The 57,671-nt window shown below is 41.0% G+C and carries 36 protein-coding genes (1 of these 36 running past the window's edge); 10 read left to right on the plus strand and 26 right to left on the minus strand.

Translation table 11 applies throughout. The features are described 5' to 3' along the window. The 5 genes from AADY36_RS05075 to yegD form a co-directional block, all read left to right on the plus strand. On the plus strand, nt 1-1,774 hold the 3' portion of the coding sequence (locus AADY36_RS05075; RefSeq protein ID WP_342408613.1) for a TonB-dependent receptor. 488 nt of this gene lie to the left of the window's left edge; the window shows 1,774 of its 2,262 coding nt (coding positions 489-2,262); its start codon lies beyond the left edge, outside the window; the stop codon is at nt 1,772-1,774. A gap of 110 nt (nt 1,775-1,884) precedes the next feature. Further along, on the plus strand, nt 1,885-2,184 hold the full coding sequence (locus AADY36_RS05080) for a hypothetical protein (RefSeq protein ID WP_054561952.1): 300 nt from the start codon (nt 1,885-1,887) through the stop codon (nt 2,182-2,184). Between the two features lie 48 nt (nt 2,185-2,232). Continuing rightward, complete coding sequence (locus AADY36_RS05085) at nt 2,233-2,889, plus strand: HAD family hydrolase (RefSeq protein ID WP_285220832.1); 657 nt, start codon at nt 2,233-2,235, stop codon at nt 2,887-2,889. A gap of 83 nt (nt 2,890-2,972) precedes the next feature. Further along, entirely contained in the window at nt 2,973-3,812 is an 840-nt protein-coding gene (locus tag AADY36_RS05090) for a DNA ligase (RefSeq protein WP_054561950.1), read from the plus strand. A 67-nt stretch (nt 3,813-3,879) separates the two neighbouring features. Next, nucleotides 3,880-5,247, plus strand: a complete 1,368-nt coding sequence (gene yegD / locus AADY36_RS05095; protein WP_342408614.1) for a molecular chaperone — start codon at nt 3,880-3,882, stop codon at nt 5,245-5,247. A 32-nt stretch (nt 5,248-5,279) separates the two neighbouring features. Here the strand turns inward: yegD and AADY36_RS05100 are convergent, their stop codons facing one another. From AADY36_RS05100 to AADY36_RS05115, 4 genes are all read right to left on the minus strand, one after another. Further along, nucleotides 5,280-5,744, minus strand: coding sequence for a methylglyoxal synthase (locus tag AADY36_RS05100; protein ID WP_054551787.1), 465 nt, complete (start codon nt 5,742-5,744; stop codon nt 5,280-5,282). An 8-nt stretch (nt 5,745-5,752) separates the two neighbouring features. After that, nucleotides 5,753-6,385 (minus strand): LysE family translocator, encoded by a 633-nt coding sequence (locus AADY36_RS05105; protein ID WP_054561948.1) that lies wholly within the window; start codon nt 6,383-6,385, stop codon nt 5,753-5,755. A gap of 98 nt (nt 6,386-6,483) precedes the next feature. Continuing rightward, a complete protein-coding gene (locus tag AADY36_RS05110; protein ID WP_342408615.1) occupies nt 6,484-8,325 on the minus strand; it encodes a S8 family serine peptidase in 1,842 nt (613 codons plus the stop codon). A gap of 223 nt (nt 8,326-8,548) precedes the next feature. Further along, nucleotides 8,549-9,721 carry a multidrug effflux MFS transporter gene (locus AADY36_RS05115; RefSeq protein WP_342408616.1) on the minus strand — a complete coding sequence of 391 codons (1,173 nt, stop codon included), beginning with the start codon at nt 9,719-9,721 and terminating at the stop codon, nt 8,549-8,551. 166 nt (nt 9,722-9,887) lie between these two features. On the opposite strand from AADY36_RS05115, the gene AADY36_RS05120 reads away from it, so the two are divergent. After that, nucleotides 9,888-10,364, plus strand: coding sequence for a hotdog fold domain-containing protein (locus tag AADY36_RS05120; protein ID WP_239962634.1), 477 nt, complete (start codon nt 9,888-9,890; stop codon nt 10,362-10,364). Here AADY36_RS05120 and AADY36_RS05125 read toward each other — a convergent pair. The 12 genes from AADY36_RS05125 to bcsR all read right to left on the minus strand — a co-directional run bounded on the left by AADY36_RS05125 (nt 10,361) and on the right by bcsR (nt 30,234). After that, complete coding sequence (locus AADY36_RS05125) at nt 10,361-10,843, minus strand: bactofilin family protein (protein ID WP_054561944.1); 483 nt, start codon at nt 10,841-10,843, stop codon at nt 10,361-10,363. The two genes, AADY36_RS05120 and AADY36_RS05125, sit on opposite strands and share 4 nt — an antisense overlap. Continuing rightward, nucleotides 10,833-11,984: a M23 family metallopeptidase gene (locus AADY36_RS05130; RefSeq protein WP_054561943.1), complete on the minus strand. Its 1,152-nt coding sequence runs from the start codon at nt 11,982-11,984 to the stop codon at nt 10,833-10,835. The genes AADY36_RS05125 and AADY36_RS05130 overlap by 11 nt, the downstream gene beginning before the upstream one ends. A 151-nt stretch (nt 11,985-12,135) precedes the next feature. Then, nucleotides 12,136-13,449, minus strand: a complete 1,314-nt coding sequence (gene fahA, locus AADY36_RS05135) for a fumarylacetoacetase (RefSeq protein ID WP_063527710.1) — start codon at nt 13,447-13,449, stop codon at nt 12,136-12,138. 143 nt (nt 13,450-13,592) lie between these two features. Then, nucleotides 13,593-14,639, minus strand: a complete 1,047-nt coding sequence (gene hppD / locus AADY36_RS05140) for a 4-hydroxyphenylpyruvate dioxygenase (RefSeq protein WP_054551780.1) — start codon at nt 14,637-14,639, stop codon at nt 13,593-13,595. A gap of 315 nt (nt 14,640-14,954) precedes the next feature. Then, entirely contained in the window at nt 14,955-17,678 is a 2,724-nt protein-coding gene (locus AADY36_RS05145) for a metallophosphoesterase (RefSeq protein WP_342408617.1), read from the minus strand. 115 nt (nt 17,679-17,793) lie between these two features. Continuing rightward, entirely contained in the window at nt 17,794-19,224 is a 1,431-nt protein-coding gene (locus tag AADY36_RS05150; protein WP_054561940.1) for a peptide MFS transporter, read from the minus strand. Nucleotides 19,225-19,468: 244 nt separating this feature from the next. Further along, nucleotides 19,469-23,281 carry a cellulose synthase subunit BcsC-related outer membrane protein gene (locus tag AADY36_RS05155; protein WP_342408618.1) on the minus strand — a complete coding sequence of 1,271 codons (3,813 nt, stop codon included), beginning with the start codon at nt 23,279-23,281 and terminating at the stop codon, nt 19,469-19,471. Then, nucleotides 23,272-24,387, minus strand: a complete 1,116-nt coding sequence (gene bcsZ / locus AADY36_RS05160; protein WP_342408619.1) for a cellulose synthase complex periplasmic endoglucanase BcsZ — start codon at nt 24,385-24,387, stop codon at nt 23,272-23,274. Before bcsZ ends, AADY36_RS05155 begins: the two co-directional genes overlap by 10 nt. Next, entirely contained in the window at nt 24,387-26,636 is a 2,250-nt protein-coding gene (gene bcsB / locus AADY36_RS05165; RefSeq protein ID WP_342408620.1) for a cellulose biosynthesis cyclic di-GMP-binding regulatory protein BcsB, read from the minus strand. Before bcsB ends, bcsZ begins: the two co-directional genes overlap by 1 nt. Continuing rightward, nucleotides 26,633-29,299 (minus strand): UDP-forming cellulose synthase catalytic subunit, encoded by a 2,667-nt coding sequence (gene bcsA, locus AADY36_RS05170; protein WP_342408621.1) that lies wholly within the window; start codon nt 29,297-29,299, stop codon nt 26,633-26,635. Before bcsA ends, bcsB begins: the two co-directional genes overlap by 4 nt. Beyond that, the gene (gene bcsQ, locus AADY36_RS05175; protein ID WP_239964546.1) at nt 29,289-30,011 is read right to left on the minus strand and encodes a cellulose biosynthesis protein BcsQ; all 723 of its coding nucleotides are present in this window, start codon (nt 30,009-30,011) and stop codon (nt 29,289-29,291) included. Before bcsQ ends, bcsA begins: the two co-directional genes overlap by 11 nt. Nucleotides 30,012-30,021: 10 nt before the next feature. Further along, nucleotides 30,022-30,234: a BcsR/BcsP family cellulose biosynthesis protein gene (gene bcsR, locus AADY36_RS05180; RefSeq protein ID WP_055021463.1), complete on the minus strand. Its 213-nt coding sequence runs from the start codon at nt 30,232-30,234 to the stop codon at nt 30,022-30,024. Between the two features lie 121 nt (nt 30,235-30,355). Here bcsR and bcsE point away from each other — a divergent pair, with 121 nt between their 5' ends. The 3 genes from bcsE (at nt 30,356) to tyrR (ending at nt 35,382) form a co-directional block, all read left to right on the plus strand. After that, nucleotides 30,356-31,981 carry a cellulose biosynthesis protein BcsE gene (bcsE, locus tag AADY36_RS05185; RefSeq protein WP_342408622.1) on the plus strand — a complete coding sequence of 542 codons (1,626 nt, stop codon included), beginning with the start codon at nt 30,356-30,358 and terminating at the stop codon, nt 31,979-31,981. Nucleotides 31,982-32,150: 169 nt separating this feature from the next. Next, entirely contained in the window at nt 32,151-33,731 is a 1,581-nt protein-coding gene (gene bcsG, locus AADY36_RS05190; protein ID WP_055198376.1) for a cellulose biosynthesis protein BcsG, read from the plus strand. 94 nt (nt 33,732-33,825) lie between these two features. Beyond that, nucleotides 33,826-35,382: a transcriptional regulator TyrR gene (gene tyrR / locus AADY36_RS05195; RefSeq protein ID WP_054561931.1), complete on the plus strand. Its 1,557-nt coding sequence runs from the start codon at nt 33,826-33,828 to the stop codon at nt 35,380-35,382. Nucleotides 35,383-35,447: 65 nt separating this feature from the next. On the opposite strand, the gene AADY36_RS05200 is transcribed toward tyrR, so the two are convergent. Beyond that, entirely contained in the window at nt 35,448-35,936 is a 489-nt protein-coding gene (locus AADY36_RS05200; protein ID WP_054561930.1) for a hypothetical protein, read from the minus strand. A 109-nt stretch (nt 35,937-36,045) separates the two neighbouring features. On the opposite strand from AADY36_RS05200, the gene AADY36_RS05205 reads away from it, so the two are divergent. Continuing rightward, nucleotides 36,046-36,576, plus strand: coding sequence for a thioesterase family protein (locus AADY36_RS05205; protein ID WP_054561929.1), 531 nt, complete (start codon nt 36,046-36,048; stop codon nt 36,574-36,576). Nucleotides 36,577-36,637: 61 nt separating this feature from the next. Here AADY36_RS05205 and AADY36_RS05210 read toward each other — a convergent pair whose 3' ends face one another. The 9 genes from AADY36_RS05210 to AADY36_RS05250 all read right to left on the minus strand — a co-directional run bounded on the left by AADY36_RS05210 (nt 36,638) and on the right by AADY36_RS05250 (nt 57,656). Then, nucleotides 36,638-37,882, minus strand: a complete 1,245-nt coding sequence (locus AADY36_RS05210) for a DUF642 domain-containing protein (RefSeq protein ID WP_054561928.1) — start codon at nt 37,880-37,882, stop codon at nt 36,638-36,640. A gap of 246 nt (nt 37,883-38,128) precedes the next feature. Beyond that, nucleotides 38,129-42,208 carry a poly-gamma-glutamate synthase PgsB gene (locus tag AADY36_RS05215; RefSeq protein WP_342408623.1) on the minus strand — a complete coding sequence of 1,360 codons (4,080 nt, stop codon included), beginning with the start codon at nt 42,206-42,208 and terminating at the stop codon, nt 38,129-38,131. Next, a complete protein-coding gene (locus AADY36_RS05220; protein ID WP_342408624.1) occupies nt 42,198-46,472 on the minus strand; it encodes a hypothetical protein in 4,275 nt (1,424 codons plus the stop codon). Before AADY36_RS05220 ends, AADY36_RS05215 begins: the two co-directional genes overlap by 11 nt. Further along, the gene (locus AADY36_RS05225) at nt 46,457-47,200 is read right to left on the minus strand and encodes a hypothetical protein (protein ID WP_274167342.1); all 744 of its coding nucleotides are present in this window, start codon (nt 47,198-47,200) and stop codon (nt 46,457-46,459) included. Before AADY36_RS05225 ends, AADY36_RS05220 begins: the two co-directional genes overlap by 16 nt. Continuing rightward, nucleotides 47,190-49,454, minus strand: coding sequence for a hypothetical protein (locus AADY36_RS05230; RefSeq protein WP_239963797.1), 2,265 nt, complete (start codon nt 49,452-49,454; stop codon nt 47,190-47,192). The genes AADY36_RS05225 and AADY36_RS05230 overlap by 11 nt, the downstream gene beginning before the upstream one ends. Next, the gene (locus AADY36_RS05235) at nt 49,441-52,554 is read right to left on the minus strand and encodes a poly-gamma-glutamate biosynthesis protein PgsC/CapC (RefSeq protein ID WP_285220843.1); all 3,114 of its coding nucleotides are present in this window, start codon (nt 52,552-52,554) and stop codon (nt 49,441-49,443) included. The genes AADY36_RS05230 and AADY36_RS05235 overlap by 14 nt, the downstream gene beginning before the upstream one ends. Continuing rightward, nucleotides 52,554-54,446, minus strand: coding sequence for a hypothetical protein (locus AADY36_RS05240; RefSeq protein WP_239963799.1), 1,893 nt, complete (start codon nt 54,444-54,446; stop codon nt 52,554-52,556). Before AADY36_RS05240 ends, AADY36_RS05235 begins: the two co-directional genes overlap by 1 nt. A 9-nt stretch (nt 54,447-54,455) precedes the next feature. Then, nucleotides 54,456-56,669: a CapA family protein gene (locus AADY36_RS05245; RefSeq protein ID WP_239963800.1), complete on the minus strand. Its 2,214-nt coding sequence runs from the start codon at nt 56,667-56,669 to the stop codon at nt 54,456-54,458. Between the two features lie 333 nt (nt 56,670-57,002). Further along, nucleotides 57,003-57,656: an OmpW/AlkL family protein gene (locus AADY36_RS05250; RefSeq protein ID WP_054561921.1), complete on the minus strand. Its 654-nt coding sequence runs from the start codon at nt 57,654-57,656 to the stop codon at nt 57,003-57,005. Nucleotides 57,657-57,671: the final 15 nt, after the last annotated feature.

A 57,671-nucleotide genomic window follows, 5' to 3' on the forward strand; every position in this document is an offset into this window, starting at 1 on the left:
GGCTGGCCTTGTTAAATTTGATACAGTTAAACCATCACAAGAATTTGAAGGCTATGGCTCTGTATCTTACGGTAGCCGTGGCGCAGTTGATTTTGAAGGTGCTGTTGGCGGTGGCTTAACAGACCGTTTATCAACGCGTGTTTCTGTACTTTGGCAAGAAAAAGACGATTACATCGATAATCGTGCACCGGGTTTTGAACAAGATGACGTATTAGGTGGTTACACTGAAAAAGCGGCACGTGTTCAGTTCTTATATGAAGGTGACGATTTCACAGGTCTTTTCAACTACCACGTACGCGATATGGACGGTACGCCAATCGCATTCCGTGGTAACGCTATTAAAGCTGGCACAAACGATTTAGCTGATAACTATGAGCACGATGTGGTTTACCACGATGCTGCTTCTCGTGCGACACAGCAAGTTGAGTCTCAAGGCGCAAGCTTAAAGCTTGAGTGGGATATCAATGATTTAACTCTTACGTCAATCTCTGCATGGGAAAGCGCTGAAATCTATTCTCGCGCTGACATCGACGGTGGTTACGGTGCAAGCTACTTACCAGATATGGGCCCAGGTTTTATCCCGTTCTATTCTGAAAGCGCTGACGGTATTCCAGATCAAGACCAATACACGCAAGAACTTCGTTTATCTAGCAACTATGTTGGTGACGTTAACTTCCAAGTAGGTTTATTCTACTTTGATGAAGCGCTTACAATCGAAAACTTCAGCTACGACACTTATGGTTCAACACCAGGTGAGTTAAACGGCTATGTTATCCAGCAACAAGATACCAAAGCATGGGCGGTATTCGGTTCATTAGATTACACAATCACTGATGATCTAAAAATCACTGCGGGCCTTCGTTACTCAGATGACGAAAAAGAATTCTCAGCAGACCGTACTTTAAGCCCAATTGGTGGTAGTGCGTTATACCTTACAGAAAACCCAAGTGACGACCACGTTAGCTGGGATTTATCTGCTAACTACAAGATCAACGATGACGTAAACTGGTACGCGCGTGTTGCTAACAGCTTCCGTGCTCCAAGTATCCAAGGTCGTATCTTATTCGGTGACGAAGTAACCGTTGCTGAGTCTGAAACTGTGACGTCTTTTGAAACAGGTATCAAGTCAGATGTTCTTGACGGCCAAGGTCGGGTAAATGCAACTGTGTTCTACTACACAATGGATGACCAACAATTAACTGCTGTAGGTGGTGGTGCAAACTTCAACCGCTTAGTTAATGCTGATAAGACAACTGGTTACGGTTTTGAGTTAGACACTGAGTGGGTATTAACTGACAACCTAAACGCTACATTTAACTTAAGCTACAACAACACTGAGCTTGACGATAAAGACTTAGCCGTTGACGTATGTGCGCAGTGTACTGTAACAAACTCACTAAACAGCTCAGGTCAAGCTATCCTTGATGGTAACAGCTTACCGCACGCACCTGAGTGGATCTCTAACCTTACATTACGTTATAGCCGCGAAGTAGCTGATGGTGAATTCTTCACTTACGCTGACGTGTCTTACCGCAGCGAAATCAACTACTTCTTATACGAGTCAGTTGAGTTTGAAGGCAAGCCATTAACTGAAGTAGGTTTACGTGCAGGTTATGCTTGGGCTGAAGGCGACAACGAATATGAAGTATCAGCATTCGTTCGTAACATGTTCGACGAGCAGCAATCAATCGGTGCTATCGACTTTAATAACAACACAGCAATGGTGAACGAAGAGCGTTACATCGGTGCTGAGTTCAAAGTAAGCTTCTTCTAAGCTGAAATAATAAGTCCTATTAAAACCCGCTGTATAGCGGGTTTTTTCGTTTATAATCGCGTTGGTAACTGCTAAAGTGGCAGGATTAATTGAAGAGAAAGAGAATAACTATGGCTGGATTTTGGAACTACCGTGTAATTTTTTGTGAAGCAACAAAAGATGAAGCGGCACAATATCAAATTCATGAAGTTGAATATAACTTAAATGGTAAAGTGACTAACTGGTCAGAAACCGGTGCAGCACCATTTGGTAATACAGTCGAAGAACTTGAAGCAGATGCAGATCGTTTAAAAACAGCGTTTTCTAAGCCGGTTTTAAAAGTGGTAAGAAAGCAACGTGGCTACGAGCTGGTTGATGTAGAAACAGGCGAAGAAGCGTTTGCTGAGCCACCTGCGGGCCTAACTGAATAATCATATTTAAAGGTGCCTATGGCACCTTTTTACTTTGAAGGAATGAGGATGACTTTAAAAGCAGTATTGTTTGATATGGATGGCACCTTGGTTGACTCTGAAAGTGTGCATTTTAATATTTGGAATGACTTGTTAGCTCCTTTTGGCGTGCAGTATGATGAAGCTACGTTTTGTCAGCGCTTCTCAGGAAGACCAACACTTGAAGCCGCTAAAGAGGTTGTGACAAATTATGGGCTTACTATCAGCCCAGAACAGTTAACGGATGATAAGTACGCTGCATTTGGCCGTTTTGTTAGTACTAATTTACCTGCCTTTATGCCACATGCAAAAGCGGTGCTTGAGCAAGTCAAAGCCAGTGGTTTAAAAATGGCATTAGTAACAGGTAGTGCAAAAGATGAAGCCTATCCTATTTTAAAAGGCTATGGCATTTTCGATTGGTTTGACTGTGTGGTTACCAAAGATGATGTTAATAATCCTAAGCCTGCTGGTGACCCTTACCAACTAGCCCTAGATAAACTAGATATAAAGGCTAATGAAGCTGTAGCTGTCGAAGATACCTTTACCGGTGTTACCGCTGCGAGCAACGCAGGTGTTGCTGTGTATGCGGTGCCAAATCATTTCACGTTAGAGCATGATTTTAGTAAAGCCGCGGGTGTGTTTGCTGATTTGAACGAATTTTTCAAATGGCTACAAACTAAACTATAATTAGCTGACTGTTGCTAAGCTGCTTTTGTTAAGTAGTCAAAGCCAGAGCCAGTTAATACTCACAAATTTGCAAGGAAGCAATAATGGTTAAATTCACTCGTGCGCTTTTGTGCGCAATCACGTTATTTATAGGCTTTTCAGCCGAAGCGCAACAAGCTCCTTCAGTGCTTTTAGCAAACGTCTATCAAGCCGAAAAGGTAAATGTATCTGACTATTTAGTTAGTGAAAAATATGATGGCGTTCGGGCTATTTGGACAGGGAGTCAATTAGTAACCCGAAATGGTAACCCAATTTATGCCCCCAAGTGGTTCACAGATCCACTGCCAGGTGTTTGGCTTGATGGAGAGCTTTGGACTAAGCACCAAGATTTTGCCAATGTGAGCGGGATCGTTCGAAAAGTCACACCTGTAGAATCAGAATGGCAAACCGTCAATTACATGATATTTGATATGCCGGATGCGACAACGCCATTTAGTCAACGTTATGAAAACTACACAAGGTTAGTAAACCAGCTGCAAAGTGAGCATATTAAAGCCGTTGCGCAAATGCACTTTAATGATAACAAGCAACTTAGTTTGTTTATGGATGAACTAATCGCACAAGGAGCTGAGGGCGTCATGCTGCATCTAGCAGCTGCAAAGCATAGTGCAGGGCGAAGTGATGCATTGCTAAAGTTAAAGCCTTATTTTGACGCTGAAGCGGTTGTAATCGGTTATATCGCAGGAAAGGGTAAGTATAAAAATATGCTTGGTGCACTCAAGGTGCGCAGCAGTGATGGTACCGAGTTTAAAATTGGCTCGGGGTTTACCGATCAACAAAGATCATCGCCCCCAGCGATAGGTAGTACTATTACCTACAAATATCATGGCTTTACTAAGAATGGCCTACCACGTTTTGCAAGCTTTTTACATGAAACGCCATAGCGTCATTCAAAAACGGCTGCGACTATGGTAAATTTCGCGGCCTTTTTATTGATGTATAGGTGTTAGAATGTTTGCAGGCTTTGATTACGGTAGCTCAAATTGTGCAATCGGTGTAATGAATAACGAGCAACAAGTCTCTTTAGTGCCGCTTGAGCAGGGCAAGCAATATTTACCCTCAACACTTTATACTCATCACAGTGCATTAGTTGTCGATTTTGTGACAAAACACCTTACGGGTAGCCCATTTGAGCACAACTTTAAAACTGAGCGACAAGCGCTTTTAAATACCATTCCTCGTATTAAATCTGACCTCGATATTCAAGCTGGTGATGAGACCTTATTTATAGGTCGAGAAGCAATTAGTGAGTATGTGCAATTTCCTGAAGAAGGTTACTTTGTAAAATCGCCTAAGTCATTCTTTGGTGCAGTAGGCTTAAAGCAAGGGCAAATAAACTTCTTTGAAGACATTGCCACGGCGATGATTTTAAAAATTAAACAACGCGCCGAGCAATCATTGCAAGACACATTAACAGAAACGGTAATTGGACGACCGGTAAACTTTCAATCAGTCGGTGGTGAAGAGTCTAATCAACAAGCGCTCGGTATATTAGAGCGAGCAGCAAAACGCGCAGGCTTTAAAGAGGTGTCGTTTTTATATGAACCATTAGCGGCGGGCATTGATTATGAAACCTCATTGCAGCAAGACCAAAAAGTGTTGGTTGTCGATATTGGCGGGGGTACTAGCGATTGCTCATTTGTACAAATGGGGCCGAGCTTTCGTGATAAGCAATGCCGTGACAATGACTTTTTAGCTCACAGTGGTAAGCGTGTAGGTGGAAATGATTTAGATATTGCGCTGAGCTTTCATGGTTTAATGCCATTACTAGGTTTAGGCACTGAGTTTAAATCGGGTCTTCCACTGCCGAATCAACCGTTTTGGCAAGCCTGTAAAATCAATGATGTAAATCTGCAAAGCCAGTTTTATAGCGATGCCCATCATCGCGAGTTACTGACTCAACTTCGTGAAGTTAAAGAGCCTGCGCTTTTTAAACGCTTAATTCAATTGCAGCAAAATAAGCAAGGTCACCAATTAGTGCAGCAAGGTGAAGCGGCAAAAATTGCGCTCTCGTCAGCGAATGAATTTACTACAGATTTGCGCTTCTTAGATTCAGACTTAACGCAGTGCTTAACGCTAAAAGATCTAGCTTTAGCTGTTGATGACTCAATAAGCCAGATAGTGAGCTTAGCTAAACAAGCGATTCAAGAAGCTGGCACAATGCCTGATGTCATTTACTTAACGGGCGGTAGCGCGCAATCACCGCTGATAAAGGCCGCGTTAAAATCCCATTTAGGCGATATAAATATGCTGAACGGGGATCACTTTGGTAGTGTTACTGCAGGTTTAACTAAGTGGGCGCACAAGCTTTATAGCTAATAGCCCCCACTTTGATATATCGACTTATAGAACTAAAGAGTCACTTGGCGCGTTGCGAGGTATTTTTCGTAATCTGGCAACGTGCGGCACAGCTCAGTTTCCATCATAGGTGAGCTTAATAGCATATCGGCACTGACTTCATTACAGGCAACAGGAATATTCCAAACCGCAGCTAAACGCAGTAATGCTTTTACATCTGGGTCGTGTGGCTGCGATGCAAGTGGATCCCAGAAAAACACCAGCATGTGCACTTCATGTTCAGCAATTTTAGCACCAAGTTGTTGATCGCCACCCATAGGGCCGCTTAGCAGCTTAATTACTTCAAGCCCTGTTGTACGCTCGATTAAATGACCTGTTGTGCCCGTACCGTATAGCGTGTGCTTACTTAAAATGTCTTGGTGCTTTTCACACCACGCCTGTAGGGCTGCTTTTTTACCATCATGGGCTACGAGGGCAATATTCTTTTTGGCTGGTAAGGCTTGTTGTTTTTGTTCCATAAGTGCTCTTATATCAATAGGTTAATTGCTAGTGCAATAAACACCAGCCCCGTGATCCGATCAATCCAAATCTGGGTTTGTGGGTGCTCACGAAAATAACTGGCTATCTTATCGCCGAAATAAATATACGTGCAGTCGATTGGAAAAGCAAAAAGCGGGTAAAGTAAACCAAAAAAAGCGAGCTGAAAGGTCGTTGAAGATAAGCTCGGATCGACGAACTGCGGAATAAACGCAATAAAGAATAGAGCGACTTTTGGATTAAGTACCTCGGTCATCATTGCTTGAAACATCACATTTTGCTTTTTACTGGTACTTACATGGGGTTTTTCTTCGCACTCTGACTCAGGCTGTGTAAAGGTGTCTTTTAACGTCATTACGCCTAAATAGCACAGGTACGCCGCACCTAAATACTGAACTGTGGTATAGGCAACAGTCGACGCTTTTAAAATTGCCGTTAAACCTACCACCGCAAAAAAAGTATGCACCACACCACCTAAGGCAAAACCAAAGGCACTTTGCATCCCGGCTTTACGGCCATTGGCAAAGGTTTGTGCCATTAAAAATGCATTAGAAGGGCCGGGGGCCACGGCAATTAAAAAGCTGGCGCCTAAAAACGACAGTAGAAATTCTGGATTGATCATCGGCACAAAGATAAAAAGCTAGGTAGTTGATTTTAACAAGCTTCTAGAAAAAGAAAAAGCGGACAATCAATGCCCGCTGATTTGGGTTGGGGAAAGTATTAGAACGTCACAGTGCTGTTGTTTGAACAAACAGTTGTGCTTTGTGCTTCACATACTTGGTAAGTGTAAGTGCCACCACCTTTTGTTGTGATAGTGTCAGTATAGCTGTTAGTGTTTGCCACTGAGCCTACTTTGCTACCATTACGGTAAACATCTACAGTGCTTGTAGCAGCGCCACTCCAGCTTAAATCAATGTATTTAGTGCCTTTTGACTTATAACCTGAAGTAGAAAGACTAATATCATCACCACCTGGTGTTGTGCCACCGCCATTATCGCCACCACCTGAACAGCCATTGGCTGTTAGGTATGCATCTGCGTCAGCTGCTTTAACAATACCGTGACCGAAGTAAACATCGTGACCGGAAGCACCTTGATCTTCTGCCGTTGCTTTTAGTGCATCACGGATTTCTGTACCCGTACACTCAGGGTGATTTGACCATACTAGCGCTGCGATACCTGAAACAGCAGGCGTTGCCATTGATGTACCGCTCATGAAACCATAATCACTAGTACCAATTGCGATATCAATAGTTGTGCTTGAAAGAAGAGCTGAACGGTCTTCAAGTGCCGCACCGACAGCTGGAATTGTTGTATCGTTAGTATCGCCTAATGTAGCGTATAACATGCCAGCTTCGTTATTGATGATAACAGCCCCGATACCGCCTGAGTTTTCGCAGTTATTTACCTTGTCATAGAACGAGATATTGCCGCGGTCAATCATACAAATTTTCCCCGCTGCGCCAGCATCTACGCTTTCAGCAGTACCCATGTAATACGCCGTGCCTGATGCAGTACCCGCGTTTTCCATTGATGAAGTAGCAAAGCCTGCGCCATCAGCTGCTAAGCTAGCTGACGTTGCCATACCAGCAGGGTAAGTAGAAAGAGTATCAACACCACCTGCTGTTACTTCAACACAGATAGTTTCATCTGTAGTAGCGCGTTTACCGCGACCAGATGTACAGCTAGGGAATTGCGAGAAATCTGCAATTTGGTTGTCCGCATCATTTGCACCAACCATCATTACTGATGGATAGCCTGCAGGGTATGAACGTACGTTGTTACCATCGTTACCCGCTGCAGCAACAACTAAACCGCCAGCGCTTGTGAAATTAGCAAATGCGTTAGACTCGGTGCTATTTGAACCACCGCCACCAAGGCTCATGCTGATGATATTTGCACCTGCCTGAGAACATAAATCTGCTGCGTGTGCTAAGTCTGAAGAGTAACCCCAGCCTTCAGCGTTGAATACTTTTATGATGTGCATTGCCACACCGGGCGCCATACCAACCACACCAACATTGTTGTCTGCTGCGCCAATAGTACCTGCTACGTGGGTACCATGTGGGCCACCATTGTCGTACCAGTTGCCTGTGCCACTGTCATTATCACCTGTAATGTTACCCCATACGAAATCAGGGTTTGTAGCATCTAAACCTGAGTCAATCACACAGACTTTCATGCCAGCATTTGCATCGAAGGTAACTTGATCAGCTTGTGATTGGTAAACTGCGTATGGCGTTAATTGCTGCTGCATTGCATTACCAGCGTCATCGTTATAAAGCGCCATTGGTACACGCTTTTGGTCTTCTTCAATTAGTTTGATGTGAGGGTTGTTTAGTAAGCCTTTTACGCTTGCAAGGTCATGACCTGTAAATTGCGCTGCAATAAAGCCATTACCATCAACTTTAATATCACCACCAAGCTTTTTAGCGAGTGCTTTAACTACGCCTTTTTTATTGTTGTCTACTTGGATGATGTAACGGTCATTTGCTGCGTTTGCAGTTCCTGCTGCACATAGTCCACTGATGATCAGTGCTAATGCTAATTTATTCTTTTTCATAATTCGTATCCCAAACATGTTTTTGAGTTAACCAAATGTTAACGTGAGTAAACAATAGATTAATGGTGCTATAGGTACAAGTAAAATAATCCACAAAACTGGAACAAATTATTCTAGAAAGATGCTTTTTATAACGGTAGGAAATAACAAGATGTCTAAACGGATAAATAGAGTATAACGATTCTCATTTACCCGTTATGACTAAAAGTATGATAAAACTTTTTTATGACAAGTGCTTATATTTGAACAATAAGTAGGTGAAAGGGATGAGCATTAAAAAATGCACGCCAATTAATACTGGTGTAGTCAAATTTAACAATTGCGTTATAAACACTAATAAGCTTGCGCCACTCATTTGCATTAAGCCAATAAGTGCTGATGCTGTGCCTGCTTGCTTAGGAAATAAACTTAGTGCACGGCCTGCTGATGAGCCAAGTGTCAGTGCAAAACCAAACGCAGCAATAAACATCGGAAACATCAACGCAAGCGCAGTACGTTGTTGGCTAAAGGCCATCATTAAGGCACCTGCGATTACAAGCAACAAGAGTCCTGCTTTTAACGCGCGTTTTGGTTGGCGTTTGATGTACAGTGGCATAATAAAGCTTGCAACAATGCTCAAGACCGCATTACAGGTAAACCAGAAAGTAAAGTCGGTAACACTGCCACCTAATTTAGTAATAAGCCAGCCAGGTGCTAACGTAACGAAGACTAAAATAGCCGACATAGTTACCAAGCAAATTAAGCTATGAAATAAAAACAATGGCGTTCTGATAATTGGCATAAAACGGCGCAGGTCAAGAATATGACCACTATATACACTATCTGCAGGGCGGGTTTCTTTGTACATTAACAAGGTTATGAATAAACCAATGAGTGCAAATACAGCCATGAATAAAAAGTTTATGCGCCAGCCAAACTGTACTGTGAGCCAAGCACCTAAAATTGGCGCGAGGGCAGGGATAAAGCAGACGATACCATTAAGATAAGTAATGATTTGGCCGCTACGTTCACTACCAAATCTATCTCTTACAATGGCAAACGCTACTACAAATGTGGCACAGGCCCCCAAACCTTGCAGTGCTCTTGCAATCATCAGGCTTGTAAAATCAGGTGCCAGATACGCGCCAAAAGCCGCTAAACCATAAATTGTCACACCGGTAATTGCCACAGGCTTACGACCAAATTTATCTGCTAATGGCCCTGCAATGAGCTGTCCAAGCCCAACGGTAAGCATAAAAATAGCGACGGTTTGCTGAATTTGCTTTTCTGAAGCGCTGAATTGTTCTGCAATGGTCGGAAAAGCGGGTAAGTAAATATCAATTGCTAACGGGCTAAAGATAACCAGAAGGCCAAGAATAAATAGTAAGCTGAGGTTTTTGTGCTGGCGTGACTGCATTCGCTCTCCTTTAAAACGGTATTTTATGTGCCCCTAAAGGAAAAGAAAAGCGTTCACTTAGCGAAATGTGTAATCATTAAAACTGCTAACAAAAATTTTCCATTTCGCTATCTGGTCTGATGTGTTAGCTTTTTATCTCACATCATAAAAATAATGGATAAACGTCGTGAGCTCACAATCATCATTATTAAAAATTTGGACTAAATGCCTGTCACTGCCGAAGGGTAACTGGTTGTTTAGTAAAGCCGTGTGCTTTAAAGCCCCTTACTTTGGTTCAATAAAGCCATTGATCACAGATTTAAATGCTGGGCATTGCAGCGCAACTGTTAAAAATCGCCGAGCAATCCATAATCACATTGGTACCATCCATGCAATTGCACAATGTAATGTTGCTGAGCTATGCGCTGGCTTGATGGTTGATGCAACTGTGCCGGCAAAAACACATCGCTGGATCCCAAAAGGCATGACAGTGAATTATTTAGCGAAAATTGACACAGATATGCGTGCTGTTGCCCAGATAGACGTGCCGAGTGAGTGGTTAGAAAAGCAAGACTTGCTAGTACCAGTGAAGGTTTATAATAGCCGCGATGAACTCGTTTTCACCGCGGATATTACAATGTATGTAACCGCTAAAAAACGTTAAGACTTATCAGCGGCTTGTTTGTTTACAAACGACAGGTCGTTGTCATCATCAGCCAGTATTGAAGAACTGTTTTGTTCTTCAGGCTTAATAGGCGCCACATTATCTTCTTCATTACGATGTTTTAAGCTGCCTTCAATGATTGCGCCGGCTTCGATGCTCAGGGTGTCATGAAATACATCGCCATGAACTTCTGCAGTGCTTTCAATAGTCACTTTATTGGCAATAAGCGAACCAATAATTTTACCTTTGACGATGACACTGTCAGCTTCAATAACACCTTCAATCATGCCAGTGTGACCAATCACTAAATGTTTAACACGTAAATCGCCTTCGATGCGACCGTCAAGCTGAACTTCACCTTGGCTGCTGAGGCCGCCAGTTAAACGAACGTCTTCAGAAATAATAGAAGGGGTGTGGTTGGTTCTTTTTAAAGATGAGCCAGACGAGCTAGCTGCTGATTGTTTTTTTTTACCGAACACGAGAAAGCGCCTTTGTTATTTTAACCGGGTTGACATGTTTGCCATTCACTAAAACTTCGTAATGTAGGTGAGTGCTGGTACTACGGCCAGTACTACCCATTAAGCCGATGACATCGTCTTTAGTCACTGTTTGGCCTTTTTTAACCTTAATTTTATTAAGGTGACCGAAGCGAGTAACGAAGCCATTTTTGTGTTGTAGTTCGATAAAGTTGCCATAACCGCCATTACGACCAGCACGTAAAACGGTGCCGTCAGCGGGAGCAAAAATTTCGGTTTTATGCCAACCTGCTAAATCAACGCCTTTGTGAAAAGCGCGGCGGCCATTCATTGGATCTTTTCGTAGACCATAACTACTTGAAATGTAGTAATCGGCAGCAGGAAGTGTTTGTGGTAATTCGCTCAGTAAGTTTTCGAGGTTATTTAATGCCAGCAATTTGTCGGCAATTGCTAAAAACTCAAGAGGGATTTTTGATTCGTCGAATAAGTCTAATGGGCCACCCTGTGCTGTATCTGTACCTTCTAATACCGAACCATTGGCAAGGCTACTATCAAGGCCTGCGCCCTCTAACATAGCAACAATTTCTTGGTGGCGAAGTTTAATTTGCTCATCTAATACAACAAAGCTGTTGTTATAAGCTGCATCAAGGCGAGCTAGGCGCTCAGAAATGCTCTCTAAGCGTTTAACTTGTTTTGGTTGCTGTTCATCTTCTAAAGGTGCGTGAAACTCTTCAGCGTGCTCCTGAACAGGTAAAAGCAATGGCTCTGCGTCGGTTGGCAGTGCCGGTTTGTTCATTGATTCTGGTAATGACTCGATCATGCTTTGCAATAGCGCTTGCTTTTGTTCAAGTACGGCTAATTGCTCGAGCTGTTTTTCATAGACAGCTTGTTGCTGATAATGCTGTTTTTGCCATTCTTGTTGTTTCGTAAGCTGGGTTTGTTCAATGCTGGTGATCTTGTCAGCTTGAGAAATGATTTGTAGTGTCGAAATGCTTAACCAAACAATAGCAGTTAAAATGACTAGTAAAGTCGTTAATTGCACCCAAGGGGCTAATACTAAGTGTTTTACCTCGCCATTCTGACGGATCAACAGCTGTCTAGCTGGAAAAAACGTGCGATAAAAAGACTTAAGTTTAACTAACATGGCGTACAAAATTTGACTAATAACCGAGCTAAGATAGCAATCTGATTTAAAAAAGCCAGCAAAAAATTGTAACTCAACTGAAAAAAATGCAAAAAAAAGGGCAAAAAATGCCCTTAATCGTTGTTCTGGAAATAAAAATAGCTAGTTATTTTTATTTTGCAGGTAGTACTGTACCTTCGACTGAACCAAAACCAATACGTGCAAAACCGTCTTTTTCACACCAACCACGCATGATTACGTTGTCGCCATCTTCCAAGAAAGCACGTTGTTCGCCATTAGCTAGGGTGATCTTTTCTTTACCACCGCGTGATAGTTCTAATAATGAACCAGCTTCTTCGTGCTCAGGACCTGATTGCGTACCTGAACCTAACATGTCGCCTGGTTGGAAGTTACAGCCATTTACTGTGTGGTGAGTCACCATTTGCGCGACTGTCCAGTAAGAGTGTTTGAAGCTTGATTTAGATACTTGTGTTGGTGCTTCGCCAGCCGCACGCATCTTTTCAGTTTCAATTTGCACATCCATTTTGATATCGAATGCACCAAACTCACGGTTATGAGCTGACTCTAAATAGTCCATTGGTTGTGGATCGTTTTCGTCACGTGTCCAATTTGTTCTAAATGGTGCCAGTGCTTCTGTGGTAACAATCCAAGGAGATACAGTCGAAGCGAAGTTCTTCGCAAGGAATGGACCAAGCGGCTGGTATTCCCATGCTTGTAAATCACGTGCAGACCAGTCATTAAATACACAGAAACCAAATACGTGGTTTTCAGCATTTTCAATGGCAATTGCATCGCCTAATTCATTACCTTTACCAAGGTAAATGCCTAGTTCAAGCTCGTAGTCTAGGCGTTTACAAGGGCCGAATGATGGTACTTCTGCATCTGGCGCTTTAGTTTGACCGTTAGGACGGTGGAACGTTTGACCTGAAACATCAATTGACGATGAGCGGCCGTGATAACCAATTGGTACCCATTTATAGTTAGGTAGAAGTGGGTTATCAGGGCGGAATAGACTACCTACCGCTGTTGCGTGGTAAATAGAAGTATAAAAGTCAGTGTAATCACCAATGCGACACGGCAGCGCAAATTCGATGTCTGCCTGAGCGATAAGCGCTTCGCTTAATTGCGCTTGCTCACTCGCACCTTCACGAAGTGCTTTTGATAACGCTAGACGAAGTGCAGACCAATACTGCTGACCAAGACCCATAAATTCATTGAGTGTAGCTTGGCTTGCTGCTTTAACAGCAACTTGTGCATCACCAGAGAATAAACCAAGTTCATTTACTTTTGCTAAGTCGATAACTTGATCACCAATTGCGACAGCGCCACGGAACGCTTCGTCTGAATTTTTACGACGTACTTCTGCAAAAGGAAGATTTTGAATTGGGAAGTCACAGTTAGCTTCGTTAGCAGATGCAACCCAGCTTTTTAGATTAATATCGTGGGTTTCGTTAATTAGGCTCATACTCTTTCCTTATTGGTTCGCGCTGATTTATTAGTTATCTATATGGAGGCAATCAACGCAATTTAAACAGTTAGTTTAAAACAGAATTTAAAACGACAAAAAGCAGCGTGTGAATAACGCTGCTTTTTATTCATCATGATGAACTAGATTACACCACGACGCTCTTGATCACGTTCGATTGATTCGAAAAGCGCTTGGAAGTTACCTTCACCGAAACCGCCGTCATCTACACGTTGGATCATCTCGATAAAGATAGGACCGAATAGGTTCTTCGAGAAGATTTGTAGTAGGTAACAATTTTCGCTTTGGCTATCTACTAGGATCTGATGCTTACGGATCTTCTCTTTATCTTCTTTAACCCAAGGCACACGATCAAAAATAGTGTCGTAGTACTCAGGGATGATATCAAGCGTCGCAATCGTTGATTGGTCAAGCTTATCAAGTGAGCTTACTAGGTCATTCGTTAGGAATGCTAAATGCTGTACACCCGGACCATTGTACTCATTTAAGTACTCATCGATTTGGTTATTATTGTTATCTTTACCTTCGTTGATTGGAATCGAGAAAGTACCGCACGGAGATTTAAGTGCGTAAGATAATAACGCTGTTTTTTGACCTTTAATGTCGAAGTAACGAACTTCAGTAAAACCAAATACGTCTTTATAGAAGTTAGCCCATGTTTCCATCGTGCCTTTATAAACGTTATTGGTTAAATGGTCGATACGGATGAAGCCTTTGTCTTCAACAATGTTTTGCTCGTTTAAATCTTCAAAATCTGACTCATAGATAGAACCTTTGTCGCCAAATTGCTCGATGAAATAAATTAAGCTGTCGCCGATACCGTAAATAGCAGGGTATGGTAAGTTTTTGTGAGTTGAGTCTGTTGCAGGTTTTGCACCGCGCTCAACAGCAACTTCGAACGCTTTTTGTGCATTCTCTACACGCCAACCCATAGAACAGATTGCCGGGCCGTGGCTTTTAGCAAATTCAGCAGAGAAACCTTCACGTTCATTGTTTAGTAAGAAATGAATGTCATGTTGGTTGTAGTAAACAATGTCTTTACCTTTGAATTTTTTTAGCTTTGAGAAGCCAAAATCAGTAAACACTTTGTCCATGTAATCTGCATCTGGTGTTGCGTATTCAGTGAATTCAATGCCCATTAGGCCTAATGGATTATTTACTTCGCTCATTGTCATTACTCCCGCAATTATAAGCACTGCGCTAAAAAAGAATTATTGTTCTGTAATGAGCGGATGATTAACCAGAATCTCAATAAGGGGAAGATCCCCGCACTATTTAGCCAAAGCCCCTTTTGTAAATTAAATGGGACAATGATTTTAATTTCAGCAATTGCAGTTTCAAAGGCAATGAGTAAGCCACTAGGTTGACTAATATCTACTATTCTATTTTGTGGTTATCTATCTGTATTTAAAGGTAAATTTAAGTATTTATCAGGCAATAAAAAAGGCCAGAAATGGCCCTTTTTAATAAGTTGATTGTATAGCTTAGTTTACAGTTTGGTGCGCTTTGTTAAAAAACTTGCTTCGTTGTTGTAACCAAGGGTTATTCATAATTTGTGGCGCAGCTTGATAATGGCGCTCAACCACTTGGTTTAAGGTACGGGTTGATTGCGTAAAATTAAGTTGCTGCTGTGCAGCACCCATATTAGCAATCTCGGTATCAGTCATCGCACGACCAGCAAATAACAAGGCGTTTAAGTAACCCGGCTTAGTTTCATAGTCATTATCGGTTAAAAGTAAGACCGCATCGTTGATTGCCCAGCGCCCATTGATTTCACCTTCATCTTTAATACCAATCAGCTCGCCATCAAGATAAATTTTTAGTGCACCGTTGTTTGGAGCAGCATAAAACACAAAAGCAATACGGTGCCAGCTGTTTGCCAAAAGCTCGCCAAAGTAACCACTGTCACTGGTGGCAATACCGATGGCGTTATCTCGGCTGACGTAAAGATCTGCGTCATCACTGTTAGTGATATCGGTTTGTAGTAATGAGCGCCACTCATTGGTGCTTTGTTCTGGCCACATAATATCCATCACTAAGGTGTAATCAGCGATAAGGCCTTCTGTTTGGTAATCACCGTTTGCAGCACTATTAGCCGTTAAGGTTAAGCCTTGCGTTGGGCTATGGCGAGCAAAGGCGAGCACACCTGAGGCACCACTTGGTAAATCAGTAATTTCAAGCTCAGTGGTGGTGGCAAATTGGCTATCTTCTGGTCCCCAATTGCTGTCTTCAGGGTCATAAAAGCTGAGTGTTGCAGGGCCAAAGTCACTGCTAAAGCCTTGCTCAGGGTTATTAAAATTCCATACTGTGACCGCATCATCTGCTTTACACGCATTAAGCATGTTATCGGTATCGATATATAAACATTGGCTGGTGCGTGCTCGCGCGTAGTTATCAAGCAGCCACCAACTTTCAGCGACCAATTGTGCTTCTAAGTTTGGCAGAGCAGGGAAGAACAATTCGCTATTTAGCGCTGGGCCTTTAAATAGAGCAACGAGGTAAGTGCTTGCATCATCAATGTTATCTGGCACTAAAGAGACCCATTCTGGCTGGCTTTCGAGCATGCTTTTCAATTGGCTGCCAGTCACCTCAACTTGATAAATTGAATTAAAGCCCGGGGTATTCGATGGTTGGCGTTCAACCTTAAACGCGGCATGAAAATCTTCTTGGGTTAATGTACCCGGTAGCCAACGATCTTGTACTTGGCTTGCATCTAGTAACGCTGCATCAATAGCAGGGAACTGCTGCATAGTTGCTTTGGCTGTAATCGTGGTGAGTTCTTCTGCAGTGGGGTAGTTTTCTGAAACGGCAATTTCGGTGTTTGCATCTGGGGCATAGCGACCCATGATTTCATCGATAGCGGCCTTAGTGCTTTCATCTCGGCTTGTAATGCTGGTGGTTGCGACGGTATTGTAATCAACATCTGCAAGAGTTTTGTCATCAAGGTTAAAGGTTAGGGTAAGATCCGTTAGACCTTGTGCAAAAAAGTTTGGCTGAATAACAATACTGCCGTTATCTAAGGTTTGATAACTTTCACCGCCATGGGTATGCCCACCAAGCACTAAATCAATTCCAGTAACATTTTGTGCAATGCGGGTGTCAGTGCCTTCACCTAAGTGACTGACCATGACCATATAATCAACATCTTGACGGTATTGGTTAACAATCAGCTCAGCCACTTCTTGCCACTGCCAATTCATTTTGAAATTAGCGATAAAATCAGGAATTGGCTCGTCTTCAACTGGTTCATCGAGTTCATTCCAAGGCACTGAAGTCATGCCAAAAAAGCCGATACGTAGGCAACCTACTTGGACAACCGAAAAATCAACACCGGCAAACGGCGTATCATCGCTACCATCATATTCGGTGTTACTTGAAAGCACGATGGCATTATCGTCATCGGCAAAGTCCAGTAGTTGCTCAGGTCCCCATGCATAGTCGTGGTTACCAATCACACGTACGTCAAAGGCCATGGCTTTTATTGCTTCGACTGTGGCTAAACCTTGTGATGTTTGTTCTGCTACGGTGCCCTTTTCATAATCGTCACCGCCATTGGTGAATAAGGTGTTAGGGTTTTCAAGTTTAGCTTTGTCGTAGTAACTGCGAATACGGCTGAATAACTGCTCTTTAAAGCCAAAGCGCGCGTGTAAGTCAGCAACATGAATAAAGCGTACTGTTTGGTTACTGGCAGTGTCATTACATTGCTCGCCAATGGTTTTACTGGCTGCAGGAACGGTGCGAGACATTAAAGCAAAGCTACCAAATTCTGTAATAGCACTGACTGCAAATCCATCATTGCTTTGTTCTGTACTGAGAGTTTGCCATTGCTCATCGACTAACTGCACTATGCTAAAAGCAAGGTTGGTTTGTTCATCTGGTAATTTGATCGCTAAACTTAATGGCTCAGCAAATATCAGGTTATTAGGGCGAAAGGTATGAATACTCGAGACAATACCTTGCTCTATATCCGTGCTTGAAGCGCTCGTCTCAGTGTAAGTAAATGTGGTGTCTGTTGTGACTGTGTTACTTATTGCATTAAGTGTGACATCGCCCTGTGCAAATTCAGCCGATAAACCATTTTCAACAGAAATAATTAAACCAGACTGATCAGGAGCTGTTGCGACTTCTTTTGTTGTTTTATCGCCACCGCATGCTGTTAGTAATAAGCTGGTCAGAATAATAACCAGTAGTTGAGTGTTAGAGCGCACTTACTCAGTTCCTTTGCAAACCAAATTAATATCAGAATATAGTATCAGTTTTAAGGACGCTGAGGGAATAGGGGAGAGAGAAATTCCCCGCAGCGGGTGCTACGGGGAATAAGTATTATTGCTTTTCAGCTGTCACTTCTAGCTCTTCAGCTAGGATGTGCTCAGTAGTTTGTGGCTCGTGTTGACCTTCAGCACCGTGCATCCAAGCAACTAGTTTGTCACTTAGTAAGTACATGATCACAGCAGAAAGAACCGCTGTTGCGCCTAAACCAATGAAGATACCCATCGCGTTGTCTAACGCTTCTTCACCTTCACCTAGGAAAGAACCTACGAAACCTGCAATCTTGTTTGCAACCGCTGTACATAGGAACCAAATACCCATAAGCATTGAAGCTAAACGTAGAGGTGCAAGTTTACTTACCATAGATAGGCCAATTGGAGATAAACATAACTCACCTAGGGTGTGGAATAAGTAGAATAAAACTAACCACATCATGCTGATTTGTAGGTGCTCACCTTGACCTTGTGTCATAAGCGCTAGGATCATAGTAATGAAACCTAATGCTAAGAAAATAAGTGCAATAGCAAACTTAACCGGTGAATTTGGTTCACGTTTATCAAGTTTCAACCAAATGATGGCAACTAATGGTGCAAAAACAATGATGAAAATTGAGTTTAAAGATTGGAACCAAGAAGCTGGTACTTCAAAACCAAGTAACATACGGTCTGTGTAATCGTTAGCGAAAAGGTTCATTAAACCACCCGCTTGTTCAAAGCCCATCCAGAAGATGATGCTGAATACACTCATAGTAAAGATAACTTTAATACGGTCAGTTTCTACTTTAGTTAGTGGCTCTTTAGTGTTTGATTCAGACTGTGCTTGAGAAAGCTTAGCAGAAGGCACAACACCGATATCGCCTAAGTATTTGTTGCTTAATGCAAGCTGTAAAAGTACAGATAACACCATACCAACACCAGCTACGATGAAGCCCCATTGCCAGCCCATTGCAGCTGCAGCATAACCCGCAACTAGAGGGCCTAATGCACCACCTAGGTTGATACCCATGTAGAAGATAGTGAACGCGCCATCACGACGTTGATCACCTTCTTTGTATAGATCACCTACCATAGTTGAGATGTTTGGCTTGAATAAACCGTTACCCACACAAAGAAGTGTTAAACCAATGTAGAATACGTTTTCTTCTTGGCCAGCTAAGTAGCTGTGGGGGATACCCATAGTGAAATGGCCTGCAGCCATCAATAAACCACCAAGGATAATTGCTTTACGTTGTCCTAATACGTTATCGGCTAACCAACCACCGAATAGTGGGGTGATGTATACAGCCATTGTGAAGGTACCATAAAGGCTTAATGCGTCTGCATTTGACCAACCAAAACCACCTTCTTGTACAAGCGCTACTAAGTATAAAACTAAGATGGCGCGCATGCCGTAATAACCGAATCGTTCCCACATTTCTGTGCCGAACAACAGGAATAACCCTTTAGGATGCCCTAAAAAGTCACCTGCTTTAGGTAATGAACTCATATTTACTTCCTAACTCTAAGTTTTTATTTGAGGCCTTATTGTTTTTGCTTTGGTCGTTCTATGTATTTATTTAGTGAACGGGCGGCCATGTTTTTTGATGCAGCTAAGATAATGGTTTGTTGCTCAAGTTTTGTACTTGAAGGAAAGGGACACACCCTTATCCTAGCTACAAGTGCGCTACAGTATACATAGACCTTATGGAGAGGGGAAGAACTTGCGACACTTGCCCCTTGTGATGCGACAGTTAGTAGCTTGCATAAGGCACAACAGGTTTACCCGGGAAAGCCAGTTCGCTATACACCGGATTAAAGTAATAACGAAAGTACAGCTGAGCATAATTCGGCTCGTAAAAATCGGCTCTATCTAAGTTGACGTAACCACCAAAGAACCAATGAGGCGTGAATCGATACTCAAAACTTGCCCCTAAGTTATACGATAAACCATTGCTGGTATCGCCTTCAAAGTAAGGTACAACGCCCGTAACAGCTGTTTGAGCCTCTGCTTGGCCTTGCAAAATAGGGTCGTTAGGAAAAAATGCGATGTCGTCTGTCGTGGTGGTTGACCAAGATACGCCAGCGCGCAGTCGGTATACAAAATTATGACCAACTCGCTTATCAAAAATCACAGGTAATGAAGCGCCCAAGTAGTTTTGTGGACTGTAATAGCCACCATGTCCCCAGGTTTCTTCACTTAAATTATACTTATACGACCAGTGTAATAAGTTAAGGCCTAGACTTAATTCGGTGTTTCTTTCGCGAATATAACGATAATAACTGCCACCCATTAGGCTGTAGCTTTGGTTGTCTTTGACGTTTTTACCTTGCAAGATTTGATAGTTAGTACTGCCCCAAAAACCCCAATCTAGGCCAAGGTCATGAGATAGACTAAGTTGTAATTGCGTAGCTCTAACACCGCCCCATACTTGGTTGGTAAAGACATCTTCAAGTCCGGCGTAAGATAATACAGAGCTGGTAACCGGGCGTTTATTAAACGTGATGCCATAACCAAAGTCGCCTAAATCACCATTGTAATTAACGCCCCACACGATATCTTCGACTAAAAAGCCAAGTGGAGTGGTACCAACATCAATTCGCCATTGCTCGTTTTGCCAAGCAAGGCCAACATCTATACCTTGTTGCTTTGGTTTTATACTTAAAAGTGGGCAGTCAAAAATACACAGGGCTCCTTGACCATAGCGGCTACCAGCAAAGGTTTCATCAAAGCGGGTTTCTTGGCTCGATATTGTCATTGGGTCTAATTTCACAATCCCAGTGCCACCCCATAGCGGGAAACCTGCTTCAATAGGCGTTGCACCAGCGCCCAGTGTGGACTCATTTTGTGTGCTGGTTTGGCTACTTAAGTTGATTGCAGCAGTGATATACGCTTGCTCATCGCGCTCAATACCTTGCAATTGACGCTTGGCATTATTGACATACCAAGCTTCATTTTCATCAAGGGCATACAGTTCATAGTTCTGCTCATCGCTTAAGGTGCTCGTTGCCGTATCTGGATCAACTGCAGCGCGGTACCAGCTTTGAGCAAGCGTAGTTTGTTGCTTAGCTTGCGCAAGCGCTGCTGCTTGATAATAAAGCTCTTGGTTGTTGTTTGATTTAGCTAGCAATTGCTCAGCTAGATTTATCGCACTTTGTGTATCTTCAAATTGTTCAAGGGCTGCCATTAATTGCTGCTGACGATAGTTTTGCTCACTTGAAAGCTGATTAATTTGCCCAGCAATGATGCGATCTGCTAAACCATCTCTTTGTTGCTGACGAGCAAGTGTCGCAATAGCTAAAGCAGTATCCGTTGACACAGTTTGTCCTTTTGCAACGTGCTGCTCAAAGCGGATAATGGCCTGATTACTATTGCCTTGCTCGATATGAGCATTGATCAGCGCCTCTGACAGTTCTGGGTTATCAGGGTAACGTGTTGCAAGCTCTGAGAGCTTAGCAACTCGTTGGTTACTATCATTAAAGCGATTAACGTAATTAACTTGTAGTGCTAACCATTGTGATTGCTCTGCATCGGTTGCGTTACTCGGCAGTTGATAGTCTGCAAACCAGCTATCAGCAGCGTTTTTATCGTTGCTTTCAATTAGCCAATTTGCATATGTCATGTGCCAATATGGGCTCAAACTTGGGTCACGAGTAAGAGCTTTTTTCAGTTGCCTTATTGCATACTGCTGCTCATTAATTTGTTGCCATTGACTGGCAAGCTCAGCTTGCATTAAAGGTGTTAATGGCTGTGCTTCTAACTCGGTGAGCTTATAAATCACCGTGGCTTTATTAGTGGCTGTATTGTTGGCAGAGAGCCTTTCTAGTTTGGTATTAATACTTAGCTGCTCTGTAAGCACATTAATTTGTTCAGTGCGCGCGTTATTAGGAATGTAATCTAAGGTTGCCAGTGCTCCTTGGTAATCGTTCAACGAACGTAAAAATAGTGCATGGCTATAACGCAAATCTGCATCTAGCGGAAATTGCCACAAGGTTTTTTTATACAGAGCTTTGGCATGATCAACTAAACCTTGTTGTTGATATAAATTTGCAAGGTCGTAGTAAAGCCAGCTTTGACGTGGGCTTTGTTTGATTGCCATAAGTAGCACATCAACTGCTTCATCTAGCTTACCTTCAGCAGTAAGCTCATCAGCGCGGGTTCTCAGTTGCTGTGTTTGTAATAGGGTATAATCTTCAGCAATTAATGCCTGTTGCTGACGAGTTAAGCCATTATAAAAACGATGACTACGAGCATAATTACCATCTGAGGCGGTCAATTCAAGCATGGCACGCAAAGTAGGCTGTTGCAGAGGGTCGTCTTTTAGCACTTGCTTATAAAGGTTCATTGCGTTTTGCAGTTGGCCTGCTTGTTTGGCAAGTTCAGCACGGTAAAACAATACCGTATTAGGGTCTTCATTTAAGGTGTCAGCTAAATCCAGCTTAAGCGCAGCCTGTTTGAGTTCATTGCTACTAATGGCTGATTTAGCTTCATCTATGTATTGCCAAAAACGAGCAGTATTGGCGAGGCCTTTTAAAACTGTTATACGGTTTGCATCTATGCTGTATTTTTGAGCTTTTTTAAAGTACTGGTAAGCATTGGCATTACGACCTTGCCTTAAGTTCAATAAACCTAAGCTATTGTATATTTCAGGATCTTGAGGACGACCTCGCAGTGCTTTATTAAAAAGCTTTTCTGCTGTATCAAAGTGGCGTTTTTCAAGTTCGACACTGCCCTTAAGCCATGTCTGATACGCAGGGTCTGCTTGCTTTTTTTGTTCAGCTAAATGCGCTTTTTTAAAGTCACTAAATTGTAGCTGACCTTTACTGCTTTTAGGGTAGGCTGCAAAGTAACGCTGATATTCGCGCTCAGTTTGTTTATTAAGCGGCATATCCTCAAGGGCTGCAAGCCACGCAAACTCAGCTTCAACAGCATATTGGTTACTGTGTGCATAATGGCTCAGTAATTCTATGGCTTCTTTGTTTGTTGGGTTTTGTTTTAACAGATGTCTTGCGTAGGCAAGCTCAAAACGGCCACTATTTGGGTAGCGTTTTAGTAAAGAACGATAACCGCGCAGTGCTTGCTGATATTGATTTGGATCTTGAGCAAGCCAGTTTATGTGCTCCAGCTCATATTCAATATTAGGGTAGGCGGATTTAAATAGCCGATTGTAGATTTTTACCGCGTCACTGTATTGTCCGGCCCTGGCACGAAGCCTGGCTTGTTGAACCGCTTCTTTGTCTTGGTTATTGACGCGTGCAAGTAGGGTTAAGCTTGTTACGCACGGATGTGATAGGTTACTAAGCTCTGCTAAATGCGCATTGGCTTTGTCGGTTTCTTTGAGGCTATATAAAACGCGCACCTCAGCGCATTGCACTTGAGTATTTTTAGGTGCAATGCTTTGCAGCTTTTCTAAGCTGTCGCTCATCAATTGATTATCACGCTCAATTTCACCAAGTTGTACTTGGCTAATTAACCAATCAATTGATTGACTATCAAGGTCTTTGTTTATTGCTGCGGATGCACTGGAGCTTGCTAAAACTGCAGCAAGTAGCCACTTTATCGGCATTCATTGCTCCAGTTAGTTGTTAAAGCCCCGTTTTTATCAATACTAAAACGTTTGTTCAATGCGCTGTTACCAAATAAATACAACACGCTGTCGTAGTAGCGGCTGGTGGTAAAGCGGGTATCCATCATTATTTGCTGTTGTAAAGCTGTCACAGTTTGTGATGCATTATCTTCAGCAAGCAATGGCAATAAGGCGGCAACAAAACCACTTGGGGCGTTGCCTGCCGTTTTGCCTGAGACTGCATTGATTTCTAATGGCACTTTGCCTGAAGAAACAATGCTATCAACAAAAGGTTTAAACTGCTGTGTAAGGGCATTTTTATAGGTGGCATCTTCTGCCATCATACTGGCCCAAAGGTAGACGCGGATCGCATTATAACTACCTGTAGCAGGGGCGCTTTTATCATGATAAAAGCCTTTTTCCACGCTGTAATTAACCCAATCAGGGCTCACGCCTTTTGGTGCTGTATCTATTAATAACTGCGCCGAGTTATCGTGTAATGTTTGCCAAGGCGAGTGCGGATATAGGTGTGCAAATTGCGCAAATATAAATAGCGGTGCATAGCTTGGATTTAATTTCCAGCTACTGTCTTTTTCAAAGCCTGTTGGCCCAGGTAATAGAGTCAGACCGAGGTTTGGTATTTGCGCTGTTTCTTCACGAATGATGCGCTCAGCAAGCACTGAGCTGAGCACTGCGTAGCGTCTTTCATTCCATAAGATAGCTGCTTGCGACAGGGTATAAGCAATCCATAAATCTGAATCAGAAGCTGGATTTGAATCAAGGATTTGTCCTTGATTTTGCTTTATTCCCCATTGCCACGCTGGTAAACGGGTACTTAAATCACCTTCAGAAAGATGTACTTCAGTCCACTCAAGCAACTTATCGAAGCTGGCTTTATCATTGGCAAGTAAAGCAAAGAATAACGCATAAGATTGCCCCTCTGAGGTGGTAATACTGTAATCACTACCCAAATCAATTACGCGTCCTTCTGGTGTAATGAAGTGAGTTTTAAAGTTATTCCATTGCGGCCAAGCGCTGCAGCTTAACTGAGCTAAGGCGTTGTTTGAAAAAACAAAAACGAATAGTAAAGAAGCGATAGTTTTCATTATGCCTGATCTCCTTCAGATAAACGTTTTTTGGTAAGTAGCGCGAGCACTCGCCACAACATAAATGAAATAAGTAATAGGGTTAGTAGTGATAGAATCGCTAACAATACTGGGCGGTCTGAAAAGTGGAACCAAATGAGGGTATGAATAGGCACGTGACCGACAAAATACTGTTCATCGGTTTTAATCGTTTTGATGCCTTGGCTATTGATAATGGCTGAGCTTCCCATTATTTGAGCTGTTTTATCATTATTCAGTAGAGCATCAGTGAGAAGTGCAAAAGCATTTTCATTACTGGCAATCAAAGAGACTACTGAGCGGTCTGAATCAAACGGTGACTGGAACCCGGACATCACGGCTAAACGACCAATGCTGCTTATATTTACTTTAATTTTTTCAGCACCTTTAGTGTCGTAGGCACCATTATAGATAGCTTGATCAACAATGCGTTGGTTGTTGTTGATAAGCACACTTAGGGCGCTGTCTTTGGCAAGTGAGTTTAAGAAAGAGTCAGGCTTACCAATAATAATAATGTCTTTATCGTTTAGCGCCAATTGGTTACTTGGAAATTGAATGTCTAAACGGTGCGCTGGGTAGCCTGTTATGGCACCCAAATGACCTGTGAAATTAAGCAATAAACTAATCGCGTTAACTGAGCTGTTAGCTTCCATTACAAGCGTACTTTGGTGTAAATCGGCATATTTGGTGAATGGGAAACCGCCATTTGCAAAGGCGCGTAGGTTTGGCATGGCAATATAGTGATGGAAGTCACTTACATCAATGGTAGAGCTGCCATCAATTGCACCAAATTCACCGCCTGCAGGAATGGCGCTACACTCACCGGTTTTTACGACTGCAAAATTAAAATCATAAGTCAGCTGGTTATTTGTTGTTAAATCTAACCCTGTTAGCTCAAAGTCTTGACGAGTTTTGGTTGGATTGAATTCAGATAAAAGCGGTAACAAGGTATCGGTTGTAATCGTTTTACCACCTTCGTTATCAAGAATAAAACCATCCACAAACTTACCGTTAATCAACATATTCAAACGCGACAACATGTTTTGCTCAACAGGCGTGTTGCGGTAATTCAAGGTAATAGGAATACCATTTTCACGCCAAGTGAATAAATCTGGTGCAAAACGCAAGTCTAACCGAACAGGTAGACCGCGATAGCCTTCCGATTGCAGCTGAGTTGGGTATTCAATAAATTCATCAAAGCTTACTGGGCGATCAGAACGCACCCACAGTGGCGCATCGTAGGCTTCTCGAAGCGGTAAGTTGCTAATTGCATCAATGGTTGCACTGCGACCTGTCATTACTTTATAGCCAAAGACTAAACCTACTACGGCTTCTTTCAATTGTGCTGTGTCTTTACCTAAAATAAGCAGTACTTTGGCGTAGCGCTGAGTAGGGCTGCTGATAATTTCTACAGTTGGCTTTTCAACATCAGGGTAATTCAATAAAAAATCAGGCTTGTTGTCGTTTGTTGCGAATACGACACTATGTTCTGTCGGTGTTGCATTAATTTGCACAGGGAACTGTGCTTTGCGCCATTTTGCTTGAGCGCCAAAAAAGCTTGATAGTGCAGCCGCTGCTTCGAGTGTGTTTTCATCAGGTTGTGACGCAAACACAAATGGCAAAGTGACCTTGTTGTAATCTCGCGAATCAAAAAATGGTGCAGGGAAATACTCAAGTAAGCTTTCAAGAGCAAGTGACTGACGGTCAATAGAAATACGGCTGCTTTTACTAAGCTCGGCCCATATTGTTTTACTATAGTCATCCTGACAAACCAGATCGTAAAAACCGACTAGTTCGAAGCGAATTTGGTTAAAATCTTTAATTAGCTTAGGGTTAAGAACAATGCTGCGCTCAGAGACTGTGCCAATTGGCGTTGTCTTATCATCAATAGGTAGCACAGTGACAAGGTTTTCATTTAAGAAAATTTTCAAATGTGAGACACGGCCAATAAGTGATGGTGAGGTTGTGTATGAAAAGTCTAGAGTCAGTTTTTTCCCTAATTTATCGAGGCGGTTTGTAAAATCAACACGGGTACTATTACTCACTCCATCAAGCTTGAACTTGCTTAAACCAAGCTTTTCAAAGCTTAGCGTCATGCTTTCAATTGGTGCTTGCTCTGGGTAACCATCATCAAAAATCGCTTTATTAGAGAGAGGCTCAGCACTTATCGCCCAGCCAGATATGCCGAGTGTGCCAAAAGCTAATAACAAGGTTAAAAAAGTTTTTATCATGATGTTTTTAGTACTTTTGTTGGTTTTTTAGGTAATAGCGACGCCACAAAGTACAAGACTCTTGATGCAAACGCAATCGCGGGTCTTAATTCATTTGGGGCATGGAAAATCAAGTTCTTAAAGCCTCTTAGACTGGTATAAAAAACGTGAGAAAAGCTGTATGAAGGCTTGTCGTGTTTAAAGTTTTCTTGCCAATCAAGCCAAGCATCAGCACGTGAGAAAGTGCATTGAATAAAGGCTTTTTGTTTTTCTAAATCTAAATCCCTGAGGGTAAGACCCAGTTGTTTATCGCGGGTGTTACAGATATAAGCTGGGAATGAAAACTGCTTCAAGCCACGGCTCATGAGTAGCTCGACTTTATCATTTACACGGCAAAGGTGATTATGGTCAGTTTCAAGACCAACACCATTATTTGAGTAGTCCGTAATTTTTACTTTAATAGTACGGCCATTAGCAAGGCGAATAGCTGCAGGAAAATTTGCTTTAATGCGGTGTGAGCTGCGTACTTGTTTGGCTTCAGCGGCAACAGCCACAGCTGCACCTAAAATTATCACGTTATAGCTTGCCCACAGCATGCTAATGACGAGTACGCCTATTTGTGAACTATCGCCGAAGAGCAATCTAAACACGCCGTAGGTCATACCCAAAACGTTAACAAGCAACAAGATTATATAAGGCTTTGAAATCGTCCAATCGTAGTGATCTTGCTTGTTTAAACCGCCTTTTTCAGTCACGTTAAATTTACCCTTATTCGGGTTGATAAGCGCAACTGTCGTGGGTTTTAAAATATACCAAGCAAGTACTGACTCATAAACTTCGCCCCAAAATGAATAGCGGTATTTACCTTGAATTCGAGAGTTGGTTATTTTTACCTGTAACAGGGTTGGCACAATATAAAGAAAGATGGCAACAAACGGTGCATAGATAATTTGCGCATTAAAATAAATTAATGCCAGTGGCGCTGTTAAGAATACAATTCGCGGAATGCCTGATAAAAAGTGCAACATAGCGTTTAAATAGCACAAGCGCTGCGCGATATTTAGGCCCTTACCAAACAGCGGGTTATCTAATCGGAATATTTGTGCCATGCCGCGTGCCCAGCGAATACGTTGACCGACGTGGGCAGATAAACTATCTGTAGCTAGGCCGGCGGCTTGTGGAATATTAATATATGTTGTTTTGTAGCCAGCGCGCTGCATTCTTAGCGCGGTGTGGGCATCTTCAGTGACGGTTTCTACGGCAAAACCACCGATTTCTTCAAGGGCACTGCGCCTTAAAACAGCACACGAACCACAAAAGAAGGTCGCATCCCACATATCATTGCCATCTTGAATTAAGCCATAGAACAACATATTTTCATTTGGGATTTTACGATGGTTTTTGAGGTTGCGCTCAAACGGATCGGCAGAGAAAAAGTGGTGAGGTGTTTGCACTAAGCACACTTTACTGTCATTGATGAACTGTCCCATTGTCATCTGTAAAAATGAGCGAGCAGGGATGTGATCACAGTCAAAAATAGCGATGTAATCACCATTAGTAACTTTCATCGCATGATTCATGTTACCGGCTTTGGCATGGTTGTTATCAGGACGAGTTAAATAACCAACACCAATTTGCTTTGCGAATTGTGCAAATTCAGGGCGCTTACCATCATCTAAAATATAAATGTTAAGCTTATCTGCAGGCCAGTCAATACCTTGCGCGGCGATTGTTGTTGGCTTCACAACATCAAGCGGCTCATTATAAGTAGGAATATAAATATCAACTGTTGGCCAGTTTGTTGTATCTTTATCTAAAGCGATCGGTTTACGGTTTAATGGATTAATGGTTTGGAAAAAGCCTAATATTAGTACTAACCAAGCGTAACTTTCAGCAAGCAGCAAACCAATCCCTAGGGTAAGGGCTAAAGGGTCACCCCAGTTAAGAGTGTCAGTGTAGCGCCACCATAGATAACGTGTCGAGGTTGTAACAGAAAGGGTGATCATCACAATAGTGGCCATTTTCCCTTCAACCCGCCTTAGAGAATAAGCAACAACCAAAATTAAACTAATGAACACTGCTTGCGCTTCAATACTAAATGGCACGGTTACAAATATAGCCACCGCAAAAATAATGAGAGTGAAAAAAGCGACCTTTAAGGTGCTGTTTCTCCAAAGTGGAGAGCGACTCACTGCTTTATATGATTTAGTTTTTGTTTGCTTTCTAGCAACTAACCAAAGCCCTTTAAAAGAGCGTACTAGTTTACTGTCTGCCAGTCTCAATAAGCGAGCTGATCGCGTGATTTTACGCCAAGATTTACGCTGCTCAACGGCGATATGTTGCTGTGAGGTTGTGGTGGTATTGAATAGCGCAAGGTACACACTTTGCAATGCAATCCGAATGCAATTGCTTGGTGTAAGTACTGGTTGAGAAACATGAGGATACAAGCGTTTAAGTTTAAGCTTTAACTCACGCTTTTTATTGTTTTCTAATTTAATAAACAATGACAAAAAAAGCACAAAGAAGGGGAGTAAAGTCGCTCCCAATAGGCTCATTTTGTGTTGGTTGTAATAACTATAAAATTTTATAAATACGAAGCGCACAAGTTGCTTCGTTAAAAACAACCCTAAAATACCTTTAAGTAGTCGGTGTGTGATACCGAGTGAATGGATGCTATTGGTCATTCTGACTCGCGCGGCTTACAAGCCAACCGGCTAGCGTTTCAAAGTCATCATTAGCAACGCTGTATGGAGCACAGTTAATCGCCACATTTCTAAATGCAGTTGCTTCTTTGATGACTTCATCTTTATTGATATATAAAGGTGCGATTAATGGTAATTCAGTTTGCCAAAGCTGCAATAAATCTGATTCAATCTCAGAGGCTGAATTATATTTATTGGTTAAAAAATAATGCTGCCAAGATGATTCAGCCTGCTTTAGAGTGTTTAAACGTTTGAAAGCAAAACTGTGACAAATAGCATCACAATTAATAATCTCAAGGAATATATCGTCTTCATTTAGTGAATAGCGGTGCACATCAACATGGGCTGGGCAGTCAAATAAAAACCAGCTGTCATCGCTGTCATTAAGCTGCTGACAACTCTCTATAACGCTTGAAAAGTCTAACCCTAAGTTCGAACGGCTGCCATAGGGTAAAAACTTTACGCCGTCGTTATCTTGGTGAAACTGCTCACATGCAGAGGCAAAGTTTGGGTAATCACTCCAGCCTAGCTGATGCTCCCAAGCAAGACCAAGGTGTAGGCCTAAGTCGCCTTTTGGATCTAAATCGATGGCATACACAGGCACATTTGATTTTCTCAAAGCACAAGCAAGGTTGGCCACAATAGATGTTGTACCAGTGCCACCTTTAATTCCTTTTAAAAAAATTCGCTTCATTTATGATTCTTTATTGCGTTTTTGTTAATTTTTTCGTGCTCTGTGTTTGTGTTGTTGCTAATGCGATATCGTTAAGCAAAGGGTACTTTTCAATCGTTTTGCGATTTTTTTCAACATCAACAATTTCAACATAATCCGTTTCCTTGCCGCCAAATTGGCGTAACAGCTTTTCAATATCGTATTGAGTTAAGGTATGTGAATTTTTTACTGCAAAGTCATTCATCTAAAAAACCGTTATGAGAAAAATTAGCTTAAAAATGTTCACGATCCATGGACATAATCTGCATTATATATAGAATAGCGTTTAAAACTAGTACTAAAGTATCTTTTTTAAGGGTTTGTTGGTGCCTCATTTAAATATTACAGGACTAAACGGAGCTTTCTCTGAGCTAAAGCGAGGCGCAAACTATGCTTTACTTGCCCCGCTAGATAATCAGCTATTAGAGTTAACAAGGCATCTTTTAACCAATCATAAAGACTCGGTTTTTTTGCTTTCTGAACAAGTCGAATTATTTTTCGAAGGAGAGAGAAGCGAGTTATTATTTACCTTGTTCGAACAAGGGGTACTAAGTCCTTTCCATTTACATCATAATGAGAATGTATCAAAAAGTTTGCATTTTTCCCGTGGTGTTATTAACGAAATAAAACAGTATGAGCAACTGAAAAACAGTACGGTTATCGTGCATGTCGATTCAGAACATTTAGTCTCTTTGAACGAACAGCAGCTTGGTGAAAAACTCAAGCTCTATGTTGCTTTGTCACAATCAAAAAATGTCACTTTAGTGTTTTTAATGTCAGGTGCTTATGTCAGTGAATTGAGACGTCAGTTATTAGCCTTAAACCGTTTCTTTGATGGCCTTATTTATATAACTCAAGAGGCATCAATTCGCACTCTTGAGTATGATTATTGGTGTCATAAAGAAGGTGTCATAGCTGGGCGTTCGGTTAATTTACAGCTTCATGATGGTCAACTTGCATTAGTTGAGGTAGAGCAAGAGGCTGATGATAAGTCGCAAGCAACGGAGCAAGACTTTGATGAAGACGAGGTATGGCTAACTCGCAGTGCTGTACCTGAGGGTACAAAGCTACCCGTGTTTTATAAAATAATTGATGATAATGATGCTCTTTTTTCTAAAGGGCTTACCAAAAAATCAGCGACGTTAGTTTTTGCAGTTACCCGATACACTGATTTAAAAGCGTTAGCCAAAGATTGCTTCTCTCTTCGAAAGAAATGTGGTCGCCGACTGAAATTAGTAATTCAAAATGTTGATGGCATTATTCGTCACCAAGACGAGTGCTTATTTTTAACTTTAGGGGTTAACCTTATTTTATATAGTTATTCTGAGCCTTCGCGTTTACTGTCACAAATTCAGTCAATTCAAGGGTTTCAGTTTACAAGGCCACTACCGAAATCTATTGATGATGTTCTAAAATACAGTGAAAATGTATTGGCTAAAGGTTATTTGCCTCCAGATAAGTTCGTACAGCAGGTTGCTAAACATAGTGACTCAGCTGCCAATCTGGGTGTAAGTGGCGTGCTTGTTATGTTGCAGCTTTTACCGCGTATTGATGCCATACACCCATTACATTTATTTCATGTAAAACGTGAAGGGGATATTTTTAGTTTTGCTGATGGCACGGTTTACCTTTATCTACATGCTTGTCGAGAGCACGATGTGGAAAGTGCGATTAAACACTTATTTAAATTACAGATAAGCGACTTTTTTATGTCAAAAAATGTCATTGCTGATCATTTTTATATTCAGCAAGAATGTCGCCGTATGCAACGTCATTTTGCTAATACTGAAATAACCGACTTTACCCAACAATTACAAGAAAACGTCAGTTACATTTTTGATACAAAAATAGCAGACATTGCAAATTTAAATACAGAGACACCGGAATTTAAAAAAGTGATTCGACCTATATCTGAGCCAATTAAAGTGACCTTAAAAGGTGAGCTATCATGAGCTTAAACCAGTTTTTTATTACTTTTATCATCGCAATGTTAATCGGCATTTTGCTAAGTAATACAGGTAAGGTATTGTTTAATAAAGTAGTCGTGCTCTACCGAAAACTAACATTTAGGCATGTATTATTAACGCCCTATACGCCAAAACGACACAAGAAGGATAACAAGTGAGGCTTTCAGGATTAGGTATTTGGAATTTATACTTTCTAGTTAAGTTTGTTCTGTATAGCCGAGGTGATATTTCTTTTGATTTATTTGCAAACTTAGCATTTTTTGCTTTTCTAGCGATCTCTTTTCAACATGTATGGTTATCTCGTATCAAACACGCTATGTGTGTGGTGGTAGGAGTGGCCTTGTTGTATCACGACTCGTGGTTGCCCCCGATTTCCAGGCTCACCAAGCAAGCTGGCAATGTACAAGACTTTAGCATCGGCTACTTTTTTGAGATCACAGCGCGCGTTGCTAGCCTCGATATGATTTTTGCGCTCTTTGCTTTAGTGGTTTTTTATTGGTTTACTGTGAAGTGGTTGCGTTACACCAGTATTTCAATAATTGGCTTTATGTATGCGTTTTGGTTAGGTGGGGCTGTTACGAGTGATGAGGTTACAACTCAAGTTGCTAGCAATAACCAAACTACAAAAAAACAAGTACCCGTTTTAGTTTCTGATACAGCAAAACAAAAGACACCGGATCAACAGTTACAAGACTTTTACCAGCAACAGAATTTACTACAAAGCCAGTTTCCTGACGTATTTAATGGCCAGCCATTTGATGTTGTTGTGCTAAATATTTGCTCTTTAGCGACGGCTGATTTAAATGCAATTGGTGTTGAGCCACGTAACTTATTTGCTGATTTTGATATTTTGTTTAGCCAATTTAACTCAGCAACGTCGTACAGTGGTCCTGCGGCAATTCGACTATTACGAGCAAGTTGCGGGCAAACAAGTCAAGAGCAACTATTTAAACCTGTTGATAAGCAATGTCAGCTATTCACTAACCTTGCTGAGCTTGGCTATAAAACCAGTGTGGCTCTTAACCACGATGGACATTTTGATGACTTTATTGGTTTGATTAGACAATACGGTGGTGTTTCTGTGCCAAAACTGGATTTTAGCCAATTTAGTGCTGCGCAGTATGGTTTCGATGGCAAACCGATTTATTCTGATGCGGATATACTCACTAATTGGTTGAAAAAGCAAGGTTCGAGTGAGCAGCCTAGGGCTCTTTACTACAACACCATTAGCTTACACGATGGCAATCAACTTGCTGGTCGTGAACGTATGAATAGCTTTGAAAGCTATCCGCTTAGACAACAGCGCTTATTTAATGACATCGATAAGTTTATAACTGAGTTAAAAGCACAAGGTCGAAACGTAATGCTGGTGGTTGTGCCTGAGCATGGGGCTGCCTTACAGGGTGATAAACTACAATTCTCTGGTTTGCGCGAAATTCCGAGCCCTTCAATAGTTTCAGTGCCAACAGCGGTTAAATTCATCGGTCCTGATATAAAGCATGATGGGCTGAATGTCGTTGATGAAACAATGAGTTATTTTTCATTATCAGAGTTAATCAATAATACGATGAAGTTAGATTTGTTCACAGGGTCGGTACCCATTAACCGAGTGCTTGATAATTTACCAACTTCAGCCAAGGTCGCCGAGAATGAGGATACGGTAATGATGTATATAAAAGGGCAGCCTTACATCCAATTAGATGGTGGAGAATGGACCAAGTACCCGACTAATTAAGTTATTTGTCCAAAATTGTTTACAATAGACTACCCAGCTGCAGGGAGTTAGCGTATTATTCTCATACTATAGGTTCCCGTTTTTTGAGGATGTAATGCGTTTAGATATCCACTGTGCTGACCGAATTGGTATCGCACAAGAGATTCTCAATATCTTGGTTAGTTACCAAGTTGATTTAAAAGGCATCGAGGTAGATTCGGTTAATTGTCGAATGTACGTGAGCTTTCCGCCTATTGAGTTTGAACAATTCCAAAAAATTATGCCATCTATCCGTTTGATAGATGGCGTGAAAGACGTTCGTACAACTGCATTTTTACCTTCTGAGCGAGAGCATAATGAGTTAAATACATTACTACGTGCATTGCCAGACGGTGTGATATCTATTGACGCTAAAGGCTGGGTGCGTTTATGTAATGATGCCGCTTGTCGCGACTTGCAATTATCTGAAAGCGAAGTGATTGGCGCTAACATTAATAATTTGCTCAAAGGCTTTAATTTTACGCGTTGGTTAGAAGGCAAAGAAGTACTTGGTCAAACAACCCGAGTTGAAGTAGCTGGCGAAGACTTTATTGCCGATATTCTTCCTATTTCAGTCCCCCAAGGTGCTGAAGGGGATGTGTTAGCCGGTGCAGTTATCAATATCAAATCACAAAGTCGCTTAGGCCAACAAGTCAGTGCGTTCCGTCGTTATGGCCAAGAAAGTTTTGCAACCATACATAACTTTAGTACTGCAATGCGCCGTGTGGTTCGTGAAGCGCGTAAAATGGCACAACTTGAAGCGCCAATCCTGATTACTGGTGAAACAGGTACAGGTAAAGAGCTACTTGCTCGTGCTTGTCATTACGCATCAAACCGCTCAGTAAAACCGTTTATCGCTTTGTCGTGTGCTTCGTTGCCTGATGATGTCGCTGAGTCTGAACTATTTGGTTACGCAGGCTATGAAGAAAACGCGGCACCAAAACGCGGCGTTTTAGAGCAAGCTGATGGTGGCACAGTGTTTTTAGATGAAGTTGGTGAAATGTCGACTCAGCTACAAACTAAGCTACTACGTTTTTTACAAGACGGTACCTTCCGAAAAGTCGGTGATGAAAACGAAGTAAAAGTAAATGTGCGTATTGTTGCCGCAACACAAAAAGATTTACCAGCGATGGTGCAAGAGGGAACATTTAGAGAAGATCTCTATTACCGAATTAATGTTTTGACCTTAGAAATAGCCCCATTACGTGATAGAAAAGCAGATATCGGCCCGCTAGCAGAGCACTTTATTCAAAAGTATGCCCAGCAAAATGGTCATTCTGTGCCTGTGATGTCTGAGGATTGTTTACGTTTTTTACAAGATTACCCATGGCCGGGTAACGTGCGCCAATTAGAAAATGCGATTTATCGTGCGGTATCCTTGCTAGATGATAACGAACTGCGTATTGAGCACCTGCAGTTACCAACATTTACTCATGATTTAGGTTATCTTGAGTCTGACTTTGAAGGAACCTTAGACCAAGCGGTAAAACGTTTTGAGGCGACATTACTTCGCAAGCTTTACCCCGCTTATCCAAGCTCTCGCCAGCTCGCTAAGCGATTAGGTTTGAGTCACACTGCAGTAGCAAATAAGCTGCGCGATTATGGGATTAATCGTAAGACAGTGAAGGTTTAATTATATAGTTTAATTAAGCAAAAAAGGCTTAGGTAAAACCTAAGCCTTTTTTTTTCGATTAAAAACTATTGTTTGGTACCCATATCTTTGGTGACACCATCAATGGCGATACTTTTAATACCCTCATCGTCGAACTTAATAACAACACTGATGTTATTGCGGGCAAAAAAGTAGTCTCGATTATCAAGGCTGATAACATAATCACCTTTGACTGAATCGCTGAATTTGCGCTTTTCGAGTTTTAGGGTGTGATCAGCAATTTGCCAGTTGAAGCCTTCAATAAAGCCATTATTAAATTCCTGAACCCATACCTGTTGCTCGTCTTTGCTGAGTGTAATCGCCACAGAATATGACTCAGGTAATGACATATCATAGCTTTTATCACCAATAGTGAACTTTTCAGCATCTTGTTGCCAAGCAAAGCCAAATTTAAAGGCTTTTTCAACACCCGTTGGGTACTTTAAGGTTCCATCCCCAGCAAAGTTAAAATCTGCAAAGGCAGAGCTGGTAAATAAACTGGCTGAAAACAGAGTGACCAAACTAAATAATTTCATTAGGTTATTCTTTTTTTATACTAATATATGCACAGATTAGAGCAGAATATTCGCCTTAGCAATACGCTGTGATACACTTTGTGCATCATCAACTGGTTAGACCTTTACCGTGAACCTCTATTTTCGACTAATACTGCTGTTTTTTAAAATTAAACGTAATCGTGATTATCAACAATTGTTAGACACGATTGATATTGAATTCAAAGCGTTACCGACCGATTGCGATATTAACTTCCATCTGACTAATTCTCGCTACTTAGCAATGATGGACCTTGCCCGTACTTGGATGACTGAGCGAGTAGGCTTGTTAAAGCACATAATGAAGCGCCGCTGGTTTCCAATCGTTAATGCAACTGCAATTACCTATATTCGCGATATAAAGCCAATGCAAAAGTACACAGTTAGCACTCGCTTGGTTGGCTGGGATCATAAATACTTTTACATTGAGCAAAAATTTCATTCAGAAAGAGGTTTGCATGCAATTGCTTATGTGCGTGGTGTATTTAAACGCAAAAAAGGTGTAGTCAGCGTTGAAGAGATGCTTGAAGTTGCGGGCTTTAGCGGTGTTGCCCCTATTTTGCCAGCAGAAGTGATGCACTGGAAAGAAATGTTAGAGCAAAAGAAGCTCACTAATAAGTGATACCTAAGATTAGCTAAAAAAAATGCCAGCTAAGCTGGCATTTTATGGCTTTAAACACAGTTTACTCTGCTGCGCAAACTGCTTCACTAACAAACGTTAAGTCGTTTACGTGTGCTGGACCATCCATTACGAATGTCGCTTCAGCGGTGTTTTGATCTAAGGTGTAGATTTTTGCATTCTCGCCGCTTTCTCTACCTGAAATATAAATTGTACCGTCATCAGCAATCGCAATACCTGACGCCCAGTTAACACCGTGCTCACCGATTTGAGTTAACTCAAGGCTGCCTTCATCTAATGTGTAAAGTGCTTTACCAGTTAATACGTAAAGTACATTGTAGTCACTTGAATAAGCGATGTCGCCATCAGAGAATGAGTCGCCTTCATACGATAGTTTACCTAATACCGTTTTTTCACCTGTAGTTAGGTCAAAATCATACATGTATGTTTTGCTTGTCGCACGTAAAGACAGACCATCCGCAGTCACTGTTGAGCGATAAATAGGGAATGATGTCGCATCGGCAACTTCAGCTTGCGTATCAGTGGCTAAATCTAGGCTATAGATTTTTGACGCTTTGCTGCTTTTATCAAGTTGCTCCATGAAGTACAGCATACCGTCTTTGCTAGCAATATTTGATGCTGTATTGTTAAGACCTGCAACAACCGTTACAGCGCTTGATTCTGGGTTAAAGTGATACACATAGCCTTCAGTCTCAGAACCAAAGTTATTAATACCATATAAACCGGTTACAACTGCACATGGTGCCGGAATTTCAGTCACTACGACGTTATCAATGAATGCACCTACTGAATCAGATGTCCCCGCGCCTGCAAAGCTTAACACTGAGCTTGCGCTGTCAGCCTCAACTGTAAAGCTGTATTTAGTCCAGCCTTTTGTGCTGCTGTTGACAACGGCTAATGATTCACTATTCCAGAAAACTTCTGCTTTATTTGTTTGTTCATTGCCTGTTACACGTGCAGAATAGTAAAAGCTCACTTCATATTGATTCCCAGCAGTCGTCGCAATTGCTTGCGAAATACTGTAGTTGGCTGTTGAATCAAGCTCAATGAGTTGCTCACCATCTTGCGCAGGAACAATGCCAAGTTTATTGGTTTGAATTTCAAATTTAGCGTTAGTACTACGAGTCCAACCAGGTATTACATCAAATAACTGCCATTGACCATTGTGATCGGTCACTGTATCTGTATTTTCAAATGATCCGTTTTCTACTAAATTTGTGCCAGCCATTGCGATCGTTGATGCAATAGCTAAAGGTAAAATTGCTAGTTTAGTAACCAAGCTTTTCATGACACTCTCCGTTAGGTGATTAACATAAAATTAATATTGAATAGTATAATTTTACTGCTTTAAATGACTTTTGTTCAATTAAGGAACAAGCCGGATTTGCGGTGATTTTACGTTTAATCGTTTAACGTTATGATTTGTAAAAGCTTGTTTTTTGATCGGAAATTTCTGATTTTTCAAGATTTTTTTATAGCTCAAAAAAACCAAACCCGTAAGTATTAGGGTTTGGTCTTGGGTCTAACCATAAAGTTAGTCTTGATTTGACTTGTTCGCGAACCATCCAGACTTTTGATTGCGACTAAGTTTACCGAGTAGCTTAATCGCTTTTTCTAAAGTGATACGCTGATCTGCAATATCGCGATAAATTTGGTTTGCGCGCTTTTTCCGTTTTACTGCAGCACCGGCATCTAAAAATGATTCAATTAGTTGATTGAAGTATTTCACAAGTAAGGCTTGTTGTTGCTCCTGCTTCTGGTTTGATTCATCTTCTTCAAGTTTTTCTAACAGGCTAGATATTTCAGCCTGGCAAAACTCATTTTGCGCAAGGTGAGTTTTCTTTAAAGTTGCTAAATGTTGTTTCATATAGTCTATTTCAATGAGATTGAACGAAACAATCATATTTAAGTTTGTAAGTGCGGTACGAAACTCTTTAGGTGAACACTGTTCAGTAAATAAGTGGCGAATGGTTTGATGTATTTTCTGCCACTGTTGCCATGCGTACACGTAGTTTAAACCCGCACCTTTTATGTTTTGCATGCCTACAATAACCTGATGTGTATTTGGCAGAGCTAAATCGGCGGTTGAAATAGTAAGTTCATCGGCAGATAAGTTACTATTTTCATGGACTGTTATTTTAGACTTAGTAATAGTTAATAGGCGCTCTTTTATTTCATTTGCATTTTCAGCTATGTTTTCTTGTAAAGCAGCAAGCGCATTTCGTTGAAAGTGGTGGCGGAAATAACTCAAAATAACACCTACTTGTGAGTCTAAAATATCTCCGAGAATTTCTTTTACGCAGGCTTTATTGAGTGTCCCTTCACTCAGCGACATTAATTTATCTGCATTGGTTTGCCCATATGCATTGACAAAGCGGGCATGGAGCTGCTCTGCAGTAAATAAGTTCAGTTGTACCAATAGGCTTTCAAGTTCTTCAATATCTTTATTTTCAATGAGCTTATCAATTCGCTCTGTTAATGCATTAATAAAATAACTATAAAAGCCATCTACATTAGTACCTATCACTACAATTCGCTCAAACCTTAAGTCATGGCTCAAAATATTAGCGAATACTTTCGAGCGAGCGACACGATCATTACGATTATTAATTAATGCAATGACTTGTGTCTTAGGGCAATCATTGAGCTCATAAAGGCTGAGTCTGCGCCAATTCTCAAGCGTTGCTAAGCGCTCATTTGCCGACATACTATTTACAAAAGACTGCTCTATAGAACCTATTGGTGCCCTAGGAAACTGTTGTAATACGCCGATATCAGGAATAATTCGCGCAGAGGTTTCTTTAAATACATAATCTTTGCTGAGGCCGATGTGTTTGGCCATTTTACAAACTAAAGCAATATTTGCAGGGTGCTCTTGATATGGATAAAGAGCTCGAATATCTTCGGTAATTTGTAGGCCGTCAGCCCAATGCACCTGAATTAAATTTGAATTCTTTTGCTTCGCATTCGTCTCAAGTATAGGGGCCATGTTTTGCTCGCTGGTGAATACTAAGCTGTTTTCACCAATAAAATGGCTTGTTTCATTAGCAACATCGATACCTGTTGGTCCTAAAATGTCTTCATGATCCGGATAGGCGTTAGTGATAGTTGAAAAGCTATCTTGCATCCAGTTGCGCAAAATTCTGACATAACGCGGGGTTAAGCCCATGCATTCCCATAAAAAAACATCCGCATTAACATTTTTGGCAAAGTGTAAAACGTCACTTTGTTCCCAAATACTGGCTTTATCAAAGGGTCTAAATAGAGGGATTTCGAACTGTTCACCACTGGCTCTGGCATAGATCATGGTCGCTTCACAGCCTGTGGTTTTACTAACAACTTTTAACGTGAGGCTACTAAAAAGTGCAGCTTTTAAACGCTCAGTTCCTGACTTTCCTCGCGTTCCCCAACCACCAATTGAAACCGGAATGTGTGCTCTGTCAGACTTTATTTGACGACTAATTTTCAAATGCCTTGCCCAAAAGTAGGCAATAAAGCTGAGCACAAAGAATATAAGCTGGCCTATGCTATTTTGGTAAATTGAATACGCATACTCTTTAAAGCTTGACCATAGATTAAACAGAAATGGTGTAATTGCGAGTTTGTTATATAACCTACTGATACTTGTTTCTACCGGGAAGTTTGTATCAAGTACGCTACCATACGGCTGAAAATCAAGTGTAAACCCTTTACTTTTTAATATCTCTAAAAACTGTTTTTGTTCAACTTCTGAGCCATTTCTCAGTTCGTTTAATTTTTCATAGTTAAACGATATCCAGCTATAGCAGTAAAGCCTTTTAAATAGGCTCTTCGGTGGGGTCACTATGAGAATACCATCCGGTGTATAGGTTTTTGCTGGCGTTTTTAGGTTGTCTTGAGAAAGGCTGCTCAAAAGAAAGTCGAGTAATGGCAAGTGTTCACGAGCACTAAATTGCTGTTCATCAAAGCGTGGTTCGCCAGGGACTTCTGTTTGACTAATTTCAGCCACTGTACTACTAGGTACATGCATAAATGCACTTGGTTTTCTTGCATGCAAGTGGTTAAAACTCTGGCGTTTATCAGTACTCGGCGTTTTGAATTCATGCCAAAGTCGCCAAAAACGAAAGCCTCGCTTGTAGCCATATTGTACTTGCCATGATTTCTTTCGCGCACTGACATTGTAGGCTTCATAATTTTGCGCTTGATTACTTAATAACCTGCCGAGTAACTGCTCATTCCAATCAGCTAAATCTAGATTTTTGTGGGCGCTCAGGTCAACTTCAAGTTGTGCTACTTGCTGCTGGTGCACAAAGCTGACAAGTTGTTCCCGTACACGGCTGATAATGCGGCGAATAGCGAGACTTGGCTCATCTTCTAGGCACTGATTTAAAAATTCCACAAATGATTTAAATAAACTATTAGCTTGCTGCTCTGTATGGCAATCCACTTGTAGGTTAAACATAATGCGAGGACTTAACTCGAGTAATAAGCGCTTTTCAGCAAAGCTAGCCGTTGCTATTAATTGTTGTTGCCAAACTTTGAATCCTTGCTGATGCTCACTGAAACGTGGATCGGCTAATTGCTTAATCAGAGTTAACCTAACAGCCTGTTGAGTCTCATTTTGTAAGCCTTCTAAAATAAGCTGTTGCGAGCATGGCCATGGCAACACAGCACATTGCTCATAGACACTTTGCCTTACTCTTGGGTAGCGATGTTTGGCGAGTAATAATAATAGTTTAATGTTAACCTCACTGAGGTTAAGCTGTTTGCTAAGGATGCCAGCAAAGGCACTGAGTAAAAATAACTGCCTTCGGTCAATTTGCTCATTTTCAGGTAGCTCTAAATCAATATGAGAGCGCATATAGTAGCGTGTGAATGTTGGCCTTAAATTAATTAAAATTTCTAGGATATCGACTTTTGCAGCATGCGGGGTTGTTATTTTTTCAAGAGACTGTAGTAAGTTTTCTACTAATTCGGCATTAAACTCAGGATCATCTACATATTCACTTATTAGCTGCACTTGATTTGCCAAAGCGCGAAAAATTGAGTTGCGAATGGCTTCATTGTCAGTTTTTTCTAATAACGACAAGAAATAGCTTTCTAAATTTAGAGTCAGCCATGATTGCGCAATTTCGTCAGCGTGGCTACGTAAATAGCGATTCGCTAAATCCCCAAGTTTACCAATTAAAAATTTCAGTGATTGTTCAAGCTCAGAGGTTTTATCTTGATAGCGATTAATCATCGCACCTTCATCAAACCAGCGCTGAAAAGCCTCTTGATCTTTTTTTAGCTGCAGTCGGTCTGCCCCTAAAATGTATGCGTAATCAAGAATGTGAAACTCACGCTCTGCTTTTAACTCTGCATGGCTTAAGCGCTCTACAAAACGGCGATGGTCGGTATCAAGTTTAAGCAACTGATTCTGCAAGGTTTCAATCTTGTGAGTAAGGAAAGCAATCGCTTGTAATAAAAGCCAGTCATCTTCATCGTCATCGTCAGGTTGATTTTTTATCAGCTCCCATTGGCTTAACTCATCAACAAGCTCATGATACTTCTGACGGTATAAGTCTAGCCAAAAACTAGCTATATCAGCAAATAGCAAGGTTTCTAGGCGTTGTTTAAGTTGTTTACTGCTCATAATCACTGTGCTCTAGCAAATGGTTAAGTTGAAGTGCAGGGAAAATAATTTCATCATGAGCAAAAGGTGCAAAGCCGGTGTGCTGGTTATTACCTGATGAAAACTCGAGACTAATATTATGATTGTTCCAGACCCAGTCTTGCTGCCAGCTTAGTTTCAGCCAGCCATTTGTAAAACTGCCTAAATTGACTTGTTTTTGCCACGCAAAGCGAGTGATGTATTGCCATGTGGCTGTAGCTCTATGCTCATCGGCAAAGCGATAGTAGCTATCTAAACCAACTTGAAAAATGTGGCCACGATAATATTGGTTCCAACTTGAGTTGAAACGTAAGTAGTCTAGGCTTATCCAGTCATCGTTAGAACCAGAGGAAACACCAAAATTAAGGTAGTTATCAACCCAAGGTTGATAACGGTACTGGTAATAACTCAACCAGCCAGATGCATGATTTTCACGGTAGAAGTTGAAAACGCTCGAGTTTAGTTGCTCATCTGCTAAGTAATCATCAAGGTCTGCGCTGTTATAGCGAATGTAAGGCGTTACTTGCCATTGGTGACGGTGCACAGTATCGCGCTGCCAAGACTGACCAATACTGATACTTGCATCTAATGCATACTGTAAGTCAAAACTATCATGGCTTGGCTGCCAACGTGAGTTGATTTGCGTGTCGATATACCATGGGCTGTTTTCATCTTGCCAAGAATGGTAACCATTTAGGGCAAAAATATCAGCCTGGCTATCGCTCATAGAGTAATAACCCTCTAATTGATACCAGTGGTTATCATCATTGAGGCGTAAGCGGGCACCTATATCTATTTCTTCACGGGCAGGTATATCTTCGGCACTTTGGAAAATTGTTTGTTGATCGTAGCGAATAAATCCCTGCCAATTTAATTCGTCACTATTTAGGTTTATCTGCTCATTGATAATAGAGGGCTTTTCTGGCGCTTGATAAGTGACCAGTTCTGGCAACAGGGTTTTTGCCTGTGAGTAAGGTGAAATTTTATTGCTTTGCTCACTTAGCTGCCAGCTATACAAACGAACGTATTGTAATTTATCTGCAGTCACTTCAACCTTACCCGCAGGGTGGAAGAAACGTCTTTCTGTTCGCTTAAATTCATTCATCTGTTCTAACTTAATAAGTCTGTCAGCAGGTAATTTGGCCATTAAAGGCGTATCAGGTGTCACTGTGTAAAAGAGTAACGTTGTCGGCAGCTCTAGGTGTTGCCAGCGACCTGTAACATATTGTTCAGCTTCAATTGTTAGATGCTGCGATAGGTACGGGTTCAGCCACCTGACAGAAATGATGTTGTTATCCAATTCACGTTTGCTAAATGTGAAAGGAATGCTTTGCTGCTCTGTGACTGACCAGATCTTTTGATCATTTGCTAATTGTAATGACAGGTTAGCAACATTTGCACGAGCCAATTCAGCAGTAGAAAAGTTAAATTTAAAGCGTATTTGTTGCCCTTCAGTTTGTGCTAAATCAATGTTTAATGTGTGGAATGGGCGCAGCAGTATGCCTTTATTGGAGCCTGCCTGTGTATTAAGCAATGTAAAACGATCTGCAAAGCTACTTTGTGCTGTACTTTGCATGTCAAATAATCGCGTACCAGCAAAGTCGAGCAAACTATCTAATGGCTGCCATTGACCATAACTTTCTATTCTGTTTTGTAAAAAGGTCGACTTAGAATCCGCACCTAAGGTTTCTAAGCGCTGAAGAAGTTGTGTGTATTGGTTATTGGTAAGACGCTTTTTACTAAGTAAATAAAGCCCATTTAATAAAAGTTCGGCTTGTGTAGCGTCTGCAGAGTAGATAAGCGACATAATATCATTTGATGGGGATTTATTTGCGGCGTCAGACACATAATCGAACTGACTAAATAAAGAGTCTGGAATGAAGCTCACATCAAGATAACTCGTATGGTCAGCTGTTATTTTTAGCGCTTCACCAGCTTTAAGGCGAATTACTAGTGTGGCTGCAATTGAGGCCGCTTGTTGGTTTTTAACAAACAAAGTAGTTGCGGGTATATCACTAAAAATAGGCATGAGTTTATGCTGATATTGACTCTCAGCCATAAGCCAAGCGGTTTGATACTCACCGTTCTGCTTGGCTGCTGTGCGAGCCTTAATAACTAAATTAATAGGTGTTTGGGCTGTAAAGTGCCATGGCATTGTTTTTGTGATGATAGTATTTTGATATTTCCTCTGGCTGTTAATAAAGGTTTCTTGCATACCAGCTTTTACTAAATAACGCGCTTCATCAATGAAGGGAGGGGCACTGAGAGTTTGATAGTTAAGCGCTTTAAAGCTTTCAGACACTTTAGTTGGCACAGTTGATGAGTGAGCCAGCCACGCAGCCAAACGATGTTTTTGCTGTTTTACCGCTAAATTAATCAAAACTGGCGGGCACTCATTTATGCTTGTTAAGTTACCTGCACACAGTGCAAATAGTTTAATATCTTGACGTTCTGTTTGATAACTATCAATCAAGGCTTTTGCTGCAAATTGCTTCAGCTCTAATTGCTGTGTACTTTTGTATAGGCCTTCTAAATAACTATTGGCTAAGTGGAACTGTTGCTGTTTACGTAAAATTGCGACTCTAAGTTGCCAAGCTTGTATAGCAATTGTTGTATTCGCATTTTGGGTCAGAGGTTTTAAAAATGCTAAGGCATCGAGAGGGGCGCTACTAGCTAAATCTTTCGCTGTTAATAATGATTGTTCGGCATTAAATGCAGAGACGTTTTTACGTGCTGGCGCGTAGGGCTCGATAGCCCCTAAATAATCAGCATGTTGTTTGTGTAGGTCATCTGCAATCAGTTTTGATATCGCAGGGCTTATATTCTTAGCATTAACTGCTTGTTGATATATCACTTCGTCGCTGGGCAGATCAGCAAGCGTTCTTGCATAGAGCGCAAACTCAACTTTATTTGATTGACTACTTAAGCTTTGAATTGTTAATGACTGACTGCTCAGTGGCACAGAGATAAATAATGTTTGAAAGTCATTTGTTGCTTTTAGGTTTACTAACCAACTATTTTCACCTGCAGATAGTTTCAATTGGCTGTCTTTAGTGCTCCTTGCAATTAAAGTTAACCAAGGTGTTGCACGTTTTTCACTAGATAAATCAAATAGCTGTGCAGATTGGCTTAAAGTGGCTATAAGGCGGAGCTGTTGATTTATACGTGGATAAAACTGATCGTCTACTAAGCGTTGCTCAACGAGTTCAGTAACCATACTATTTTGAGACTCAACTGGGTTCAAAGTGCGATAACTACCCTTAAGCTGAGATTGCCCAGTCATCATAGATAGCAAGTTGGTACGGCGTTTTAGGGCAAGTGAGTTATTTGCTTTAAATACATCATCACTAAACACTTGCAATGAGTGGTCGCGATAAACTGCTGTAATGGCATCATCAGCGATTTGATACCAGTAGGGTAACAGTAACTTTTCTTGTTCTTTTTCTGCAGCATCATCGTCATAAATTGCGCGGTGACTTTGCTCCAGTTTGATAAATGCATCGGTTTTACTTTTTATCGTTAAGTATTGTCCGGCAGCGATGGCTAGGTACTCAGTATTTTCAAGGCCTAACGACTGTTCTTTATATTCTAATGCTTGGCCATTAATGGTATTGATTTTAGCAACCAATTGTTTATCGACATACGCATAAACAACACCTTTTTCATCAGGCTGTTGCATATTTTGGCGAACAGATAATTTAAGCTTTTTTGCTGCCGAGAAAAACAAGGTGACTTCGTCATCTTTGCTTAGTTGATAATAACGATCACTGCCATTGCGGTTTTTAGTTACAACTGAGGGCTTAGCAAGCGACAAGGCTCGTCTAAAGCTATCTACATTTTGTGGTATATGACCAATCATAGCGCTGAACGTGGCACCCTCATCTAGATGATTTTGGATGGCGACAATTCGGTTATGGCCCATAGCGGGGAGTTGGCATCGCTTCGTATCGCATAATAAATCGCGATGCACTTGTAGGCGTTGTTGTATGTATTGGGTATTCCCCGCACTAATAATGAATTTATTAAGAAGCTCAGGGTCAATGTCTAGCCAATGTCCTTTAGGAAGCCAAAGATAGCGATGTTGCTTGGCACTAAAGTTCATATCTTGGCTGGTGGTATAGGGCGCGAGCTTTGGCGAGGTTTGCAGCCAAATTGCGGGCTCAAGAACACCTCTATTTGTATCAACAGCGTATGCAGGCTGCATTGAAAGCAGCAGTAAAATAATAGCAATTATGAAATAAGGCATTGGTTAAACAACTTAAATAGCTGGTTATTAGAAACTAATCGCTCACGCAACTGGCGACTTAACTCGATATGGAAAAACTGACTGTTGTTAGGAGCCAGCGATGCAAGAATATTGGTGGTGCCTCCAAGTTCTTTAACATCAAGGCCATAAACCATAGCTGTAATATCTAGCTGTTCATTTAAACAGGCTGTGATTGCAATCGTCCGCTTGCTAGGTATTGCATGACCATTACTTATAATTGCATCAGCTTTTTTACCCTCAGGAGTCTTCCTTTTTTCTTTTGCGTAACCATGGATCTGATAAATCGAAAATGACTCAACATGTTCAGAGTATGCAAGAATAAAGGCATTACTCGCGCTTGGTTTATACTTACCAAAGTCAATAAGTTCTCCATGCTCATCACGGTCGTTGCGGTGTTTAGTGTTGCTTAAAAATACTTGGCAGTGTGCGTATAGTGCCTTTGCAATAGTATGTGTGTGTTTGTCATAAAAGCGATGTGGTGCATAAGCAATGCACTTTTCACCTTGTTGTTTATAATGAATTTCACCACCGGAATTTAAAGATTCATTTGCAAATAGAGCACCTTGGTTGGCATTAAAGTGTGTGGGAGTCTGTTGCTGATCAACAAGCCATAACTTTAAGCTCAAGGTAAGCTCATTTAAACTAGGTGTTGCGTGGCATGTAGATACAAAGAGCCAAACTATAATCATCATTATTTTAGTTTTCATGGTTCCACCACCTTACTTTTTGCTCCTGCAAAGGATATTCCTCAAGTATAGAAACCCACACCGTGTCAGTTGTTTGCAGTGTTAGGGAATGTAATTCAGCAATGTCATTAGTGATTGTTTGAGTAACGCTAGGATAGCTTGTTAACTGACTATTTTTTGGGTGAATTAAAAAAGCATCGAGTAATGCCGATTGATTTAGCATAAAGCGTTGTTTAGCGATGCTGTATTCACTGGTCAGCCCTGCTTTGTAGTCGGCATTTTGTGTAAGCGATAACTCTACAGGTTCGCTGCTATTTGCACGAAACACTTTAAATACTAAGCTCATAGGGCGCTGTTGCTTTGTGAAATCAAGTGTCAAAGGAGTATTTTTATCAAGTTGGTAAATGCGTTGCTTTATCCATGGACGATCTCCATACCAATTTTGGTAAATAGTTTTCGCCTGTGACTGTAATTGCTTTAATGCCTCGACCGATAGCTCAGACACCGCGACTTCTTTGCTGCTTTTGTTAGTTAAGCGATAAACTAAACTATTGTCCTCAGAATCGTCATAAGGTGAATAGTTATTTTTGTTATATAAGCCAAAGTTAAACACCTGCGGTGGTAACTTCGGCATAAAATAGCGATCAGGACTTAGCACTAAAGCGACATTTGATAATGGCAGCTTTGCAAAGAGCTCTTTAGATTGATAAAAAGTTGTCACTAAATCCGGCTCTTTCGGCGGAGTAAAAGTACGGATATTAGTAAAATGTGCTAGCTGCGTTAACTCATAATGATTTGCAGCTCTCTGTTCATACCAAGCGGCAATATCGTAAAAACCATTGATTGGCTCGGGTAGATATTGATGAGAAATTGTTCGTTGATAATTGAAATCTGCTAACCGAGATTTTAATCGAACGTAGACATCTTTTTCAGCGCTAATTTTCAGATGATGAGCATTATCTGGGGTACGTAAATAGTAACTATTGAGCATACCGACACGCTGTCTTTGAGTTGTATCGGTGATCAATCGGTCGAAGTCTGACACTTCACCTTTTAAAGTCACGGTGTAATCTTCTATTGCTAGGTTACGTTCATCATAAATAACCACGTTAAGCTGACTACTTTGCAATGCACGAACGTCAATATTGAGATTACTATTTGGCTCTATATCAAAATCTACACTGGCAAATTCATTCACCAAATAGCTGCCTGCATAACTCGTTAAAATTGGTGTGCTTGACGCTGTTCGCCAATTTGTCAGTAATGGCTCTTCACTACAAATGGTGACTAGGCCTGCATCAATAAGCTCTGTCTTATAGCTATTTTTGCTATCGGTTGGAGATACACTGATTGGTATTGGCGCCTTGAACTGATGCTTATCATACCAAGTTAGCGATGGTAATAGCTGCTCTGAGTTGACGGTGAAAATAAGGCTGTCAGTCACATCAAGTTTAATACTGGCACAGAGGCCAAGTTCAGTGTAATAAGCGCCTAAGTCATGCTGCTGCATGCTAAAGTCATAAGTAGTGACATTGTAAGGTAGCGTTTCATACAAAATGTCAGATTTAAAGTCGATACCAGGGATCCCTTGAGGTGCAATTTTTTGCCACCAAAATGCCATCGCATTACTAATTTCAGCGCTGGTTAGCGTGTTTTCACCCATAGTTAAATAGTCAGTGGCACGTTTTCGCCTTTCTAGAGGGCGTTTAAGCCAACTGTTGAGTGGGTCGATATTTTGTTCAGGGGTTTTTGCATGAACACGGACAACCACGCCTTGTAGTGATTTTTCTTCTGGGATCAGCGTTAAATCAAGGCTTTTGGCATTTGGATAATGAGTGATTGGCAAATAAAAAGACTGCCCAGAAGCAACGTTTAGTGATTGTTTATTCTCTATTATTTGTTTGATCTGTTGTTCTTCACTATTGTTAACTAGTTTTGAAGCATGATGGTAAATTTTATCTAAAATCACATTACCTTTATCGTCATATAGAACGTATTTAATTGCGTAATTGACCGGTAATTCAAGAAACACAGATTGGTCAAACACGGCATTCGAGAGAATTCGTAATGAATGAGTTCGCTGATTAGAAAATGTAAATCGCAGTGGCTTTTCGCTACTTAACCACTGTACATTAGATCGCGTTTCGGTATTGCTACGTGCATCCACGGGCTCTGCTGAGTCTAGCCACACTAAAAAGCTGCGCCCTGCAAAGAATATAGCTAAAAGTAATGTCAAAATAAGTAATAGGGCGAATAAGCGTTTAATTAAATACACGCTGACCTCCTCCCATTAGCAGGTTAAATGCTTTTACATCAATCAGTTGATTGTTTGTCGGGTTATAGATCGCAAGGATGTTATTATTCTGCTTTATCATTAGTGCGAATTTATCAAGGTGTTCCAGCTTGATGGTTTGTAAACTACAAGCGGGGATTTGGAAGCAAAAATCTCGCAACGATGTGAGACGCTGATTAGCGACATAGTTATTTACAAGGGTTTGTAGCTGTTGGTTCTTGTTAACATCCAACGGTTGCCAGTTAAATGGCGATAGAGTGGCAAGGTTTATTACCTTAACCTTAGAGTTACTCGAAATGGCTAATAAACGTTGTAACACACTACTTTGATCCATCGAAAACTGTTGTTTAAAGTCTGAAGCGAGCCACAAGGTTGCCAGCTCACTATTGGCATTAAACTGCTGGTAACCGGATTGCGGAGAGCTACCAATCTCGAGACCGCGAGTGGCTTGTTGCCCCATGACTGTTTGATAATTGACACCTAACGCGTTGAGTTCATTATCAACTTGCTTCATTAATGGGATCGCTGTATCGCTTATTTGTGTTGTTGAGAATGCGATTGCATTTGGGCGTATCCATGAAGGTGCGCTATGGCTGCGAATTTGAATATTCAAACTAGGCTGGTTTTGTGTAAAACGTAAGAAGCTTTGGTGAATAATATTGAATAAAGAATCAACATTATCTGCAGCTAATACATTTGCTTGTGGATGTGCATAAGGGTGCGCCCCTGCAACGAGTAGGTTAGCAGCATTCGACTTAGCAAATAACTCACTGGCAAAGCTTAACGTATTACTTTCAAATAAAGGTCTAGGGACACTTAAGGTAATTGCTTCGTGTTCGGTCAAATTAAATAGGAATATGCCTTGGCCTTGTTGTAATGCAGCAGGAGTATCTAGCGGGCTCAGCAGTAAATAACGGCCACTGTTGTTCTTCACAAGCCTTAATTGATAGCTCAAAAGCTGTGCGGTGCCATTAATTTGTTTTAGCTGGTTTAGCATATCTTCAGTCAGCGCATCATTACCAATGCGAGCAATCAGCTTGTAAAGTGGCGTTAAGACTTCAAACTCCCAAAGTGCGACCTGACTATTAGAAAGTGGTTGATAGTCAAAACTGCCTTTTTTGCTTATGTGAGTCGAATAAATATCAACTATTTGATTAATTTCTTCATTTAATTCATTCAACTGTAGATTACTGTAATTGAAATTATCACGGTATATACTGGCTAAAATATTGGTGTAATTATCACCATCTAAAAACATTTCGAACATTGAACCAGAAAAGCTTGAAGAAGGTAGGCTGCTACTCGTTGCCGTACCAAAAGAGGTTGTTTCACTGCCGACAAAATCATGTAACTCGCGTTGACTTACTGAGCTCGGTAATTGGTTATAGATCCAATATTGGCTGTTTGCGTGTATTGTTTTGTCTGAAAGCAAAGTAGCAGTATGGCGGTTGGCCTCTCGAATTTGCAATATCTCTGTACCTTCTAATGCAGAGATAAACGCCTGATAAAATGGGCTTTGTTGATTTTCTTTCGCTAAGGTCTTTTGTGGCGTTTTACTTGTACCAAATACCAAAGCTTTACTTTGTAGCTGTTCGAAAATCAGGGCCGCAGAATCACTGGCTAAACTTTCAGTAATTGGAAATGGCACGGTGACTAATAAAGGGGTTTTAGGTTGTTTGTTTAAAACAAACAGTCCGCGTTGCCTATCTTCAATTGTATCAATCAGATAAATATAGTTTTCATCACCTTGCAGTAAAAAGCCAATGCTAGAAAATAAAGCTGAGAGCTCAGCGATATCTTGCTGTTTAATGATTGCCTTATTTAGCTGATAAACAGCATACTTAAACTCAGCAACGGCTTGATTTGCTTTATAACTACTTACACTAACTTTATTACTGCGACTGGTATAAAGGTAACTTTTATACTGACTAACTTGCTGATTGAGCGTAATAACATGCTGAATTTCAGTTTCGGGTTTAAGGTTCGGCTTAGATAGTATCGAAGGAATTAGCATAACAATAAAGCCAACGATAATGGCAAGTACACCACCCACTATCGAAGTTTGTAATGTTGCTCTGACGACAAGACCTAAGGCGTTTTTTTGATAAATCTTTAAAGCAAGTAAGGTCGCTAACATATAACCAAACGCGAAAGTATCGGTCACTTTTATGGCAGGGAAATACCAGACCACAATGTAGTTAAGAATCAGTTTATAAATAAAGCCGATAGTGAAGAACAGCATCAATAATCTGGCACCTTCAATATTGGCGTGTCTAAGCCTAGTAAAATGAATAAGTGCCCCGCCAACGGCCAAAATAATGGCTGTTTCAGCAAATGAAGTTAGTAATTTACTCGGTTGAGTAAGTTGAAGGGCAAGAAGTGCTGGTAGCATGATACCGTTAAACTCCCAGCCGTACTTAATATTCGCCCGAGAGGCAAGAAAAGCGGTAATAACTAGGATGATATAGGCTTTGGGAGCCGCAATAATCGACGCAGCTACTGCTTCGTACATAATACCCAAGTTAGCAATACTAAAGTTTGTGAAAGGCATGAGCACAAAACGTACGAGAATAAAGGTAATAAGTAACTGAATAAAGGTTACTTTTAAGCCATATTTAAAGCCTCCGTTCCACATTACATTAGCTGTTAAAGCGATAATGATCAGGCCAAGAGAGTAGAGCTGTGAAGCATAATCAAAGGTGATATCCCAGCGACTTAATTGGTTTGCAATTAACGGCCAAAACAAGGTATCCATACATACTCGAACTAGGATACTTATCAATATGATGGCAAAAAAACGATCACGACCAAACATTTGGCTATAGCCAAATTTTTCCATCATATAATGTGCGCTAAAACGCATTAAGGCATATACAACAATAGCTTCAATGATAATAACTGCCGCAGAGGTCGGACTAATTATTAACAAAGGAACGATATAACCGGGTACTACAAGGCCTGTTAATGGAAAGCCGAAGCGCAAGTTAAGTAAGCATACAACTGCAGTGCCTACCCAAACTGTTGTAATAACAGATTGACCAAGGCCACTACCTGCAGGGAAGAGTGCTAACACAAAATCCATTAACCTTGCCCCTCATTACGAGCTACATGGTTATCGATAAATTCAAATAATATACCTGATACTTGAAAAGGCTCACCGGATGCCGCTTGTGAGCTGTCAGTGTGTAGGGCTTTAATATTTAAGGTATAGTCTTGTTCGCCAAACTTAGCTGGTAAGGCTACTTCTGCTTTGTTTAGAGTGATATAACGCAATTTCCCTTTAGCAATTTCAGCGTCTAAATCACAGCTCTTGCAAAGTAGGTCTAGTGCCGTCATTTCAAAAATCGCAAGTTGGTGCTGCTTGGCAAATTGTTCAAGGGATGCGTTTGTTTGAATTACTTGACCAAACAAATTAAATAAAACAGTGGCAGAGCGGGTATGATTAAATACCATTTCTAAGGTTGTTAGCTTTTGCTCCATTTCATTAATAGATTGTTTAACTTGCTCACTAATCGGCTCATGTAGCTTTAAGGTTAGTAATTGATTTAATAAGCTATTGTTACTCGCTTGAGTCGTTTTAAATATATGATAATGGAAAAGCAATTCAGCAACTTGAGCTGCGAATTTATTGACGTTTTTTTCAAACGCTTGCTGATTGAAGTATTTGTTAGGGATAACAGATAGTGCCCAAAAGCCGCGGACGTCACCGGCATAAACCAAGGGCGCCATAAATTCGATTTCACCTTCTTTAATATGTGTAAAGAAGGGGCGGGTAATTTGTACAACCCCTAATGATTTTAACGCTTTGCTGTAAGGAGTGCGCTTGTAATCACGACGCATCTCTTGAATATCATCTAAATTACAATTTATCGCACGAATTTCAACAACACGATGATCATCTTCTTTTCGGGCAAGGAATATTGATTTTTCTAAGTCTAGCTGCTGGCTAATTAATTGAATGATTGGATCCCACGGCGAGGCTTGCTCAATAAAGCTTTGTGGGATAAAACGGCCCATCATTTTTTGCTGAATATTGTTCACAACAGTGTTCAGCTCGTTATCTTCAGACATCTTTCGAACAACAATTACCCAAAATAAGGTGATAAATGTCAATACTATGTATTGTCCGATTGGGATGAAAAGTTGATTAAATTCTATGAAAAAATAGCCCAATAAGCACCATAGCAGCACGCTATTTAAGGCAATAATAAAAGAATATATGAGCGACAGTTTTTGAAAGCTAAAAAGCAGTACAAAAACAAGCGCAAGCTCAATAAAAATAGTCAGTAAGCTATTTAGTTGTTTTACAGTTGTTTGTTTATCAATACTGTCAGCGAGATAGGCTATCAGTAATAAAGGATCATTTAAGCCGTCGACTTTTGGGGCGTGAATAAAGACATTAAAAGCGGCCGCTTTTTGACCAATGATAATAATCTTATTTTCAAGTTGCTCACTCATTACGTCAACATTTAGCACCCGTTCAGCACTAAATTTTGGCAGCGCAGTGACAGCTAAATCAAAGTCAATAAGTTGAACGTGTTCTGAATCATAATTAAATATCTGCTGCCAAATACTTTTGCATTCAAGCTCATTTGATTGAGGAATGCGCATTTGGTAAGTAGCCCAATTATCAATTTGTGGTACGCAATATTCTCCCTCAGCGTATGGGTAATAGACATTTTCTAGTTTTGGTGCGACTAATGTTTCATTAGCCAGCACTACAATCGCGCGAGGTTGATATTCAACCAATTTTTCAACGAGTTGCTGGTGGTTGTCTGTTAAGCGGTCGCTGGTAATAAGTACAACATTAGTTTGTTGAGTGTGGCTTAGTGACTCTAAATTTTGATAGAAAAAAGCATTGCTCGCCTGAAAGAGGTTGAACATATTACTTAACAAGACCACACAAAATAAGCTTAAAGTAAGCCAAAATGCGCGCAAGTTTTTTAAACGCAACAATTGTTGAACAGCAGACACATCTCCTCCTTAATCAAGTAATGTGAACGTAATTTTTACACTCGTATCATCACTTGCTGAGATTTTTAAAAAGTCAAAACCGTGCATTTTCTCGGTTTGCCATAGTCCATTATCTAAGCTGATAGCATTTTGCCAGCTAATTAGTGCAACATTATCTAAGCGAGAGATTGCTTCACCTGTACTTGGTGCATAATGTCTAAATTGCAGTTTCACACCTCTTGGTGGAAGTTCTTTTGGTCCTAAAGTGAACTCATCTGACGGTAAACTAAAGTCATGACTAAATGCATGCCATGCTTGGTCACCGCCTTCACTTACATCTATTTTATGTTGTGAAAAAGTAAGATCGTCTATTTCGGTTGTATAACTTAATAGAGCATCAATTTTTCCACCATTTTCTGATTGTAAATAACCATAAAATGAGAAGTCTTTACTCAGAAGTGGATCGCCATTTTCATCTGTTAATTCCATCACTCGCATTGTATGTCTAAACGGTATTATCGATGGCGTATTATCGAACTCGTCACGACTTGAGCAAAGTGCTTGAATGCCAGCATAAGGTTGGTCTGTACATGGAAAAACGCTGTCACTGGTGTGATCCCAGCGGCTTACTTCAAACGCCTCGCTGTCGTTATCCCAATCTTCAAAATCACCAAACACCATTATGTCGCGGCCAAAGACCATACTACTGAGTTCGCCACTGGTTACTTCGATCTCAGATACGAATGCGGCTGATGAAGGGGCGTATTGTCGCAAGTCAATAATGTCACTATTGCTATTTACCTCAATAGTGACGTCTGTCGTGCTCTTTGTTGCCTGATTTTGACTAAAATAGACTTCACCATAATTATCACGAGGAATTAAAGTGATATTGTCATCAGAAAACTCAGCAAGGCGTCTTAATAAGTAGTGAGTTAAAAAACCTGTTGTAAAGCGTGGTTTATAATCTTCAACAAAAATAGGATAAGCAAAAGCCCGGTTGACGGTTTGCGTTTCTGTGTTTAAATCGATCATCACAGCAACACCGAGTAAGGTATCAAGGCGAGGTTGGTCAAATACGAAATTACCAAGACCGAGTACAGCAGGAATATCGTTATAGACAGCAAAGCCTTGCGCTACATGGGGGTGGTGAGCAATAAGGAGATCTGTATTTTGCTTTGATAATGCTTCAAACCGGCTGCCAATATAGCTTGAAGGAGAATAGGTGTATTCATCACCTCCGTGCATTTGGGCAATGATAAATTGTGAAGAATCCTGTTCTTCTAGTGAAGATTTAACTGTATCCGAGTCGGTTAAATTTGCAGCCCCGCCTTTTTCAGTATCAGCAATGTAGCTGTATTCGTGTTCTGTCCCTGTGATTGAAGTGGCGGCAAAAAGCACGAGCGTTACATCTTCAAGTGTTTTACTCACTGTGGTCATTGCTTGGGTTTCATCAAGTCCTGCACCGCTATGTAGTAAGCCAGCATTGCTTACTTCAATAAGGGTATCTTCTAAGCCGGATTGCAAGTAATCGTAGATATGGTTATTACCAAGACCAACATAATCTATGCCTATCTCGGTTAGCCCTTGCAGTGAGTCTGGTAGACTAAAAAAGCTGAACTCTTTGGTTGGATGGACGGTTGCTGGATTAGTCGTCACTGGCGATTCTAGGTTAACTGATGCAAAGTCAGCATTTTCAAATAGGGCTGCGACATCAGCAGTAATTGCAATACTGTCTGCCCCGGCTGTACCTGGATGGATCAAGGCATCAGTTACATCGGGAATAGACGTGCCCATGGTTTTTAAATTGGGATCTAAATAACGACGGCCAAACATGGTATCGCCAGCAAATAAGAGGCTTTTACTGCTCGATGCTTTAGTTTGGAGTTGGACTGTAGTTGTCGATGAGTCTGGTTGATTAACGACAATACTTGCACGCGGAAAATATCCCGTTTGCTCAACCATAATCGCATGATTGCCATAAGCAAGGTTACTAACACTTATAGTACCATCGCTATCAGACTGATAGCTTTGCCCAGCTAAGGTAACACTGATATTGCTTAGTGGTGTTTGATTTTCATCGGTGATCGTAAAAGAAATATTTGCACTACCAGCAAGCAGCTTTTCGCGATCGCTGATTGTGACCTGCGTTTGCTCATCTGGTTTATCTTCGTTCGGGTCTTTTACTTTACATGCAGTTAAATTAAGACACGTAAGCAGAACTAAAGAATTAAAAAATATTTTCAACTAACGCCCCTCGTTATCACACAATTTACATTCTATACGTCAAAATTATTATGGTTATTTTATAATTGCTGGCTAATAGGGACAACAATTGACCAGCTCTGAAAATTCAGATATTGCATGCTCTTGGGCATAGTTTCGATGATATTTTGTACTGGTGACTTAATAACCAATGATAAAGGTGTAGCTTAAGTTTTAAGTGTAGTTCAAATTTATTGGTTGACAGAATTTGTCTTAAAATTTAGACAAATAGCAATTTGGTATTAGGAGATGAATGGAAATAAAAAAGGCCAATAAATGGCCTTTTTGTGCGTATGGGCTTTCACAAAATGAAAGTTAGAATTTGTATTTAACACCGAACATAGCAACAACTGGGTCGATTTCTACAGTTGAAGTTAACGCTTTTGCGCCGTCAGCATAAACAGTTGCATCTGTATCGATGTCGATTAGTGAAACCATGCCATGAAGGCCCCAGTTTTCACTCATCATGTAGTTAAAACCAGCTTGAGCTGCAAAGCCAAATGAATCATCTAGTTTAACTTCTACATCGTCAGTGCCTAGTGTTGCTTTTAGTGCAGCTGAAGGCTCTTCATCAAAGAAAACAGTATAGTTTACGCCTACACCCACAAATGGACGGAACTTATAAGTTGAGTCTAAGAAGTGGTACTGCGCTAAAAGTGTTGGTGGTAAATGTTTGATTTTCGCAATTTTGTTACCTGCTAAACCACCTGCACCTTGAACATCATGACTAAAAGGTGTTGCTGCTACTAATTCAATTACCCAATTGTCATCAAGCGCATAATCTACAGTAATACCTAGCTGAGTATCATCATCTGCACGTAGACCTAACGTTGGTGCTTCATTGATTTTTGAGCTGTCGTTATCAGGGTTTACATTAATTGCACCTACGTTCACGCTTAAGTTTGCGTTTGCAACAGGAGAGAGTGCTAATAGTGAAGTAAGTAATGCAATGCTTAATTTAGTTTTCATGTTGTTCTCCGCGAA

This window comes from Pseudoalteromonas sp. D15MCD-2 (assembly GCF_038562745.1).
GTDB lineage: Bacteria > Pseudomonadota > Gammaproteobacteria > Enterobacterales > Alteromonadaceae > Pseudoalteromonas.

What these genes read in the sequence shown, in the direction of transcription:
- AADY36_RS05100 (WP_054551787.1), bottom strand. Translation starts at nt 5,744, where the DNA reads ATGGAACAAAAACAACAAGCCTTACCAGCCAAAAAGAATATTGCCCTC.
- AADY36_RS05200 (WP_054561930.1), bottom strand. Translation starts at nt 35,936, where the DNA reads ATGAAATTATTTAGTTTGGTCACTCTGTTTTCAGCCAGTTTATTTACC.
- AADY36_RS05085 (WP_285220832.1), top strand. Translation starts at nt 2,233, where the DNA reads ATGACTTTAAAAGCAGTATTGTTTGATATGGATGGCACCTTGGTTGAC.
- AADY36_RS05105 (WP_054561948.1), bottom strand. Translation starts at nt 6,385, where the DNA reads ATGATCAATCCAGAATTTCTACTGTCGTTTTTAGGCGCCAGCTTTTTA.
- bcsB (WP_342408620.1), bottom strand. Translation starts at nt 26,636, where the DNA reads ATGATAAAAACTTTTTTAACCTTGTTATTAGCTTTTGGCACACTCGGC.
- yegD (WP_342408614.1), top strand. Translation starts at nt 3,880, where the DNA reads ATGTTTGCAGGCTTTGATTACGGTAGCTCAAATTGTGCAATCGGTGTA.
- fahA (WP_063527710.1), bottom strand. Translation starts at nt 13,449, where the DNA reads ATGAGCCTAATTAACGAAACCCACGATATTAATCTAAAAAGCTGGGTT.
- AADY36_RS05210 (WP_054561928.1), bottom strand. Translation starts at nt 37,882, where the DNA reads ATGAAAAGCTTGGTTACTAAACTAGCAATTTTACCTTTAGCTATTGCA.
- bcsQ (WP_239964546.1), bottom strand. Translation starts at nt 30,011, where the DNA reads ATGAAGCGAATTTTTTTAAAAGGAATTAAAGGTGGCACTGGTACAACA.
- bcsR (WP_055021463.1), bottom strand. Translation starts at nt 30,234, where the DNA reads ATGAATGACTTTGCAGTAAAAAATTCACATACCTTAACTCAATACGAT.
- AADY36_RS05155 (WP_342408618.1), bottom strand. Translation starts at nt 23,281, where the DNA reads ATGCCGATAAAGTGGCTACTTGCTGCAGTTTTAGCAAGCTCCAGTGCA.
- bcsZ (WP_342408619.1), bottom strand. Translation starts at nt 24,387, where the DNA reads ATGAAAACTATCGCTTCTTTACTATTCGTTTTTGTTTTTTCAAACAAC.
- AADY36_RS05110 (WP_342408615.1), bottom strand. Translation starts at nt 8,325, where the DNA reads ATGAAAAAGAATAAATTAGCATTAGCACTGATCATCAGTGGACTATGT.
- AADY36_RS05080 (WP_054561952.1), top strand. Translation starts at nt 1,885, where the DNA reads ATGGCTGGATTTTGGAACTACCGTGTAATTTTTTGTGAAGCAACAAAA.
- AADY36_RS05130 (WP_054561943.1), bottom strand. Translation starts at nt 11,984, where the DNA reads ATGTTAGTTAAACTTAAGTCTTTTTATCGCACGTTTTTTCCAGCTAGA.
- AADY36_RS05235 (WP_285220843.1), bottom strand. Translation starts at nt 52,554, where the DNA reads ATGGATTTTGTGTTAGCACTCTTCCCTGCAGGTAGTGGCCTTGGTCAA.
- tyrR (WP_054561931.1), top strand. Translation starts at nt 33,826, where the DNA reads ATGCGTTTAGATATCCACTGTGCTGACCGAATTGGTATCGCACAAGAG.
- AADY36_RS05250 (WP_054561921.1), bottom strand. Translation starts at nt 57,656, where the DNA reads ATGAAAACTAAATTAAGCATTGCATTACTTACTTCACTATTAGCACTC.
- hppD (WP_054551780.1), bottom strand. Translation starts at nt 14,639, where the DNA reads ATGAGCGAAGTAAATAATCCATTAGGCCTAATGGGCATTGAATTCACT.
- AADY36_RS05090 (WP_054561950.1), top strand. Translation starts at nt 2,973, where the DNA reads ATGGTTAAATTCACTCGTGCGCTTTTGTGCGCAATCACGTTATTTATA.
- AADY36_RS05225 (WP_274167342.1), bottom strand. Translation starts at nt 47,200, where the DNA reads ATGAAAACTAAAATAATGATGATTATAGTTTGGCTCTTTGTATCTACA.
- AADY36_RS05150 (WP_054561940.1), bottom strand. Translation starts at nt 19,224, where the DNA reads ATGAGTTCATTACCTAAAGCAGGTGACTTTTTAGGGCATCCTAAAGGG.
- AADY36_RS05215 (WP_342408623.1), bottom strand. Translation starts at nt 42,208, where the DNA reads ATGAGCAGTAAACAACTTAAACAACGCCTAGAAACCTTGCTATTTGCT.
- bcsA (WP_342408621.1), bottom strand. Translation starts at nt 29,299, where the DNA reads ATGACCAATAGCATCCATTCACTCGGTATCACACACCGACTACTTAAA.
- AADY36_RS05220 (WP_342408624.1), bottom strand. Translation starts at nt 46,472, where the DNA reads ATGCCTTATTTCATAATTGCTATTATTTTACTGCTGCTTTCAATGCAG.
- AADY36_RS05115 (WP_342408616.1), bottom strand. Translation starts at nt 9,721, where the DNA reads ATGCAGTCACGCCAGCACAAAAACCTCAGCTTACTATTTATTCTTGGC.